This window comes from Kineosporia mesophila (genome assembly GCF_021129235.1).
GTDB classification, from domain to species: Bacteria; Actinomycetota; Actinomycetes; order Actinomycetales; family Kineosporiaceae; genus Kineosporia; species Kineosporia mesophila.
The window spans coordinates 342,345-398,782 of the sequence record NZ_JAJOMA010000002.1; the positions used below are offsets into that span (position 1 = coordinate 342,345).

A 56,438-nucleotide genomic window follows, 5' to 3' on the forward strand; every position below is an offset into this window, starting at 1 on the left:
CCCGGCCCGCACCCCGGACGAACTGTTCCACCGCGGTGTTCGCCAGCCCCTCGAGCAGGTCCGGCGGGGCCAGATGGCCGTTGGTCATCGCGGCGATGCCGTGCATGGTCGCGAACAGCACGATGCCGATCTGGTCGATCGGGCCCTCGCGCAGCACGCCCTGCACCTGCCCCTCCTGGAGCAGATCTTCCAGCAGGGTGAACGACGGCTGGGCCGCCGCCAGGAACACATCGGCGTTCTCGCCGTGCTTGCGCGAGAACATCAGTTCCAGCAGCGCCGCGTCGCGGGTCGCGAACCGCGTGTAGGTCTGGGTCAGCGCCTTCAGGCGGGCCACGAAATCATCCCCGGCCCGCGCCACCGCCGCCCGCAGCTCGGTGTCGATCCGCTGGAAACCGTTGACGGCCAGCGCGTCGAGAAGGGACTGCCGGTCGGGGAAATGGCGGCGCGGGGCGGCATGACTGACGCCCACCTGACGCGCCAGGTCACGCAGCGACAGCGCGTCGACGCCACTCTCGCGGGCGGTCTGCTCGGCGGCCGCGAGCAGTGCCGCGCGCAGATTTCCGTGGTGGTAACGCTCGTCGGTCTCGGCTGGCACGGCCTTAGCCTACCCGGATGTTGGCGTTGACTACATAAGTAGTCGATGCCTACATTGTTGTCTGTGACTACATTCAGCGTTCCCTCCCAGGACGGCCGCACGGTCGTCGTCACCGGCGCCAGCAGCGGGATCGGCCTGGCGGCGACCCGGGCGCTCGCCGCCGCCGGTGCGCATGTCGTTCTCGCCGTGCGCAATCCCGAGAAAGGACGCCGGGCCGCCGCGTCCCTGGCCGGGTCGACCGAGGTACGTGTGCTGGACCTGGCCGAACTGGCGTCGGTGCGGGCGTTCGCCGCCGGATTCGACCGGCCCATCGATCTTCTCGTCAACAACGCCGGCATCATGATGCCCCCGCTCCAGCGCACCGCCGACGGCTTCGAGTCGCAGTTCGGCACCAACCACCTCGGGCACTTCGCGCTGACCAACCTGCTGCTGTCCCAGATCAGAGGACGCGTCGTCACCGTCTCGTCCAACGGTCACCGGGCCGGTGCGGTCGACTTCGCCGATCTCAACTGGGAACGCCGCCCCTACCGGCCCTTTCCCGCCTACGCCCAGTCGAAGCTGGCGAACCTGCTGTTCACGGCCGAGCTCCAGCGCCGCCTGACGGACGCCGGTTCCCCGGTGATCGCGACCGCCGCCCATCCGGGGCTGGCGGCGACCAACCTCGGCCACTCGTTCAGCGACCGGCCCGGACTGTCGCTCATGGTCCGGGTGAGCAACCGGCTGGCCCAGAGCGAGGACGGCGGCGCCCTGCCGACCCTCTTCGCCGCCACCGCCGACGTTCCGCGCAATGCCTACGCCGGCCCGACCGGCTTCCTGCGTTCGCGGGGTGAGCCCGGGCTGATCACCCCGTCGAAGGCGGCCCGCGACGCCGACGTGGCCCGGCGGCTCTGGACGGTGTCGGAAGACCTGACCGGAGTGACCTTCCCGGCCCTGTGACCCCCAATCCTTGTCCGTGATCATGCAAAACCTCCCCGGCGTTCTAGAACTCTTCGCCCGGGAGTTCTAGAACTCTGGGGAGATCTTGCATGATCACGGAGGGTTGGAGGATCACGAACTAAGGGCGTTAGTTTGGCCGGATGGACGAACGAGATGCGGCGATTCTGACTGAGCTGCAGCAGAACGCCCGCCTGACCAACCGGCAGCTGGCGGCGCGGGTGGGGCTGGCGCCCTCGAGCACCCTCGTGCGCACCCGGGCGCTGGAGCGGTCGGGGGTGCTCGCCGGGTATCACGCCCGCGTCGACCTGACCCGGATCGGGCGCGGGGTGCAGGCCATGATCGCGTTCCAGGTGCGGCCGCTGAGCCGTGACGTGATCCAGGGTTTCAAGGCCTTCGCGCTCGCGCAGCCCGAGGTGCTGGCCGTCTACGTGGTGGCCGGCAGCGAGGACTTCCTGGTGCACGTGGCGGTGCCGAGCGTCGACGCGATGCACGGCATGCTCGTCGACCGGTTCAGTGCCCGTAAGGAGGTCATCGGGTTCCGGACCTCGCTGCTCTACGAGCACACCGAGAACCGGACCGTGGCGCCGACCGCACTGGACGGCTGATCGGGGCATGTGCCGAACTTTGTTCGGTTGAACGAACGGTGGTTCGGAGCAGGGCGCACGTTGTTCGCCGATCCCGTTCGAGGGTCGTTCGGCGTGTTGTCCTGCCTCCATGGAAACCCTTACAGCTGAACAGGTCCGGATCGAGCGCGGGCCCCGGTCGGGGCAGCTGATCATGATCGGCATCGACTCGGCACGGCTGGGTCCGGCGCTGGGTGGCTGCCGGATCAAGCCCTATGACCGCTGGCAGGACGGTCTCGACGACGTGCTGAGGCTGTCCGCCGCGATGACCCGGAAGGCAGCCCTGGCCGGGCTGGACCACGGGGGCGGCAAGACCGTCGTGGCCCTGGACGGCAGCGCCTTCGACCGGGACGACCTGCTCGCCGACATCGCCGGGCTGATCGAGGATCTGGACGGCCGGTACATCACCGGCCCGGACATCGGCACCGGCCCGGCCGACATGGGGGTTCTGCACCGCCACACCCCGCACGTGCTCTGCCGTCCCGAGGAGGAGGGTGGCAGCGGTGACTCGTCCGGGCCCACGGCGTTGGGTGTGCGCAGCTCGATCGAGGCCGTCTGCGAGCACCTCTGGCCCGGGCGAGACCTTGCGGACCTGCGGTTCACCCTGATCGGGCTCGGCCACGTCGGGGCCCGCATCGGTCACTGGCTGGCCGGGCGGGGCGCCCGGCTGACGGTGACCGACCTCGATCCCGGGCGCAAAACCCTGGCGCGGCAATGGAATGCCACCTGGACCACCCCGGAACGGGCGCTGTCGGCGGAGGCCGACGTCCTCGTCCCCTGCGCGACCGGAGGCCTCCTGACCGCGGCGACCACCTCGTCCGTTGCTGCCGGAGCCGTGGTCGGTGCGGCCAACAATCAGCTCGACCACGACGACACCGCACAGCTGCTGCACGCCCGCGGCGTGCTGTGGGCGCCGGACACCGTGGTCAGCGGGGGCGGGATCATCGCCTCGGTGGCGCGGGAGCTGCGGGGCGCGAGTGCGCCGGAGGCCGAGCGGGAGGTGCTGGGCATCGGCCCGCGCCTGGCCACGATTCTCGACGACGCCCGGGCGCGCGGCATCACCCCGCTGCGGGCCTCGCAGGGTCTGGTCGACCTGCGCCTGCGGACAGGGCGATGATGCGTGAAGGCCCCGGGAATGCCAAGGATAATGCGGTGGGCGGTCCGGATATCTGGCATAACAGTAAGCCCCCGGAAAAGCCATGAATAAGTCTGGCACTGGACGTTGCATTTCGACCGCTTGACGCCTGGTGTGCGAGCAGTAAAACTCCTGGCACGAACCGGCCGGCCGGATTCTCGAGGGTACTCGGTGGCCGGACGCAGGAGTTCGCAAACAATTCGACGACATCGTTCCCGCACTGCCGTAACCAAAATTGTGAACGTTAACAACGGGGTTGGCGTGGTGCGTCAGGAGGCTGGGATGTTCAGGAAACGGGCCGGTGTACTGCTCACGGCAGCGTTGCTCGTCAGTGTGCTGGGCGCCTGTGGTGACGACGACTCGGGCGACGGTGGGGGTGGCGGTGGTGACAAGCTGACCATTGGCTTCGCCCAGGTGGGCGCCGAAAGTGGCTGGCGTACAGCAAATACCAAGTCGATTCAGGAATCGGCCAAGGCGGCCGGGGTCGAGCTGAAGTTCTCCGACGCGCAGGGCAAGCAGGAGAACCAGATCAAGGCGATCCGGTCGTTCATCACTCAGCGGGTCGACGTGATCGCCTTCTCGCCGGTGGTGGAGTCGGGCTGGGACACCGTGCTGAAGGAAGCCAAGGACGCCGAGATCCCGGTGATTCTCACGGACCGGGCCATCGATTCGACCGACGAAAGTCTTTACGAAAGTTTTATCGGCTCGGATTTCGTCCTGGAGGGCAAGAAGGCCGGTGAATGGCTGGTCGAGGACGAGAAGGACGAGCCCGGCCCGGTGAACATCGTCGAGCTCCAGGGAACCCCGGGCGCGGCCCCGGCGAACGACCGTAAGGCCGGTTTCGCCGACGCCATCAAGGCCGACCCGAAATTCAAGATCATCGCTTCGCAGACGGGTCAGTTCACCCGCACCGACGGCAAGCAGGTGATGGAGACCTTCCTCAAGTCGCACCCCGACATCGACGTGCTCTATGCCCACAACGACGACATGGGCCTGGGTGCGATCGAGGCGATCGAGGCGGCCGGCAAGACCCCGGGCAAGGACATCAAGATCATCACGGTGGACGCTGTCAAGGACGGCATGACCGCGCTGTCCGAGGGGAAGATCAACTTCATCGTCGAGTGCAGCCCGCTGCTCGGGCCGCAACTCATGGACCTGGCCAAGACCGTCGCCGACGGCGGCACCGTGGACAAGCGGGTGCTGACGGAGGAGACGACCTTCACGCCGGAGCAGGCGAAGGAAGTCCTCCCCGAGCGCAAGTACTGAGCAGCTGACCTACCCACCCACCCACTTCTGGTCGTGATCATGCAGAACCTCCCCGGAGTTCTGGAACTGTCGTCGCGGGAGTTCTAGAACACTGGGGAGGTTCTGCATGATCACGGGGGAGACGTATGAGCGCTGACGATGACGTGGTTCTCGAGATGACGGGGATCCGCAAGGTTTTCCCCGGGGTGGTGGCGCTGGACGGCGTCGACCTGTGGTTGCGGGCCGGTGAGGTGCACGCGCTGATGGGTGAGAACGGGGCCGGGAAGTCCACCCTGATCAAGGTTCTCACCGGGGTGTACGACATCGACGGGGGTGACGTGCGGCTGGCCGGGCAGCCGGTGCGGTTCGGCGGGCCCCTGGCCGCGCAGCAGGCCGGGATCAGCACGGTCTACCAGGAGGTGAATCTCTGCGCGAATCTCTCCGTCGCGGAGAACATCCTGCTGGGCCGCGAACCCCGGCGCCTGGGTAAGATCCGGTGGGGCGCGATGCGGCGCCGGGCCCGGGAGCTGCTGGCCGGGCTCGACCTGGACCTGGACGTCACCGCGCCGCTGAGTACCTACTCGCTGGCGATCCAGCAGATGGTCGCGATCGCCCGGGCCGTCGACATCGATGCCAAGGTGCTCATCCTCGACGAGCCCACCTCCAGCCTCGATGCCTCCGAGGTGCAGCGGCTCTTCGAGGTGATGCGGCGGCTGAAGAACCAGGGCGTGGCGATCGTCTTCGTGTCGCACTTCCTCGACCAGGTCTACCAGGTCGCCGACCGGATGACCGTGCTGCGCAACGGCACGCTGGTGGGGGAGTTCCGCACCGCCGAGTTGCCGCCGATGCGGCTGGTGGCCGCGATGATCGGTAAGGAACTGGCCACGCTGGAAGATCTGGAGAAGCAGCCGACCGGGCGGGTGCAGAAGGCCGAGCCGTTGCTGGAGGCCGAGGACCTGGGCCGTCAGGGCGGGATCGAGCCGTTCACGCTGAGCATCCACGCCGGGGAGATCGTCGGTCTGGCCGGGCTTCTCGGATCGGGGCGCACCGAGCTGGCGCGGTTGCTGTTCGGGGCCGACCGGGCGGACGCGGGCCGGCTGAAGGTCGACGGCAAGAACGCGGTGTTCCGGACGCCTCGCGCGGCCATGAGCCGCGGTATCGCCTTCTCCTCGGAGAACCGGCGCACCGAGGGGGTGGTCGGGGACCTGAGTGTGCGGGACAACGTCATCCTGGCGTTGCAGGCCTCACGCGGCTGGATGCGGCCGGTCTCGCGGCGGCGGGCCGACGAGCTGGCGGACCAGTACATCAAGGCCCTGCAGATCCGCCCGGCCGATCCCGACCGCCTGGTCAAGGACCTGAGCGGCGGCAACCAGCAGAAGGTGCTGCTGGCGCGGTGGCTGATCACGCAGCCCCGGTTGTTCATCGTGGACGAGCCCACGCGCGGCATCGATGTCGGGGCCAAGGCCGAGATTCAGCGGCTGATAGCAGAACTCGCCGACGGCGGGATGGCGGTGCTGTTCGTCAGCGCCGAGCTGGAAGAGGTGCTGCGCCTCAGCCACAAGATCGAGATCCTGCGGGAGCGCCGTCTGGTGGAGGAACTGGAGAACACCGACGCCGTGGACGCGACGAGGATCATGCAGACGATTGCCGGGGAGCAGGCGTCATGACCTTCCACAAGCACCACCTGTTCTGGCCCTTCGCGGTCTTCGTGCTGCTGCTGGTGCTGAACATCTTCTTCTCGAACAACTTCTTCAGTATCACCGTGCACGACGGCCACCTCTACGGCTCGCTGATCGACATCGCCCGGCGCGCGGCCCCCCTGATCCTGGTCGGGGTGGGGATGACGCTGGTCATCGCGACCGGCGGCATCGACCTGTCGGTGGGCTCGGTGATGGCCGTCAGCGGTGCACTGTCGTGCCTGCTGATCGGTGACCTGGGCGACCCGGACGGCGTCGCCGGGGTGCTCGGGGCCATCGCGGTCGCCCTGCTGCTGTGCCTGGGACTCGGCGTCTGGAACGGGTTCCTGGTCTCGGTGATCGGGATCCAGCCGATCGTGGCCACCCTCATCCTGATGGTCGCGGGCCGGGGCCTGGCCCAGCTGATCACCGGCGGGCAGATCCTCAACGTGACGTCCGCGCCGTACCGGGTGATCGGGGCCGGGTACTTCCTGGCCCTGCCGGTGTCGGTGCTCATCGCTGTGGCCGTCGCGATCGTCGCCGGCCTGCTGACCCGCCGCACGGCGCTCGGTCTGCTGCTGCAGTCGGTCGGCGGCAGCCCGGCCGCGAGCCGCCTGGCGGGTATTCAGGCGCGCGGCCTGACCTGGCTGGTCTACGTGATCGCGGCGGTCTGCGCCGGGATCGCCGGGCTGATCTACAGCTCCAACGTGGCCAGCGCCGACAGCAACGCGGCCGGCAACCTGATTGAGCTGGACGCCATCCTCGCGGTCGTCATCGGCGGCACCGCCCTGACCGGGGGCCGGTTCTCGCTGTCCGGCACGGTGCTCGGCGCGGTGCTGATCGAGACGCTGAACGTGACCATCCTCAGCGTCGGCATCCCGGTCGAGGCCACGCTCCTGTTCAAGGCGGTCGTCGTGGTCGTGCTCTGCCTCGGCCAGTCCCCGGCCTTCCGCGAGCGCGTGCTCCGGCGGCGCACACCGGTTGTCGCCACGAAGGAGGTTGCCGCGTGACCACGGACACCACCGCACCCGACCAGACCCCCTCGTCCATCATTGGACGCCCGAAAAGGCAACGCTGGCAACCGGACCGCCAGCACGTCCCGGTCATCGCCACCCTGACGCTGCTGGCGTTCATGTACGGCATCGGGGTGGTGAACTACGAGGGGTTCGACGACATCCAGGTCGTGCTGAACATCTTCGTGGACGGCGCCTTCCTGCTGGTGGTCGCGGTCGGGATGACCTTCGTGATCCTCACCGGCGGAATCGACCTGTCGGTGGGGGCCGTGATCGCCCTGACCACGACGCTGGGCGCGACCCTGCTGCACGCCGGCTGGCCCGCGGGAGTCGTTCTGCCGCTGCTGCTCCTGCTCGGCACCACGCTGGGGCTGGCGATGGGCGCGGTGATCCACTACTTCGAGGTCGAGCCGTTCATCGCCACGCTGGCCGGGATGTTCCTCGCCCGGGGCCTGGCCCTGCTGATCAACCGCAACTCGATCCCGATCGACAACGGGTTCTGGGTCTCGGTGGCCCAGGAGCGCATCCGTTTCGACAAGGGCGTGTTCATCTCGAGCAGCGTCGTCATCGCCCTGCTGGTGGTGCTGGTCGCCGCGATCGTGCTGGCCTGGACCCGGTTCGGCCGTTGCGTCTACGCGATCGGCGGGAACGCCGATTCCGCGCTGTTGATGGGCCTTCCCGTGGCCCGCACGCGGGTCGCGGTGTACGGCATCAGCGGGTTCTGCGCGGCGCTGGGCGGGGTGCTGTACAGCTTTTACACGCTGTCCGGCTACAGCCTGCACGCCCAGGGCCTGGAGCTGGACGCGATCGCCGCGGTGGTGATCGGCGGGGTGCTGCTCGCGGGCGGGTCGGGCTACCTGTTCGGCACCGTGCTGGGGGTTCTCGTGCTCGGGCTGATCCAGACCATCATCACGTTCCAGGGCACCCTGAGTTCGTGGTGGACGCGGATCGTGGTCGGGGTGCTGCTCTTCGCGTTCATCGTTCTGCAGCGGGTGGTCGCCGGAAAGCGGTCCGTGCAGCGCTGAACCGGGTGCGTACAGTACGGGCGCATGAAGCCGTTCGAGTTCCGTCCCGCGCAGGGCCCCTAGTCGACCGGGCAGTCGTGGCTGTTCGTCTGTGCCGTGCCCGATCTGGCCGGGGACGCCGATCTGGCGGCGTTGTTCGGGAGCTGCCGCCGGGCGCTGGAGGGGTTCCCGATCGCCCCGGTCGCGGACGAGGCGCTGCGGGTGACGCTGGCGCAGGTCGGTGACGCGCCGGCGGCGCAGATCGGTGCGGGGGAGCGGGAGGCGCTGCTCGAGGTGTTGCGGGCGCGGCTGCGGGAGGTCCGGCCGCTGGAGATCCTGGCGGGCAGTCCGCTCGCCTACGCCACCGGTGCCCTCTGCGATCTGGAGGACGAGCCACTGCAGGACCTGATCGGCATCGTGCGGTCGGTGATCCGGGACCTGCGGGGGACGGAGGCCGACACCTTCCACCCCGGGGTCACCCATCTGACGCTCGGCTACGCCTTCGCCGAGGCCTCCACGGACGATCTGGCGCGCCGTCTACGCCGCGTCCGTCCCAGTCACGCCCGGATGCGCATCGATGCGCTGCACCTGCTCGAGGTGAGCACGGACCCGGCCGCCCGGGCCTTCCGCCTGGTCCCCGTCGGTGTGGTGCCCCTGGGTCAGAGGTAGACGTCCAGGCTTGAGGACGAGGTGGTCGTCTGCGGGGTGGTGGCAGCAGAGGACGACGTGGTCGGGGTGGTCGGGCTGCTCGCGGCGGCGATGGCCGCCTGGTCGAGCGTGATGCGGGCCTGGTCGGCGTTCAGCACCTGCTGACCGGCCTTGGCCTTCTGATCGGCCTGGAGCGTCTTCTGGTCGGTCTGCAGCTGCTTCTGCAGGGCGGCGAGCGAGGACGAGGAGCCACCGACGGAGCTGACGGCCATGATCTTCCAACCTCCGGGAACGAGCGAGCGGGACACCTGAACCGTCGACGCGGCCGGTGGCGGCGTGAGGCGGCCCGCCTGTGGGAAGTCTGTGAACGTCCGGAGGCGTTATGCGGCGTAGGGGTCGGTCAGCGTCATCGGCGTCTGCGCGGGTCCAGGCCGAGTTCGGTGGTGGCGGCCTCCAGCTGTCGCATTGAGAGGCAGTCAACCGATCCCATCGCGAAAAAGGTTTGCGGCATAACACCCAAAGCGTACGTTTTTGGCCATGACGAGATCCTGGTTGCGACATCCGGCCGCCACGGCGGCCACCGTCAGTCTCGGGCTCCTGGCCGCGGTCGGCGTTCCCGGCACCGCCCTGGCCTCTGCCGGTGGGGGCGTGTTCGACCCGCGGCCGGGCAGCGCCGGTATCGGTGACCGGCTCTACCCGACGCTCGGCAACGGCGGATACGACGCCCAGCACTACGACCTGGACGTGAAGTACCTGACCGGCGAGCCGTCGTCGGGCATCGACGGCTCTGTCACCATGAAGGCCAGGGCCACTCAAGATCTTTCGCGGTTCGACCTGGACTTCAGCGGCGACTCGGTCGGTGCGGTCACGGTCAACGGCAGGAAGGCCGGCTTCCGTCGCGACGGCGAGGATCTCGTGATCACCCCGGCGAAGGCCCTGCACCGGGGTGCCACCTTCACCGTGACGGTCAGCCATTTCACCGCCACCCCGACGGAGCCGATCCCGGGGGAGCTGCTGTCGGCGGTCTTCTTCATCACCCCGGACGGGTCGGCGACCTCCGGTCAGCCCAACGCCATGCACGCGGTGTACCCCTCGAACGACCACCCGCGCGACAAGGCCTCGTTCACCATCTCGATGAACGTGCCGAAGAACGAGACCGCCGTGGCCAACGGCGTCCTCCAGCACAAGAAGACCAGGGGCGACCGCACCACCTGGACCTACGAACAGCGTCAGCCGATGGCCACCGAGCTGACCCAGCTCGCGGCGGGCCAGTTCACCGTCATCGACCAGGGCAAGGTCAACGGCGTACCGGTACGCGACGTGGTGCCCACCCGTCTGGTGGACGAGTACAAGTCCAGGCTGGCCGTCTCCAGGAAGCAGATCGCCTGGATGGAGAAGCGGGTCACGAAGTACCCGTTCGACCTGTACGGCTCCCTGGTGGTGGACACGCAGCTCGGATTCGCCCTGGAGACCCAGACCCTGTCGCTGTACGACACGCCCTGGTGGGACTACCCGGAGTACGTCTGGGACCCGGTGATGAACCACGAGCTCGCCCACCAGTGGTTCGGGGACGACGTGGCCCCCTGGGAGTGGAGCGACGTCTGGCTGAACGAGGGCCACGCCACCTGGTACGAGCAGCTGTACGCCTTCGACCAGCCCGGGTACACGGTCGGCACGTTCGACGACTCGATGAAGGCCGAGTACGCCGACGCGAACATCCAGCGCGCCGAGAACGGGCCGGTGGCGCAGCCCAGGAGCGGCGACGTCTACGACGTGTTCAACAGCAACGTCTACGGTGGCGGCGCCCTGGTGCTCTACGCGCTGCGGCAGAAGATCGGCACCCAGAAGTTCGTCGCGCTGGAACGGGCCTGGGTGACGAAGTACTCCGGGAAGAGCGCATCCACAGCCGATTTCATCGCCCTGGCCTCCAAGGTCTCCGGCCACGACCAGAGCGCGTTCCTGAAGGACTGGCTCTACGGCACGACCGTGCCGCCGATGCCCGGCCACCCGGACTGGACCGCGACCGACCCGGGCAGCGCATCGGCCCAGCGTTCGGCGCCGTCCCTGGCGCCGCTGGTGAAGCGGGACGCCCGGATCTGATCACTCGTCAGTGAGGGCGCGCCGGGCCGGGGGCAATACCGGCCCGGCGCGCCCCGGCCGATCAGGCCGTGGGTAACACTGGTCTGCTCTGACCCGCACCACGTTCCTGGTGGTGGGCTCCACCAGGCCGGCCGGCTTGCGCAGCGCCGGCATCGAGCCCGAGATCGATGCGCACGGCCGCACCCCGATCGCGGTCTGGCAGGTGGAGGCGGAACGCGGCTGAGTCCCGGCGCCCTGCCGGTGTCCTGATCGAGACCGTGACCGGCCACCGTGAGCACAACCTCCGGGGGCGCTCGGGTGTCATAGGGGCGTGACCTTCCTGTCCGTGCCGTCCGATCCCCCGCCACCGGCGGCCCGGTTCACCACGGTGCCCACTGTCGCGGCCACGAGCCGTCCGACCACCGCCGACACCCGGGCCGCGGTCGGCGCCCTGTTCCATCAGCATCAGATCCAGATGGTGCGGGTCGCCACGGTGCTCGTGCGGGACCCCGCGGTGGCGGAGGACGTGGTGCAGGACGCCTTCCTGGCCGTCTACGCGAACTGGTCACGGATCCGGGAGAAGGACGAGGCGGTGCGCTACCTGCACCGCAGCGTGGTCAACGTGGCCCGCAACCGCCTGCGGCGCCGGTCGGTGGTGGAGCGCCTGAAGTCGCTGCGCCACCACGACGAGGTCAGCGCGGAGGACCGGGCGCTCGGCGCCGGCCTGCCCAGCGCCCTGCTGGTGGCCGTCGCCGAACTGCCCCGCCGGGAACGGGAGACCGTGCTCCTGCGGTACTACCTGGACCTGTCGGAGAAGGAGACGGCCGAGGCACTGGGTCTGCGGCCCGGGTCGGTCAAGGGGTACGCGTCGCGAGGGCTCGCGAAACTGCGCTCGGTGCTGGAGCCGGCGATCTGTGGGGAGGAACGATGACGGGCGACGACATCCTCGAGGCGAGGCTCAGGAAGGCTCTGGCGCGAGATCTTTCGGAGGTCACGCCGCGACCCGGAGGGGAAGGGCGCCTGTACCGGGAGATGGACGGCGCCCGGCTGTACCGGCTGCCTCGGCTGAACCGGACGGTCCAGGCCGTGATCGTTCCCGCCGCCGTTGCCCTGGCGATTGCGGCTCTCGTGCTGGCCGTTCCGATGGTACTCGGGGTGGGCCGGGGGAGTGCGCAGCCGGCGGGCCGGCCGACCCCCACGGCGGTCTGCCCCACCGTGCAGGCCGGGGAGGAGGGAACCCTGACCCCGGCGGGCAGCGAGAGCGCCGAGCTCCTGGACGAGGGCACGGAACCCCGTTCGAAGGGTGACCTGGCGTCCGGTGCGACGGAAGAGCTGACCACACCGGGAGAATCGGTTCCGGCGGGGGAGTCTTCCTGTCCGGGCGAGGTGGGTCTCACCCTCGATCCCGATCCCGATCCCGATCCCGATCCCGATGCCGGGACGGTGTGGTCGTGGCTCCTGCGCGGAACTCCCTGACCGTGTGCACAACCCGTCCGGGCTCCCGATTGTCATACAGGTGACGATCCGGAGCCGTGAGGCCGGTGCACCTGGCCCGCCGGGTCGTCACTTCAGGAGGCCGAATGTCTCGCAAGAACGTCATGGGTGCGGCGCTGGTGTTCGCGTCGGGTCTGGTGCTGTCGGCAGCCGGGATGGCAGTGGCGAGTTCCTCCCACCCGGAAACGGTTTCGGTGGCTGCTGGGCACGACACACAGACGTCGAAGGTGGTGAGCGTTCACGGTTCACTGGCGGCGGCCGGTGACGAGACGGTGGAGCCGATCTGCGTCGTGGGCGATGCCGCGGTCCCGGCCGGCACTGCGGTCCCGGCCGGCACTGCGGTCCCGGCCGGCACTGCGGCGGAAGATCTGGTGGCCGGGGAAGACGTGACGCCGGTGGCCTCCACCGACGAGCCGCAGCTCCTGCCCGGCGAGGAAGCCCTCGACCCGTCCGAGTGTTCGGACGGGCCCAGGGAACTGGGTGAGGCCTCGACCACTGTCCCGGACCGGGCGAACGACTGAGTTTCCCGGTGGGCCGGCCCTCCCGTGCGCGGGAGGACCGGTCGGGTTCGTCCTCAGGGCCCGGAAGACTGCGTCGAGCGTTTTCTGAATGGTGGACGCGCTCATCGACGTGTCGAAGGCGTGAACGTTGGCATCGAGGTCGGGTCCGGAGCTCGCCGGGGAGTCTGTGCGACTTGCCACTGAACCGGAGGGCCGGTGCGCGAGTCAGCGGTACCGGAGGACGACCCGGTCGGCACCTGCGGTCGATGTCGCGGTCCGCGGGTCCCGGCAGGGTGGGATGCATGATCAGCACTGTCCTTGCGATGCATCCCTGGCTCGGCTCCTACGGACTCGTGGTCGTTCTCGCCGTCGGCCCGTTCGCCGGCTGGTGGCTGGCGTCCCGCCCACGGGTGGCGGGGGCCCTGCTCCTGGCCTCGCTGGCGGCGGTGGCCGTGCTCACCCTGTCGCCGGGTCCCTCGCACGCGCTGACGCGGTGCTGGGTGGATCTGTCCGGCTGGTCCCCGGGCGCCCTGCTGAACAGCCCGACCGTCCAGGCCAACGTGATCCTCTTCGTCGCGCCGGTGCTGCTGGCCGGTGTGCTCACCCGGCGGCCGCTCGCGGCGCTCGTGGCGGGCAGCGCGCTGTCGGCCGGGATCGAGCTCGTGCAGATGATGGTCCCGGCGCTCGGGCGGTCCTGCGACACCAGCGACTGGCAGGCGAACACCCTCGGGGCGGTCGTCGGAGCCGCCGCCGCGGCCCTGGCGCTGCTGCTCGACGGCAGCCGACCGCAGCGCGGCGCCGGCCGAACGGAGCACCGCGGGGTGAACCACCTGGCGCTCTGATCTGCTGAACATGCGAGGAGTGGCCATTTCGTTATAAAAAGGAACTCGCAGGTGCCCGACGACGTGACCTGGGGAGACCCGTATGCCCGATTCCGTGCTCTGGTGCGTTTCGTTCGACGGGACGCCGATGTCGGGTGTCGTGGTCGAGGCGCTGAAACTCGGCGAGGCCTTCCGGCAGCGGGGGCACCGGGTGCTGCTCGACATCGGGTACGACATCAAAGAGGACAAGGGCCGGTTCTTCGCCCCGTACACCGACGAGGCCGACGCCCTGCCCGGCTGGGTGGAACTGGTCCGCGTCGACGAGATCGCGCAGATTCCCTGGTACACCCCCGGCTTCGTGCGCCAGACGCTCGGCGCGGTGCGTCGTGGCTACCAGCCCTCGCAGACGGTGGCCTGCTTCGAGGTCGTCGTCGAGGCCCTGGCCCGGCGGATCGAGCAGACCTGGCACCGGCACGGGGTGACCGCGGTGCTGGTGGAGAACGGCACCCTGCCCGAGAACATCGCCTACACCCAGGCGCTGTACCGGGCCATCGAGCGCTACGGCCCGCACCTGGCCGACCGGAACGGCGATCGGCCCTTCGTGCTGTGGCGTGACCACGACCTGATGTGGAACAGCGAACCGTCGTCGGGGAAGTACGGCATTGCTCCCTACCCGCTGACGCCCCAGCCCCGTAACTCGCCCTGGATCCGCTACCTCGCCCTGCACGAGGAGGCCCGCCGCCGCACCCTCGAATGGGTCCCGGGGCTGCGCGACCTGAGGGTCCTGCACAACACCTTCGACTTCGACCGGGTCACCACCGCGTCCGGTCTGCGGGAGCACTACGGCATCCCGGCCGAGGCCGCGCTCGTCGCCCGCTGCACCCGCCTGATCCCGCAGAAGCGCGCCGACCGCGAGATCGACCTGCTCGTCCGGCTGGGGGAGCGGCTGGGCGACCGTCCGGCGTACCTGTTCCTGGCGGGGGACCCCTCCGAGCACCCGCCGACCGTCGCGGCCCTGAAGCAGCAGGCGCAGCGGCTGGGTGTCGAGGACCGGGTGATCTTCGGTGGCCGGCTCGCGGCCCGGGACCTGGGCGCGGCCGGACCGGGCTTCTCGGTGTCCGACCTGCTCGCCGAGGCCGACGTGATGTCGTTCCTGACCTCCTACGACTACGAGAGTTACGGCAACCCGATCGGTGAGGCCGTGGCCTCGGGTGTGCCCTACCTGAGCACCCGGTACGCGCTCTACGACATCGTCTACGGGCGTAAGGGACTGCACGCGCCTGTTCTCGAGGTCTCCGGACCGGACGAGGCGCCCCTGACCGACGAGTTCGTCGCCGATGTCGCCGAACTCCTGACCAACCCGCTGCTGCGCAGCCGGGTCGCGGCGCACAACCGGGCCCGCGGCGAAACGTATTTCGCCCGCAGTCGGGCTGCCGAGATGGTGGACGATCTGCTCGGCGAACGCCCGCAGGCATCCGGAGCGCGGGTGGTCGCGTCCGGAATTGTGGACGGGGCGGTCGGCCGGGGGGATGCGCCGGACGTCTACAGTCCGGCCGGGCGGGCAGCCGTTCCGCCGCTGGCCGCCGGAACCCGCATGACGGTGGTGATCCCGGTGCGGGACGAGGCTGCCAACCTGCCGGCGGTGATCGAGTCCCTGGCCGGGCAGCGCGGGCCCGACGGGCCGCTGGATCGTTCACTGTTCGACGTTCTCCTGGTGGACAACAACTCCCACGACGACACCGTCGTCCTCGCCCGGCAGCTGGCGGCCCAGCACGACGGTCTGCGCCTTCACGTGATCGGTGAGAGCGAGCAAGGGGTCTCGTGCGCCCGCCGGACCGGGATGGGGCTGGCTGCCGAACGGGCCCAGGTGCGGGACGGCGACGACACCGGCGAGCGGTTCTACCTGGTCTCGGCCGATGCCGACTGCCGGGTGGCGCCGGACTGGCTGTACGAGCTGCTGAGTGCCCTGGACGGTGACAAGGCCGCGATCGGCGTGTGTGACTACTACTACGACGAGGCGCACTTCGCGGGCCGGCCGCTGCTGTGGGAGGCGATCGACCGCACGATCCGCAGCCGCCGGGTGGCCTGGGAACGGTTCGGTGGCTTCCCCGACGGCAAGGGGTTCGCGGTCGACCGGCGCTCCTACCAGCGCGTGGGCGGGATCGAGCTGTCGTACCAGCTGGAGGGCGGGCGGTTCGTCAGTCATCTGTCCGACGACTGGGACTTCGGCATCCTGGTGCGCGCCACTGGCGACGACATCGTGTACGTGCCCACGTCGCGCGTCGAGATCAACCCCCGCCGGGTCGACCACGCGATCGACGAGGTGGTGGCCGGGCGGGCGTACGGTTCGGGCGGCATCATCACGATGCGCGACATCCGGCCCACGGGTCCGGGAGGTCGTGACCTGACCGAGGCGGAAGCGGTTCAGGCGTGGGAGTTCTCGATCAAGGACTTCATGCCCAAGAACATGATCCTGGCCGCGGTGCTCACCCCGTCGCTGCTGGACGACGAGGGTGTGATCGACCTGCTCTCGCCCGAGCTGGCCCGGCGGATGGCCTCGCGCATCCCGCAGATCACCGCGCAGACCCATCTTCTCAGCTACGTGCCGATCCACTCGTACAAGACCCCGTGCTTCCGGCTGTACTTCGAGTTCGCCGAGGAGCTCTTCGCCCGTCTGCGTGCGAAGGTCGGCCCCGACATCGGCTATCCGCCGCCCCTGCCCGACTGTCTCCAGGAGGTTCGCGACACCGGTGACGAGGAGCGGTTCCGCGAGTTCGTGCGTCACTACTGCGAAGACCGTGAGTCCGGCGAGGCGCACGACTACTTCGGCAACGGAGGAGTTTTCTGATGTCCGACGTTTCGGTGAAACCCGCTTTCCGGAGAGACCAGGCTCTGAAGTCCCTGACCGCGATCGACCCCGGCCACCCGCGTCCCCTTGTTCTGGACGTTCTCGAGAGGCCGGAGAACACGGGTCTGCTGGAGTACGTCGCCAACGACCCGTTCGGTGCCCACGTGTTCCCGGGTGACATCCCCGATGTCTCCCCGTCGTCCTTTCTTGATGATCTGGACGCGCAACTGGCGAGCACGCGGCCCATTCATCTCTGGTCGTACATCCCGACCTGTAGTTACCGGTGCCGCTTCTGCCAGTACCCGGTCGTCATCGTCAAGGGCCCCGAGGGTGTGGTGCGGGACAAGGTCGACCGCTGGGTCGACCTGAACATCCGCGAGGCGCAGCTGTGGCTGGACCGGGTGCCCCGGCTGCGGGAGGCGCCGGTGGGCGAGTTCAACGTCTTCGGGGGCACCCCCTCGCTGATGGGCCTGGACGCGGTCTCGCAGCTACTGGACTTCTACCGGGAGAACTTCGGTTTCGGCCCGGACACGACGATCCGCTTCGAGGGCGACCCGACCACGCTGACCGAGCCTCTGCTGGCCCGGTTGCAGGATCTGGGCTGTGACAAGGTGTCGTCGGGGGTGCAGTCGTTCGACGACCACGTGCTGAAACTCAGCGGTCGGGAGCACACCGAGGCCGAGTGCCACGACTTCCTCGACAGCACGCAGCGTCTCGGGTTCGACTGGACCACGATCGACCTGATGTACGGTCTGCTCGACCAGACCGTCGACAGCGTCGTGCGGGATCTGGACCAGGTGCTGAAACATGATGTGCCGGGCGTGGTCTGCACCAAGCTGCACCTGCGCTCGTACACCGACACCCGTACCGGGGTGGCCGGTGACCGGCCGGCGGCCTGGCAGTTCCCCGAGTACCGCGCCCGCCTGACCGAGTCCGGGCACCACTGGCCCAGCCTGGGCGAGCAGTACCAGATGCGAGAAGTGCTGGCCGGCGGGCTGACCCGGGAGGGCTACGGCGAGCACCCGACCATGTACTTCCACCGCGCGGACAAGCCGCCGGAGACCTGGAAGGCGATCATGGTCGACCAGGACCGGCAGGATGCCGAGGTCGCCATCGGCCTGGGCGGCAGTTCGAGCTGCCGCCGGTCCGAGGCGATGACCGAGGTGAACGCCGTGCAGTACATGAAGATGGTGGACGCCGGTCAGTTGCCTCTCACGTCGGCCACCCGGTTCGGGGATCTGGCCACGCAGGCCCGGGCGATCAAGATGGCGCTGTCCACCCTGCAGCCGCTGCGCGACGACGTGCACCGCGAGAGGTTCGCCGGGCGTTCGCTGTTCGACGAGCCCTGGGGTGAGCGGTTCGAGGGTCTGGAACGGCGCGGTCTGCTGGTGACCGACCGGGCGGGCGGCACCGTGCGCCTCACCCCGCCGGGAGAAGTGCTGGTGGAGGCCGTGATGAACACCGAGTTCTGATCGGTACCCGACATCGAGATGCCGATGATCAAGACATCCCTAATCTGTAGGTATGACCTCGAAGACGGCTGACGTCCGGAACGGCCGGGCCCCGGCCCTGGGCCTGGCCGCCCTGGGCTGCGCCGCTCTGGCGCCCGCAATGATCGTGTTCACCATGAAGGTCCTGCCCGGCGTGGTGGTGCTGGGCGGTCTGATCCTTCCGCTGTGGACGATCAGCGTGGTGTTCGTGCTGCTCGCGGCCGTGATGCTGGGCGCTGCCGTGGTGACGGGGGCCCGGGCGTCGCGGGCCCGTGGTGATGCGGGCAGCGTCGGTTCCGCGGTCAGCGTGCTGCTGGTGATGGCCACGGCGATCCTGATGGTGGTGACCCTGCTCTTCCTGGTGGTCGCGCTGCTCATGGGGCACCTCCTGAGCAACAACATCGGCAGTAAGCAGTTCGCCCGGCTGCGCCCGGAGGGACCGTGCCGGGTCGTCGCCCAGTACTCCACCTACTTCACCTCCGGCACCGGCACGTTCTTCGCCGTCAACGGCCTCGGCCTGGGCCTGAAGGCGGGCCACTACGACAGCGACGACGGCACACTTCCCTTCGACGACGGAAACTACACACTGACCTGGAACGACGACATCGCCACGATCACCTACGGCGGCGAGGAGAACGCGGCGCCGCACCGGGAGACGGTGCACTGCTAGCTCGGTGGCGGCGAACGTTCACCCGCTGCCCTCACTTCCTCGTTCGTGATCAGGCAATCCCCCGGCCTTCGGCCGGGAGGTGCCCCACCTCTCCGGGGAAGTGGGGGAACCTCCCGGCCGGAGTCTGGAGAATCGCCTGATGATGAGCAAGAAGACGGCTGGCCTTCGGATCGCCGCGCCAGACGCCCGCCGTCGTTGTGTACACCTGGTTCACCCTGCGTGTACCAGGTGGACCAGGTGTACACAACGTGCGTGCCCCGCTTCCGGGAGTACGCCGATGCGGTACCCCAGGACCTGGCGCGACAGCCACGAACATCGACCGGGTTTCCTCGCGCTCCCGGCACAATGCCTTCCCGGCGAACGTTCATGGCCTCGTCCGGGCAGTTGCACACCTGCCGGCTTGGTGGTCGGTCTCGGTAAAGAGATCCTCGAAGTACGTTCTGGCGCAACGGAGGACGTGGGGATATCCGTACGGCGTTCGCAAGGGTGATCTTGGAGCGTGTCTCAGGTGGAGATTTTCCGGTGGCCGGTGGGGAACCTCTTTCCCTCGGCGCGCGTCCAAGGGGGCGTGAAGACGAGACCCTGGACAGTGCCGCTGGTGGCGGCGGTTCTGGTGGCCGGTTGCGGATCTGATGACGAGGTGACCCCGCGGGACGCGGGAGTCGAGCGGAACATTCTCGGGACCTGGTACCCGTGGGACATCCCGGCCTACGTGCCGCCCGGGTTCGGTGCCGACAGCTTTCCCGAGGCCACGGTCACTTTCAAGGAAAACGGCACCTGGACCGGCAGTGACGGCTGCAACGGGCAGGGTGGTGACTACGAGATCGCCGCCGACGGCACCTTCAGCGCGGGGGAGCCGGGGCCCTCCACCTTGATGGGCTGTGCGAACGTTCCGAACGCGACCGTGCTGCACTCCTCCACGAAGGCGTCCGTCGAGGGCGGGATGCTCGTGCTGAGCCTGAACGGCACGACGACGGGGCGGTACCTGCGCGAGCCCCAGGTGGCCCCGTCGCCCAGCGCCTCGGTGGCCGACCGCTAGATCGACTCAGTTTCGTTGCCGTGGTGTGAATTTTGCTCAGCACGCGGCGGTCGATGGCCGAGAATTCCTCGTGCCCGTCGGTTCGGCCCAGAGGGCGACGGCCTGGGAGAAGGTGAGGGTGGCGAGCTGCGCGGCGATCGTCGCCGACTGCTCGCCGACCCCGCGTGAGTGAAGTGCGCCGGCCACCGCGGTGGTGATGTCGAGGCGCTTGAGCAGCTCGCGCTCACGGAGCCCGGGGCTCGAGGCGACGACGGCCAGACGCTGGGGGCAGGTCGCGGCGGTCGGAGCTGAACCAGTCGCCGCCGATGTGGTCGAAAGCCGCCGCGATCTGCTCGACCGTGGTGGAGTCGTAGCCCTGCTCGGCGAAGAGCTCGATCGTCGCGCGCTCCAGCTGGTCGTGTGCGTTCGGTTCCCGTACTGGTCGATTCCGGTCGTCGCACCGAGATCCCTTCGGGAGGAACGGTTATCCGGGCCAGATCGGACCCGGCAGGGTGAGCGGTCTTCGTGACATGCTGTGCTGTTCGGGAGACTCGGGGGAGGGAGTGCGGTGATCACGGGGGCTGTCCAGCAATACCGGGACCTACTGAAGGTGCTGGGGGCGCGCCGATCGGTCCTGCCCGCCCTGATCGCGAAGTTGCAGCCCGGCATGTACGGACTGAGCCTGCTGATGGTGCTGTCGCACCACCTGGAGTTCGGGGCGGCGGCCCTGGTCGCGTCCGGATCGGGCTGGGGCACCATGACCACACCGGTGCGGGGTCGGCTGCTCGACCGGTTTCCCTACGGCCGGGTGCTCTGGCCGCTGCTCGGGCTGAACCTGGGGTTCCTGGCACTGCTGATGATCGGCCTGGAGAGAGACTTTCCGTTGCCGGTGCTGTTCACGACCGTGCTGTGCGCGTCGATCGTGATGCCGCCCCTGGGCGTGGTCAACCGGGTCATCTGGCGGAGCCGGGCGACGGGCGCGCTGCTCCCGACGGCGCTGGCCCTCGACGCGGTGCTGGCCGACGTCGGGTTCATGATCGGGCCGGTCGTCGTGGTCGGTCTCGGACAGCTGATCGCACCGGTCGCGGGCATTGTGACCTGCGCCGTGCTCCTGGTTGTCGCCGTGCCGCTCGTTCTGCGTAACGCCCGCGGGATCACGTTCGAACGCATTCCCCGTGGTCACTGGGCCGGGCCGCTGCACCGGTCCCGGTCGCGCCGGGTGCTGCTGGTCGCGAGCCTGTTCTTCTTCGGGGTCAGTCTCCTGCAGACCGCTCTGGCCGCCCACGGTTCGGGCCACGAGGTCACACTCACCGGTGGGGCCGTGCTCAGCCTGATGGCGGTGGCCAGCGTGGCCGGGGGACTGGTCGTGGGTGGGCTGCCTGCCTCGGCGTCCCGGCGTCTGGCCCGGCCCGCCGTCGCGGTCTCGATGATCGGCGGAGCCGTACTGCTGATGGCGGCCCTGCTGCTGCTCGCGGACTGGACGGTCTACCTGTCGTGCATCCCGGTGGGTCTGTGCCTGGGGCCGAGTTTCGTGGCGGTCTACGCAGCGGCCGGGGAAGCGGCGGTGCCGGGGGAGCAGGCCGAGACCCAGGCCTGGGTGGCCAGCGCGCTGATGGCCGGCGGAGCGCTCGGCACGGCGACCGGGGGCTGGACGACACAGCATCACGGGCCGGCCGCGGCGCTGGCCCTGGGTGGTCTGGGGATGCTCCTGGGTGGGCTCGCCGGCACCCGGGCCGCAATCCCGGTGGATCCCGTCGCCAAGGAGGTCCCGGCTCCAGATCACTCCTGAGAGCGACGCGAGCGCGCGGCACCGGGCGAGAGGGTGGAGATGCGCGGGAGGGCCGCGTGAATCATCTCTACTGACGGAGCTGTTGTGATCATGGACGAGCGCACGAGGACGGCATCGGTGAGGCGGGTCGTCGGCTGGGTCGCCGGGAGCTGGATCTCCCGCGTCTACCTGGCGGCCGTCGTGGGGACGACGGTGTGGGCGGAGTGGTCGGTGCGCACGTGGGAGGGTTCCGACGCCAACCTGGCCGGGGTGGTGCCGATGCTGCTGACCATGCCGGCGTCCCTCCTGATGCTTCCTCTCGTCGAGGTGTCCTGGGCGTTCTGGTACTGCGGGATCGTGATCGGTGCCCTGGTCAACGCGGCGATCTTCCACGGCATCTGGAGGCTCGTGGGCCGTCTGGCGCGCACCACCGCGCCCACCGCATCCACCGAATCCACGACGTCCACCGCTGCGCGGAAATAGGCGGGTTGTGTGACTCCGCGATGGAAGACGTGGCTGACACTCGGGCCGCTCGCCGTGCTGTCGGCGATGTTCCTGATCTTCTTCGGCAGCATCTTCGGCGGGGCCGACCGGTACCTCGTGCTGGTGGGACTGGCCGCGGTGCTGATGTGGAAGTTCTTCCGGACCCGGGAGGAACTGCTGGAGGAGCGGAGAGTGGGTGCGGTCGAGCGCGCCCGGCTGCTCGTGCTGGAGGAACGCGCCGAACTGGCCCGCGACCTGCACGACATCGTCGCGCACCACATGTCGCTGATCGTGGTGCAGAGCGAGTCGGCCGACCTGCGGCTGCCGCATCTGGACGAGCAGGCCCGCGCGGAGATGCGCACCATCTCGGAGGCCGCGCGGGCGGCCCTGACCGAGACCCGGGCCCTGCTGTCGGTCCTGCGCCAGGAGAACTCCCATGCGCAGGACGGTCCTCCGCCCGGCCTGCATCTGCTGGACGAGCTGATCGGCACGAACCGGCGGGCGGGCATGCGTCTCGACGTCGCGATCACCGGGAGCCTCGACGTTCTGAGCCCGGGCCGGTCGCTGGCCGGCTACCGGATCGTCCAGGAGGCGCTGTCCAACGCGGCCCGGCACGCGCCGGGGACCGCCGTGCGGTTCGAGGCGCACGGTGACGTCGACGGTGTGCACCTGCTGGTGCTCAACGGAAATGGCCCGTCTCCGCAGGCTCCCGAGGCGCCGGAACGCACCGACGACCTGCGTCTGCGGTGGCTCACGGTGGGGCCGGTGCGGCAGACCGGGCACGGGCTCACCGGCATGGGGGAACGGGCGATCGCGGCCGGTGGGCGCTTCCAGGCCGGGCCGACTCCCGATGGTTTCGTGGCCCAGGCCATCCTGCCGGCGCAGAGATGAAAGAGCCCGATCATGGTGGACGTCCGTCACGTCGCCCCGGGTGGGCGGGAACCACCCGGGACGAGAGTTGCTCCAGGACGGCAGATGACAGGAAGGTGTGGCGGTGAGGACGAAGGTCATGATCGTCGACGATCAGGCGATGGTGCGCTCGGCGTTCTCGGCGGTGATCTCGGCCGAACCCGATCTGGAAGTGGTGGGCACGGCCGAGGACGGCCTCCAGGCGGTGGAGCGGGCCGGAACACTTAACCCTGACGTGATTCTGATGGATGTGCGGATGCCCCACCTGAACGGTATCGAGGCGACCCGCCGGATCCTGGCCCGGCCCGGACCTCATCCGGCGAAGGTGCTGATCCTGACCACCTTCGACCTGGACGACTACGTGTACGAGGCCCTGCGCGCCGGGGCCGGCGGGTTTCTGCTCAAGGACGCCCGCCGGGCCGACCTGGTGCAGGCCGTGCGTGTGGTCGCCGCCGGGGAAGGACTCCTGGCCCCGACCGTGACCCGCCGCCTGATCGCGCATTTCGCCGGCCGGACGGCCCCGGACCAGCGTCTGAGCGGGTTGACGCCCCGCGAGACCGAGGTGCTGAAGCTGATCGCGTCCGGGCTCTCGAACGCCGAGATCGCCGCTCACCTCGTGGTGGCCGAGCACACCGTGAAGACCCACGTCAGCCGCATTCTCGACAAGCTCGGCCTGCGCGACCGCACCCAGGCCGTCGTGCTCGCCTACGAGAGCGGCCTGGTCGAGGTGGGCCGGCCCTATCTGGAACGCTGAGAACAGCAGTCTGAATCAGGCAGTGGGCTGCGTGGTCGGCGCGACCAGCAACCCCACCATCGCGTCGACCAGGTGGTCCGACATGGACTGCCAGGTCGGACGTCCACCATCACGCTCGTGGGCCAGGGCCCGCTCGTGCTCGGCGGTGACGTGCACGAGCAGCGAGCGGGCCATCTCACTGCGGGTGAGGCGCACCGCCGGCGGCAGGACCGGCAGGGCCCCGGACAGGCCGTTCAGCGCGCGGACCATCGTGGGGGACCGGACCCCGTCACGGACCACGACCGCGCGCAGCTGCGGATCGGTGAACAACTGCTCGGAGAAGCGGGCGTACCAGGTCGGCGGCCCCAGATCGTCCAGGTGCCGGGTCAACGGGGTGACCAGGCAGGCCACCCGGTCCCGCAGCGGCGCGCCGTCGCGGCACCGGTCGAGCATGTCCTGCCGGATCACGTCGATCGGCCCGGCGTGCCGACGGGTGATCGCCGTCAGCAGGTCGGTCTTCGAACCGAAGTGGTAGCTGACCGCGGCCGTGTTGGCCTGCCCGGCCGCCTCACTGATCTGCCGGTTGGAGACGGCCGCCAGACCGTGCTCCGCGTAGAGCCGCTCGGCGGCGTCGAGCAGGCGCAGCTGGGTGACGCCGAACTCCTGCGCGACATGATCCACCCTTCATTCTGACGTGAACACCCGGCGATGCACCCGTGATCAGGCCACGGAATCGGGCTCCAGCCAGATGGCCCGGGCCGGGCAGACCGTGATCGCCTGCTGCACGTCGCCGAGCTGATCGTCGGCCGGCTGCGGCGTGAGCAGCACCGCGACTCCGTCTTCGTCGCGCTGGTCGAACACCTCCTCGGCCGCCATCACGCACTGCCCCGAGGCCACGCACCGGTCCTGATCGACGACAATCCTCATGTGCCGCTCCTGTCTCGAAAAGCTTTACCAGGCCACCGGAAGCTCGTAGACGCCGTAAACCACACCGTCGTTCTTGAACGGGACAGCGTCGACCGTCGTGGCCAGGCGCAGCGTCGGAATGCGCCGGTAGAGCGTGCTGTAGACCACCTGGAGCTCGAGGCGGGCCAGCGGCTGGCCGAGGCACTGGTGCACACCGAACCCGAAGGCCACGTGATGACGGGCGTCACGGGTCAGATCGAGGTCGTCGGGCGCCGCGAACGCCCGGGGATCGCGGTTGCCGAGCTCGTTCGGGCAGATGATTCCCTCACCGGCGCGGATGGTCTCACCCGCGATATCGATGTCTTCGAGGGCCACACGCCGCCGGCCGTTGTGCGTGATGCTGAGGTAACGCAGCAGTTCCTCGACGGCGCTCGCCACCAGTTTCGGATCGTCGCTCCCGCGCAGCAGGGCCAGCTGCTCCGGGTTCTGCAGCAGGGCGAGGGTGCCCAGGGCGATCATGTTGGCGGTGGTCTCGTGCCCCGCGATGAGCAGCAGCAAGCCGACCCCGGCGGCGTCGTCGGGGGTGAGTTCGCCGGCCTCGACCCGGCCGACCAGCATGGACAGCAGGTCGTCACCGGGACGACGGGCCTTCTGGGCCAGCAGATCGGTGAGATAGCCGCGCACGTTCTGCGCCGCCGCCGCGCGTTCTTCGGGCGGGACCGACAGCCGGATCAGGGTTTTGCTGTTCTGCTGGAAGAACTCGTGATCGGTGTACGGCACCCCGAGCAGGTCGCAGATCACCAGCGACGGCACCGGCAGGGCGAAGGCCTCGACCAGATCGGCCGGGTTCGGGCCGGCCAGCAGGTCGTCGATCAGGTCGTCGGTGATCTTCTGGATCGCCGGGCGCATGGCCTGGATGCGCTTGACCGCGAACGGCGCTGTGACCATGCGCCGCAGCCGGGCGTGCTCCGGATCGTCCTGCACGATGAAGCCGGGCCGACGGTTGCCGACAATCGGTGCGGCCAGCGGGAATCCGTCGCGGAAGACGTCGGCGCTGACCCGCGGATCGGCCAGCAGCGCCCGCTGTTCCTCGTAGCGGGTCACCAGCCAGTGGGTGGTGCCGTTCCAGATACAGACCTTCGTCAGCGGTGCCTGCTCCTGCTGGTCGTGCAGCGCGGGCGCGGGATCGAAGGGACAGCGGGCGTCCCGGGCCATCGGATATTGGGGGGTCGTGGTGGTGTTCGTCATGGGCCACCTCTCGCAACTCTCAGCGTCGATGCGAATTCTTTGCGTCACCATTTAAACCACGTGATTTAAATCGGGCAAGCCGGTCATGAGCCCCGGAGGTAGCCGCTCAGCATCGCGACCATCTCGGTCTCCAGGTGGGAGGCGTCCACCGGATCGGGAGCCGCGACCAGAAGGTGCACCGAGAGTTCCACGGTGGTCAGCACCAGCTGCGCCGCGGTGGCGACGTCGGCCACGCGCACCTCGGGGTGCTCGCGCAGCACGGTCTCCAGGCGCTGCGCGGTCTCGCGCTGCACCGTCTCCATCCGGGCGATCAGTTCGCCGGACCGGGGGGCCTGCTCGATCATCACCTGCAGCAGATGCGGGTCGTGGCGGTGGTTGTCGATGGACGCGCGCACCGTGGCCCGCAGCATGTCCTCCAGATCCCTCTGAGCGGAGCCGTTCTCGGTCAGCGCGAGCATCGGGGAGGCGTCCAGGTGCTGGGAGAGCAGTTCGAGCAGGAGCGCGTCCTTGTTCGGGTAGTACTGGTAGAGCGACCCGATGGAGATCCCGGCCTGCTCCGCGATCCGGTTGGTGGTGCCGGCGGCGTACCCGTACTCGGCGAAAACGTGAGCAGCCGCGTCGAGAATGCGCCGGCGGGTCAGCTCGGCGCGCGCCTGGCGGGGCTGTTTCCGCGGTTGGATCGGGGTTTGCCGGGGCATCGGGTCTCCTGGTCGGGGCGGCGGCGAAAGCGAGTACCGGTGAGGCGAGCAATTGCTCATAATTGTGTCATGACCTGCAACTTTACCGAGGCAGGGCCTCGATGATCCCGAAGGTGCGCCTGCCCGCCGAGCGCCGCATGATCACCCTCGAGGTGCGGTCGGTGCAGCCGCTGTCCGACAGCTTCGTCACCCTCACCCTGGGCGGCCCGGAGCTGAAGCACCTGCACGTGGCCGGGGACGACCAGGGCGTGCGGCTGTTCTTCCCGCGCCCGGGGCAGCCCGATCTGCGCATGCCCACCCGCAACAGCGAGGCCTGGATCGCCGAGCTGCTGCTGTGGCCGAAGGCCAGCCGGCCGTGGGTGCGCAACATGACGGTGCGGCGGGTGCGTCCCGAGCAGGACGAGATCGACATCGAGATCGCGGTGCACGGTGACACGCCGACCTCGACCTGGCTGCGCGCGGCCCAGAAGGGTTCGCCCGCAGGAATTTTTGACATCGGCCTGACCTACCAGCCACCCCCTGACGGGTGTCGCCAACTGCTCGTCGGCGACGAGAGTGCGCTACCGGCGATCGCCGCCATCCTGGAGCGGGCTCCGCAGGCCCTCACCGGCGACGCCATTCTCGAAGTGCCCACAACGGGGGACGTCCGTGAGCACCTGGTCGCGCCGGCGGGGGTGAACGTGCAGTGGGTGGTGCGGGACGATCCCTCCCTGCCCCCGGGAAACGTGACCCCGGGAACCCTCGCCCTGGAGGCGGTTCGGTCCGCGAACCTCCCGGCCGGGCCGTGTACCGCCTGGGTGGCGGGAGAGGCGAAACTCGCGACGGGTGTCCGCAGGCATCTCGTCAACGACCGGGGTGTGCCCAGGCGGGACATCCACTTCATGGGCTATTGGCGGGTGGGCCGGTCCGCCCCGGGTTGAGGCCCCGGAGACCTGGCTGCCTCCGGGGCCCCCGTGGGCGGTGGCCTGTCAGTCGGACAGGCTGTCCAGCACGCCGCTCTTGGCGGCTCCGATGAGGTTCGCATAGGCAGCACTACCGAGCGTGAGAAGGGGACCTTCAGGATTCTTGCTGTCTCTGATCTGGCGGTCCGAGCCATTCTTCCGCTGCTCGACGCATTGACCGTCGGAGTTGGATCGGGCCGACTTAACCCAAGGTGTGATCACGTTGCACGCTCCATTGATGACCGACTCATGAAGCGCCGTAATTGCTTCGGCTTCCTGCTCGGTCTCCAGGTAAAGACCGAAGCGTGAGCCGTACGGCTCGTGAAAGCTCTTCTCCCGCCACCGGGCGGCCATTTCCAGAAGCTTGTCCACATCTTCCTGCCCAGCCCCGTATTTCTGGCAGAGCGCCCGGATGGTGGTCTCCTTGTAGGGGCCCTGGCCACCCTGGAGGCGCCAGATCGTTTGCCGCGACATGAAACCGGAACGGTCGAGGTCCATCACGTCGGTTCCGGAGGCTTCGCGGAGCCGGTTGAGTTGTTCGCCGATCCGCCGGCCGACGAATGTGGTGTTGTCCTTCGATCGCACAGCCCGCGTCCGTGACATGCCGTCCATCCTGTCTTGCACGCGGTAACCGGGTAACCGTTTCCGCATCGGGCCGGTGCCAGCGATGCGGCTGGCACGGGCGATGCGGCTGGCACGGGCGATGCGGCTGGCACGGGCGATGCGGCTGGCACGGGCGATGCAGACGACATCGGCGCTATGGGGCCTGCCAACTGCGCGCCCACTACCTGCCGACTGCGCGCCGACTACCTGCCGACTACACGCCGTCCTGGCGGCTCCCATCGCCCCTCAGTGCCCTCCTCCCTCCGCTGGCGCTGAGGGGCTCACTCCGTGTCGCCATGGATGTGGGCCTGCTGTCGGGCATCTCCCTGTGCAGGTGTCCAACGGGACGATCAGGGACGCGGCCCGGCCCGGCGAGGCCGGCCCAGAGCGTGCTCCGGATGGCAGGAATCCAGGAATGGCAACGGATGCGTTGTGTACACCTGGTACATCCGGTACCGGATGTACCAGGTGTACACAACGCGAACCTGTTGATCCTCGATCGGGGCGTGGTCGGCCTTGCCGGAGGCTGGCGAACCCTTGCCGGAGGCTGGCGAACCCTTGCCGGAGGCTGGCGAACCCTTGCCGGAGGCTGGCGAACCCTTGCCGGAGGCTGGCGAACCCTTGCCAAAGGCCGGCGAACCCTTGCCGAAGGCCGGCGAACCCTTGCCGAAGGCCGGCACACCTTCGTGGTCATCGCCGACGGCAACTTCTCCGTGGACGGTGCGGGGGAAGCAGCTCCGGGTCAGAGCCCGAGGTCGGCGAGTGCCAGTTCCCCGAGGGGCTTCTCGTCCAGCACGTCGCCGACGAGCCGGTGCACGGTCATCGCGTGCAGGGCGGCCAGGGCGGCGCGCGTCGCGGCCGGGGTCAGGTCCGGGTTGGCCCGCACGAACTCCATCGTCACGTCGAGCACGGCCCGCATCTGGAACCGCAGGCGCCCCTCGCGCAGGCAGGCCCAGGCGGCCTCGTGCATGGCCCGTGACCAGATCCCGACGGGCCAGGTCACGGCCGACAACTGTGCCGGGGCGAGGTCGCCGGTGCGCACCCGGTCGATCAGCTCCAGCACCGGCGCGCTGCGCGGGCCGTAGACCGTCGGGCCGGACTCGAAAATCCCGCTCCCGCCCAGGGCGACGAGGCTGAACGGGGCCCGCAGGGCGCGCACGTGCTCCAGGCCGAGCTCGGGGCCCGCCCAGTAGGCGGCGACCGCGGCGGCCGCTGCCGCGGCGGAGGCGGGTGCGGCCCCCAGACCCGGCACGGTGGCGACCGGGGCGTCGGGCCAGACCGTGGCCTCGGTCGCGACCAGCGCTGCGACCTGCGAGGCGTTGCCGAACCGGCCCGAGGCGATGGCGTCCGCACCGACGGCGGCCCCGCCCTTCAGGGCCGAGCCGGCGATGCGCAGCGTCTCGGGCATCGTGGGGGAGTTCAGGTCGAGCAGCTGGACCAGGCCCCCGGCGATGCCGGTGGCCTCCTGGTCACGGGCGAGCCAGGCCCGGCCCAGGGCCGTGGCGCCGTCCTGGGTGATCCGGAACGCGCTGCTGAGCGCCCGCAGGACCGGGGCGGCGGCCGGGTGCGTGGCTGCGTCGGAAGCGAGCACGGTGGGTGAGGACAAGGTGTACATCACTCAAGACCCTGCGGGCCGGACGTGACCGCGGTCAAGGGCGGAGGTGCGTTTGCCGCACCCGTCGCCACTCTGGGTATCTGAACCCCGGGCTAGCCGTGATCATGCGAAGGCTCCCCGGGGAACCTTCGCATGATCACGAACAGGTTCTAGCGCTTCGCGAGCCCTGCCGCGATCGCCTCGATGATCCGAGGCCGCATCTCCTGGGCGCTGATGATCGCGTCCACCGACCCGACCTCGACCGCCCGGCGGATGCTGTGCACCTGGTCGAACTCGGCGGCCACCTCGCCCAGCTTCTCGGCGCGCACGGCGCCCTGGACCTCGGCGAGCTTGGTGTTCAGCGCGGCGCGCTCGGCGCCGCCGACCGACAGCACCTGGGACTGGAGGTCGCTCACCCGGGGGTCGTTCGTCGTCCTCTTGTTGACCTCGCCGGCGAACACGACCGCCGCGGCGGGAGCGCCACCCAGCACCGACGCGAACGAGCCCTCCAGGGCCAGCACCGTCATGTTCGGGTTGAGGGCCTTCGAGAACACCACGAAAGCACCACCGTGGTAACGGGAGATCACGGTGAACACGATCGGGCCGTCGAAGTTGACGATGGCCCGGCCGATCTCGGCGCCGTACTCGAGCTGGAGGTGCCGCATCGACTCGGGGGAACCGTCGAACCCGGACAGGTTCGCCAGCACCACCAGGGGCCGGTTGCCGGAGGCCGCGTTGATGGCTCGGGCCGTCTTCTTGGACGACTTCGGGAACAGCGTGCCCGCGGTGTAGGTGTCCGGGCCGTCGGTGGGCGGGAAGCCGCGCCGCGGAACAGCTCTCGACTCGATACCGATCAGGGTGACCGGGTGGCCGCCGATGTGCGCGTCCTGCACCACCGAGGTGTCGGAGTCGGCCATGCCGGCCCAGCGCTCCAGCACCTGGTGGTCCTGGTCGGACAGCGCGCGCATCACGGTGCGGATGTCGAACGGCTTCTTGCGGTCCGGGTTGTGCTCGGCCGAGAAGACCTCACCGACCGTGGTGAACTCCTCGCCCGAGGGGTGCGGGTAGTCGCGGATGTCGCGGTCGACCGGGTCGGTCGTCGGCGCGCTGCGCGGAACGCTCTCTCCCGGAACGATGTACGCGTGGTCGTAGTGCGCCATCAGGATGTCGCGGGCCCCGGTCAGGTCAGGCGCCCAGTACTGCGCCTGGCCGTTGGGGCCCATCACCCGGTCGTAGCCGCCGATCCCGAAGTTGTCCTCGGCGGAGACACCGCCGGAGAAGTCCAGGGACTGCTTGCCGGTCAGCACCATGGCCGAGTCCGGCGTCATCACCAGGATGCCCTTGGTGTGCATGAGCATCGTGGCCTCGGCGTTCCAGTACGGCTGGGCGCCGACGTTGATCCCCGCCACCACGATGTTGATCTCGCCACCGGCCTGGGTGAAGAGCACGATGCGCTTGAGCGCGGCGGCCACCCAGTCCATGTTCTCGGTACCCGAGCTCATCGAGATCTTGGCGCCGGCCGAGAGGGCGTACCACTCCAGCGGCACCCGCATCCGCTCGGCCAGGTCGATCGCCGCGATGACCCGGGCGCACTCGGGTTCCGCCAGTGAGCCCAGCGCCTTGGTCGGGTCGCCCAGCAGCACCACGCGGGTCAGGCCCTCCGGGTGCCGGGCCGTGGGCGTGGTGACCACCCCGGCCACGATCGCGGCCGTGTTACCGCCGGGGGCGCGGGTGACCTCGGCGAAAGAGCCGTCGACGATGTCGTACTCGGTGAACCTGCCGCCGGTGCCGGACAGCAGCCCGGTCAGCTCGTACGGGTACACGTTGCCGCGCCCGGCTGCCCGCAGCACCTTCTGCCGGTAGTCGTCCAGCGGCTGCACCGGCTCGGAGGTCGGCTCGCCGACCTCCAGGCGCGCGCCCCGGCCCGGTGCGGGCTGGATACGCACGGAGAAGTCGACGATCTCGCCGGCCTCGTTGCGGCGGCGGGCGACGAACTGCACCTCTTCCAGGCCGGCGCCCACCACGGCGGGCAGGATCCGGTGCACCAGTGTGCCGAACTCGGCGTTCGTCAGGTCGGTGATCGGCCAGACATACATCATGATCCGGTTGGTGGCCAGGCGCCGGTTCTGCGGCGAGGCGGCCTGCACGGCGCGGATCGCGTCGACCCCGTTGATGATCGCGTTCTCCACGCTGGGCAGTGCGATCAGCGTGCCGTCGGGCTCGCGCTGCGGCGTCAGGTCGCGCACCTGGCCCATGACGAAGAGCCGCTCGTCGGCCGGGTTGCTGCGCGCCACCGCCTTGAAGAGGTAAACCTCTTCGTCGGTCGACGGCAGCCGGGTCAGGTCGAATTCGCGCAGGCGCTGCAACTGCAGGCGCTGGGCGATCTGCGGGTGCAGACCGCGGATCAGCCGGTCCTCGGTCAGGCTGCCCTGACCGGGGCGGAAGGTGAAGTGGTTGTGCATGACCGCGCCCCGGGTCCCGGCCACGGTCACCGTGATCCGGCGCACGGCGGCGGGAAGGTTCTGCCCGGAGAGCAGTTCCGCCAGGCGGGCGGCGATCGCGTCGGTGTCGGGCTGGTCGTCCCAGGCCACGTACAGGTCGGCGACCAGGCCGCGCTCGGCGACGTCGGCGGCGAGCTGCGCCACCCCGCTCAGGGCGTCGGGCAACTGCTCGAAGTCGATCGCCGTGGTGACGACCCGGGTGTGACGCTCCGGGCTGGTGTGCTCGGCGGTGACGAAGCGGAAGCCTGCGGCCTCGCGCGTGCCAATCGCGCCGACCAGGCCCCGGCTGCCGTAGTAGCGGCGGGTCAGGACCTCGAGCAGGGCGGTGTGGTCGACGTCGGGCCGGCCGATGCGCTGGCCCACCAGACGCACCAGCGGCTCCGGCCCGGCCACCATCGCCTGGATGCGCTCGGGGCGGTCGGGGGCGTCGGGCATCCGGTCGAGGTAGCGCAGGTCCTCGCTCACCGCGGCGTACACGGTGGCCCGGTTCCGGCGCAGTGTGGGCTGGGTGAACCAGCGGAACACCACGGCCCGGGCCAGGTCCGACACCACCGGGAAGCGCACCTGGGTGGCCTCCACCAGGTGCCGCAGGGCGGTACCGGCGCGCTCGCCCAGACCGTTCTGCGGGGCCTGACCGACCAGCCACTGACGCAGCAGCTGCGACACGATCGAGCTGGCCTGGGTCATGCGCTGCTGGGCCAGGAAGATCCGGAAGACCGCGGCCTCGAGCTGCGGCGTGCGGTCCAGCTCGGTCACGCCGTAGTAACCCAGCACCTGGGTCAGGCGGGTCTGGAACACCGGGCTCACCCCGGAACGCTCCACGTCCAGGCTCTGCAGGTAGGTGTGGAAGTACTCGCGCGGGCTGTGCACCGGGTTGCCCGGCTCGATCTCCAGCCCGGCCCGGGGCCGGTTGCGGTTCAGCTCGGACAGGTCGGCGAACACCGTCAGCAGGTCGACCTCACCCGGCAGTGGCGGCCCGGCCACCTCCGAGCGCGCGGCCAGGTAGTCGGCCAGCACGTCGTTCGGGGAGACGTCGAAGCCCAGCAGCAGGGCGCGCAGGTCTTGCAGGCCGCGGGTCACGCGCAGTTCCGCGGACGTGTCGGACGGCTCGGCGGGCAGGTCGATCTCAGCCGCGGCGACGGGTGCCGCCTCGACCTGCGACTGGTCGGCCAGCGGCTCCAGGCGCATCAGCGGGGCGCCGGTCTCGACCTGGCTGCCCACCGACACCGGGCACTCGCGCACCCGGGCCCGGAACGGTGCGCGCAGCACCGTCTCCATCTTCATGCTCTCCAGCACGAGAATCGGCGCGCCGGCGTCGATCTCGTCGCCGACCGCGACCGGTGTGGCGACCACCAGGGCGGGGGCGGGGGAGCGCACGACGCCACCCTCGTCCAGGCTGACCCGGTGGGCCACCCCGTCCACCTCGACCAGGTGGATCGGCCCGTGTGTGGCGGTGACCAGCCGGAACCGCTCACCGTTCACGGTGATCCGGCCGCTGTGCTCGTCGAACCGCTCCACCTCGACGTCGGCGGGGTGCACCACATCATGGCTGCTGCCGCTGGAGATGCCCACGCGGAAGCGGGAGGCGCCGGTGCGGGCCACGCTGACCCGGTAGGCCACGCCGCGCAGCTTCAGGTCCAGCGGACGGCTGCTGTCGTGCTGCACCTGCGGCCGGCCACCGTGGGCGGAGGTCAGCAGACGCTGCTGACTGACCTCCTCCTCGTCCTGGTAGGCCTCGATCGCGGCGGCGGCCAGGGCCACCGCGGAGTGCCGGTGGGTGATCAGACGGCCCTGCTCGCGCACCCGGTCGATCCAGCCGGTGTCGGCGGAGGCGTCGATCACCTCGGGCGCCTCGAGCAGGTCGATCACGAAACTCTTGTTGGTGGAGCCGCCCTCGATCACCACGACGGTCTCGGCCATCGCCCGGCGCAGGCGCGCCAGGGCCTGGTCGCGGTTACGGCCGTGGGCGATGATCTTCGCGATCATCGAGTCGAAGTCGGCGGGGATGGTGTCGCCCTCGCTGACCCCCGTGTCCACCCGGATACCGGGGCCGGCGGGCAGCAGCAGACGGCTGATGCGGCCGGGGGACGGCGCGAAGTCGCGGTCGGGGTCCTCGGCGTTGAGCCGTGCCTCGACCGCGTGACCGATCTCGGCCGGGGCGGTGCCCTCGAGCTTCCCGCCCTCGGCCACGTGCAGCTGCAGGCGCACCAGGTCGGTGCCGGTGGTGATCTCGGTGATCGGGTGCTCGACCTGGAGGCGGGTGTTCACCTCGAGGAAGGCGAACAGCTTGTCCTCGGGGCGGTAGAGGAACTCGACCGTGCAGGCGCCGCGGTAGCCGACGGCCACGGCCAGGCGCTCGGCGGACGCCTTCAGGTCGGCCGTCTGCTCGTCCGAGAGCACGGCCGAGGCCGACTCCTCGATGACCTTCTGATTGCGCCGCTGCACCGAGCAGTCGCGCACACCCAGGGCCCACGCGGTGCCCTGGCCGTCGGCGATGACCTGCACCTCGACGTGCCGGGCCCCACTGACCAGGCTCTCCAGGAACAGCACGCCGGAACCGAACGCCCGCAGGGCCTCGTCACTGGTGCGCTGGTAGGCCTCGGTCAGGTCGGCGTCGGTGGCCACCTTGCGGATACCGCGACCGCCACCCCCGGCGGTCGCCTTCAGCATCAGCGGGTAGCCGATCTCGTTCGCCCGGGTCAGCGCGTGGTCCAGCGACTCCAGCGGGCCGCGGCTCCAGGGAGCCACCGGCACGCCGACCTCCTCGGCGATCAGCTTGGAGCCGATCTTGTCGCCGAGCCGGCGCATGGCCTCGGCGCTCGGGCCGACGAAGGTGACCCCGATGCGGTCGCACAGCTCGGCGAAGGCCGGGTCCTCGGCCACGAAGCCCCAGCCGACCCAGGCGGCGTCCGCCTTCGTCTCGGTCAGGGCCTTCTCCAGCACCGCGAGGTTCAGGTACGGACGCGCGGCGGCCGGGCCGAGCGGGTAGGCGATGTCGGCCTCCCGCACGAACGTGGAGTTCCGGTCGGCGTCGGTGTACAGCGCGACCGTCTCGAGGCGCTCGCCGGTCTCCGCAGCGAGATCACGAACGGCGTGGATGAGCCGCATAGCGGCCTCTCCGCGGTTGACGATGGCGACACGAGTGAACACCGGCTGAGCCTCCCAGAAGCAAAACGAAGGGGCTCGGCCGTGGTCCGGATCGTGCCCCAGCCTCCACCTTGCTGCGTCGGGGGGTACTTGCGCCATGTGGGGCATCGCGTGGAGCTGGGGCCGGGCTTTGTAGGAACCAAACAAAGACGTCGGCAAAGGACGACGAACGCACCGGTTCCGGGGCAGCGGGGGAGCCGGATCGACGCTCACCGTAACCTCGCGGTCACCCCGGGACGTGCGGGGGTGGGAGCTGATTGACGCAGGAGGAATGATTCGTCCATACTGCGGCCCGTCCAGCGCGTTCTACATCCTCGGGGGTGAGCCCGTTGAAGGTTGAACGGCGTCAGTTTCTTCGTCTCGCGGCCGCTCTCGGCCTGGTGCCCCTGGTCGGGGTCGAGTCGGGCACAGCGGCTCCGGCCGCTCCGGCGCTCCGGGCCGCCGCGGCCACCCGCATCTCGGGCGCGTCCTACGCGTCCAAGTTCCGCCGCGCCCTGCCCCGCCCGCCGCGCGTCAAGCTGACGAAGGCCGGGTCGAAGCTCACGGTGGACATCGTGCAGTTCCGCCAGCAGGTGCTCACCGGGTTCCCCACCACCAAGCTCTACGGCTACCGGGTCTCCGGGGGCCAGGCGTCCTGGCCCGGGGCGACGATCGAGACCCAGGCCGGGCGGTCGATCAAGGTCACCTGGCGCAACAAGCTGCCGGTCGGCACCCGCAAGATCAGCCAGACCGGCGGCCACCTGCTGCCGGTCGACGCCAGCCTGCTCGACGCGACCACGCTGGCCCTGCCGGCCGGGCAGAAGCCGACGGTGACGCACCTGCACGGCGGGCACACCGAGTGGCAGAGCGACGGCCACCCCGAGGCCTGGACCACGCAGAGCGGGCGCCGCGGCAAGACCTGGAAGAAGGCCGTCTACACCTACGACAACTCCGGCCGGGCCGGCGGCACCCTCTGGTATCACGACCACACGCACGGCATCACCCGGCTGAACGTCTACGCCGGGATGGCCGGCCTCTACCTGCTGCGCGACACGACCGAGAACTCCCTGATCACCCGGCACGTGCTGCCCGCGACCGCGTACGAGCGCGAGATCGTCATCCAGGACCGGGCGTTCACGGACGACGGCCAGCTGTTCATGGAGACCGACCCGCCCTCCAGCGGGGGCATCAAGGCGTCCGTCTTCTTCGACTTCATCACCGTCAACGGCGTGCCCTGGCCGGTGCTCGACGTGCAGCAGCGCAAGTACCGCTTCCGCCTCGTCAACGGCTCCGACTCGCGGATGTACGTGCTGCGCCTCACCGGCGGCGCCTCCTTCCTGGTCGTCGGCAACGACCAGGGCCTGCTGCGCTCAGCCGTCGCCACCACCAGCCTGCTGCTGGCCCCGGGGGAGCGGTACGACGTGGTGATCGACTTCTCGAAACTCAAGCTGGGCACCACGATGACCCTGCGCAACGCCGGGATCGACGGTTCCCTCATGGGTTTCACCAACGCCGCCGGTACCGTCACCAACCGCCCGACGGGTACGTCGTTCGGCGACGGGAACCCCGCCGACACCGCGTCCACGGCCTCGATCATGCGCTTCCGGGTGTCGGCCAAACGCTCGAAAGTCGCTGAGGCGACGGTGAAGGCGGGCACCACGCTGGGCCGCACCCTGACCTTCCCGAAGTCCACCTTCACCCGCCGGCTCATCATCAACCGGGGCTCCGACGGGCAGGGCCGGGACATGGAGATGCTCGGCACCCTCGAGGCCGGCACCCTGGAATGGATGGACAAGGCCACCGAGATCGTGCCGAAGGGCCGCACCGAGGTGTGGGAGATCTACAACACCAGCCTGGTCGCGCACCCGATCCATCTGCACCTGGTGCATTTCCAGATCCTCGACCGGGCCCCGTTCACGTTCACCACGATGTCCATGCCGATGTCCGACGGCGGCACCGGGGCCATGGTCGACGTCACCGGCCGCGGCACCCGCCGCAAGCCCGAGACGTACGAGCGCGGCCCCAAGGACACCGCGGTCTGCTACCCCGGCGAGGTCACGCGCATCATCGCCACGTTCGACCGGGTGGGCAACTACGTCTGGCACTGCCACGAACTGCACCACGAGGACCACGACATGATGCGGCCCCTGCTGGTGCGCTGACCCGCTCAGCGCAGGACGGCCGTCCAGCTCGACAGGAGCCTCAGGGCGTCCTCGGAAGGGGTGCCGGGCTCGGCGGTGTACATCAGCAGGGTCAGGCCCGGATCGGCGGTCAGGGCCGTGCTCTCGAAGGGCAGGTCCAGCTCACCCACCACGGGGTGATGCAGACGCTGCCGCCCGCTGGTGCGGAACGACACGTCGTGGCGGGCCCAGCGGGTGCGGAACTCCTGGCTGCCGGCGGAGATCTCGTCGACCAGGCCGGTCAGCACCCGGTCGCAGGGCTGCTGCCCGGACCCGGCCAGGAGCCGGCCCGTGACGTCGTCGGCCACAGCGTCCCAGTCCGGCCAGAAGGTGCGGGCCGCCGGGTCGAGGAAGACGGACCGGGCCAGGTTGAGCCGGTCGCCCCCGGGGGCCGGCGGCTGCAGCAGGGCCCGGCCCAGGGCATTGGTGCCGATCACGTCGAGATACCCGTTGTGCACCAGCGCCGCGGTGGTGGTCATCGAGTCGAGGATGCGCTGCACCGGCGGCCGGAGCCGGAGCGGGACGGTGACCGGGGCACACGCGATGGTCCCGGCCCGCAGCAGATCCAGCAGATGAGCGTACTCGGCACCGCTGAGCCGCAGGGCCCGGCTGATGCCCTCCAGCACGCTCTGCGACACGTGGGTGGCATCGCCGCGCTCGAGCCGGATGTAGTACTCGACGCTGATCCCGGCCAGGGCCGCGACCTCCTCACGGCGCAGGCCCTTCACCCGCCGGTGGCCGCTCACGGCGGGCAGGCCCGCCTGCTCCGGGGTGAGCCGATCACGCCGGGTCGAGAGGAACTCCCGCACCTGGCGGCGCATCTGCGCCTGAGCCCGTGGACCGCTTCCCATGACGGGACGATACGTCGGCCGGCTCCCGTCCAGACAGTCACCCGCAGTACCCCTGTCGCAGAATCTGTCGCGCCCGACCCGGCCCCGCTTGGCTGGTGAGGGCCCCTCCGGGACCCGGGACCGACGTCCACCATCGGATGTTCGGCCCGTCGACGGGACATTTCACGAGGAGATGCCGTGAGCGCATCACAGACCAAGCTCCACTCCGGGTTCGGCGCGAGCAGCACCACGGACCAGGTGCTCGACGGGGTCGACCTGTCCGGCTCCGTGGCGATCGTCACCGGGGGCTACTCCGGGATCGGGCTGGCGACGACCCGGGCGCTCGCCGCCGCCGGCGCGCACGTCGTGGTGCCGGCCCGCAGGCCCGACAGTGCGCGCACCGCGCTCGCCGGGATCGACGGGGTCGAGGTGGACGAGCTGGATCTGGCCGACCTGACGAGTGTGGCCGATTTCGCCGACCGGTTCCTGGCCTCCGGGCGTGGCCTGGACCTCCTGATCGGATCGGCCGGGATCATGGCGCCGCCCCTGGAGCGCGTCGGCCCGGGCTGGGAGTCACAGTTCGCCACCAACCACCTCGGGCACTTCGCCCTGGTCAACCGGCTCCGGCCGGTGCTGGAGGACGCGGGTGGGGCCCGGGTGGTCTCTGTCTCCTCCCGGGCCCACCGGTTCGGTGGCCTGCGCTGGGACGACCCGCAGTTCCGGGCGGGTGAGTACGACAAGTGGGCCGCGTACGCCCAGGCCAAGACCGCCAACGTGCTGTTCGCGGTGCAGCTGGACGCCCTCGGTGCGGACGCGGGTGTGCGGGCCTTCTCGGTGCACCCGGGCACGATCGACACCCGGTTGCAGCGGCATCTGCCGCTGGCCGAGATGGTGGCCATGGGCTGGGCGAACGAGGACGGCTCGTTCCCGCACCCCGACAGCATGAAGACGCCGGAGCAGGGGGCGGCGACCTCGGTGTGGGCGGCTACGTCGCCGCAGCTGAAGAATCTCGGCGGGGTCTACCTCGAAGACGTCGACGTCGCCGGGATCACCGACGCGGCAGACCTTCTCGACATGTCGGTGGGTGGGGTCGCGGCGCTCGCGATCGATCCCGGGCAGGCCGCCCGGCTGTGGACGCTGTCGGCCGAACTCACCGGGGAGGACGCTTTCGGCGCGCGCTGAGGCGGCGAAAGCCCCCGGGGACGGGCGTTCCCGGGGGCTTTCGGGCGTTCAGCTCCGTCAGCTGCCCAGAGCGATGTGATAGATCCTCTCGTCACTGTTGTTCGCGATGCTGTCCTTGTCGCCGTTGTTGGTGGTGGTGAGCCAGATGCCACCGTCCGGCGCCGGTTCGACCGTGCGCAGCCGCCCGTAGGTGCCGTTGAAATAGATCTGTACGCCGGTCAGTTCGCTGCCGCTGATGACCTCGCGGTACAGGCGGGTGCCACGGGCGCAGGCCACGTACAGCACGTCGCGCACCACCGTGATCCCGGAGCACGACCCGTCGGCGGTGGAGTACGTGCGCTTCGGGGCGATGTACCCGGCCGTGCCGCAGGTGCCACTGGTGCCCTCGCAGGCCGGCCAGCCGTAGTTGCCGCCCTTGGTGATCAGGTTGGTCTCGTCCATGATCGAGTTACCGAACTCCTGCTCCCAGAGCCGCCCCTGGGAGTCGAAGGCCAGCCCCTGCGGGTTGCGGTGCCCGTAGCTCCAGACGTAGTTGCCGAACGGGTTGTCGCTGGGCACACTGCCGTCTTCGTTGAGGCGTAGGACCTTTCCGTTCAGGCTGGCCGTGTTCTGCGCGTTGTCGCCGTTCTGGGCGTCACCGGTGCTGGCGTAGAGCTTGCCGTCCGGGCCGAACCGCAGCCGCCCGCCGTCGTGGAACTTGTTACGCAGGATGCCGCTGAGCAGGACCTGCTCGGAACCGGTGTCGAGCTTGCCGTCGGTCAGTTTGATCCGGACGATCCGGTTGTCGGTCGGGGAGGTGTGCATGATGTAGAGCCAGTGGTCGGTGGCGTAGCTCGGTGAGACGGCCAGGCCCATCAGGCCGCCCTCGCCGTCGGTGCTCTCCACGTTCGGCACGGTACCCACCGTGGTCTTCGTGCCGGTGTTGGGGTCGAGCCGGACGATGTCGTGGGCGTCGCGGCGGTTGTAGAGGATCGTGCCGTCGGGCAGGGTGACCAGGCCCCACGGGATGTCGGTGTCGGTGGTCACCTGGGTGACCGCGCAGACCGGGTTGCTACAGGTCGCGCCGGTGGTGACCGAGACCGCGCCGCTGGGGTCCGAGACGTTCTGCTGCCCGTCGCGGGCCGTCACGGTGTAGCTGTACGTGGTGTTCGGGGCCAGCCCGCTGTCGATGAACGAGGTGGCCGGCGGAACCGTCCCGGTGCCGGTCACGGTGCCCGCCAGGGTGCCGCTGCGGTGGATGTCGTAGGCCCGCACCCCCTGGTTGTCCTTGGCCGCAGTCCATTTCAGCGTCACCGAGGTGCCGGAGGACGCACTGGTCAGCCCGGTCGGGACGGTCGGCTTTTCGGTGTCGACCTGGCAGGGCGGTGGGCTGATCGACACGGTGCTGCTGGCCTGGGACACGTTGCCGGCGGCGTCGCGGGCGTTGACGTACAGCCCCCAGGTGGTGCCGCCGACCACGGTCAGACTGGTGGACAGCGTCGTCCCGCCGACCGACGTCATCAGCTGACCGTCGTGGTAGATGTCGTAGAAGGCCACCGCGACGTTGTCGTTCGCCGCGGTCCAGGCGAACGTGACCGAGTCGCAGAGCAGATCGCTGACCCGGGCGTTGCCGGGCACGCTCGGTGGTTCGGTGTCAGCGGCACCCAGCGACGTCGTCCACTGCTGGTTCGCGCCGCCGTTACAGGTCCACAGATCGACCAGGGTGCTGTTGGCGACCGCGGCCCCGGCGACATCCAGGCAGAGTCCCGACTGCACGCCGGTGATCGAGCCGTCGGAGCGGATCTTCCACCGCTGGTTCGCGCCGCCGTTGCAGGTGTAGATCTGCACCTTCGCACCGGCCGTCGTGCTCTGCGCGGCGACGTCCAGGCACATCGGGGAGTCGTAGACCCGCAGCTCACCGGCATCGGTGAAGGTCCAGGCCTGGTTCGCTTTTCCCTGGCAGTCGTAGATGTTGACGCCGGTGCCGGAGGCCGTGGCCTCGCCGATGACGTCGAGGCACCGCCCGGAGGCCACGCCGGTGATGCTCGAACCGGTCACGGCGCGGGCCGGCAGGGCCACCACCGCCGACACCCCGGCCAGGGCCGCGAGCAGTGCGGCCAGCCCGATCAGGAAACTTTTTCGCCCACGCTGAAGGATTGTCAACGGGAACCTCTCTCGGGAGTGACGTTCGCGGTAGGCGTGTGACCGCCAGAACTGTTGCTCCGAAACGTCTCTCGACGTGAAGTCCCGTTTGTACCGGTTCGGACCTTAGGTGGGCGTCAGATCGGTGATATGGGCTCGTGCACGGTGAGGGCACTCGCCAGGTCCAGGTCGGTCGTCGTGCCGCTCACGCCCGCCCGGGACAGCAGAGTGGCCCCCAGGGCGGTACTCCAGAAGGTCCGGACCTCCAGTGCCAGAGCGCGTTCCGCACTCCAGCCCCGGGCCGTGGTGATCGCCTGGAGATACCGCTCGGACTGGCGGAACAGCAGCTGGAGGTGCGTGTCGACGACCTGCGACAGCTCCGGGCGGGCGATCGCCGCGGCCAGGGCCCGGGAGACCGCCGGCAGCGACGGCATGGCCAGCACCGCCCGGGCCGTGTTGCGGCGGAAGGCTTCCGCGTCGCCCGCCCGCCGGCCGACCTTCTCGACGCGCTTGGCGTCGTGCAGCAGGCCGAGGAAGGCCGCGTGCACCATCAGGGAGTCCTTCGACCCGAAGTGGTGCGTGATCTGGTTCGGGTAGACCCCCGCGGCCCTGGCGATCTCGGCCACGCTCAGGTCGGCCCCCCGCCGCTGGAGGCACAGCTCCGCGGTGACGGTCATGATCCGGTGACGCGTGGTCGTGCCTCTTCTCGCCGCCATGAGCTGAATTGTATGTGATACAACTCGGGCTTCAATTTGTATGACATACAAGGAGTGGGAATCGTGGCATCGCAGGTCGTGGTGACGGGTATCGGAGCGATCACCCCCTTGGGAGGAGACGCGGCCTCGACCTGGGAGGCGTTGCTGGCGGGGCGGTCGGGCATCGTGACCGGCCGTCTTGAGCACGTCGGGGACTTCACCGCGGGGCTGATGGCCGTCGACCCGGCCGATCTGCTGCCGGCGGTGAGGGCCAGAACGCTCGACCGGTCGCAGCAGGCCGCCCTGGTCGCGGCCCGGGAGGCCTGGCACGACGCCGGGGCCCCGGACGTCGACCCGCACCGGTTCGCCACCTGCGTCGGTACCGGGATCGGGGGGATGGCGAGCCTGCTGCGGGAAGACGACAAGCTCGAGAACGCTGGGGTGCGACGGGTTTCGCCCCGCACGGTGCCCCTGCTCATGCCCAACGCCGCATCGGCCGCGGTCAGTATCGAGTTCGGCGCGCGGGCGGGTGTCTACACGCCGGTCTCGGCCTGTGCCTCGGGGGCGGAGGCGCTGGCGCTGGGGGCCCGGCTGATCCGGGCCGGGGAGGTGGACATCGTCGTCGCCGGGGGCACCGACGCCGCCGTCGCGCCGATCACGGTGGCGGGATTCCGCCAGACCCGCGGTCTTTCGCAGTACGCCGGGGATCCGGCGGACGCGTCCCGGCCGTTCGCCGCCGATCGCGACGGTTTCGTGCTGGCCGAGGGGGCCGGCTGCGTGGTGCTGGAGAGCGCTGACCACGCGAGAGGACGAGGCGCCCGGATCCGGGGCGTGCTCGCCGGGGCGGGGGTCGCCTCGGACGCCCACCACATGACCGCCCCGGCCCCCGACGGCTCGGGTCAGGTCGCGGCGATGCGGAAGGCCCTGTCCCAGGCCGGGCTCGACCCCTCGGAGATCGGGCATGTCAACGCGCACGCCACCGGAACCCCGGTCGGGGACATCGCCGAGGCCCTGGCCATCCGCGAGGTCTTCGGGCGGGCCACCGTCACCGCGCCCAAGGCCGCGCTCGGGCACCTGTTCGGCGGGGCCGGGGCGGTCGAGGCGATCATCGCCCTGCTCAGCATCGAGCACGGCGTCCTCCCGCCCACCCGCAACCTGTCCGCAGCCGGCGTCGACCCCGAGATCGGCCTGGACGTGGTCACCCGGCGCCGCGAGATCGCCCAGCGGGCAGTGCTCAGCAACTCCTTCGGCTTCGGTGGGCAGAACGTGTCGCTGGTGCTGTCGGGGAATTGAGGACGAGGTACCCGGCGGTTCCTTTATGGTTACCGGTCGCGAACGGGAGAAAGGCCTGTGAAGGTGAGCAACCGCGTCCACCATCTGGGGTTCTGGCCGCTCTGATCGGTTGACTACCCAACGGTCTCGTTCCCTGGCGGTGGTCTCTCGGCCATGATCCGCCTCATGCGTCTTCGCCTGATCACGTCCCTCGCGCCCGCGGTTCTCGTGCTGTCGGCGATCGCGGCGTCGCCGGCGCAGGCCGATGCCGGTGACGTGACCGGGGGCCGGATCTCGGTGCCCAGCGTCGTGACGACGACCGCCAGGTGCACCAAAGTGCCTGTCTCCTGGGACCTGAGCGCCCTGCCGGCCGAATCGTCCTGGAAGCTCGCCCTGAAGTCCGACGTCGGCGGCAGCATTGCCGCGAGCGGTACCGGCCCGGGGAAGGGCAGCGACACGGTGCAGTGGTGCCAGGCCGACAAGCCCGGCACGTTCCACGTGACCGGCACGCTGCAGGTGAACGACGTGAACCAGGAACCGGTTGCCGCTGATGAGATCAACCTGACCTTCAAGACCCGGCGGATGACCACGAAGGCCACGATCACGATCGGGGACAGCACCCCGAAGGTCGAGCAGGGCACCAATGTGCGGGGCTGCGTCACCGTGGGCGCCAAGCGCCGGGCCGGGCGGGCCGTCGCGGTCGAGTACCGCTGGATCAAGAACAAGAAGTGGTCACGGATCGCCAACACCGCGACCGGCACCACCGGCTGCTACACCCAGGCGGTGGCCGCGACCGGCACCGGAACCTACTTGATCCGGGTGCGGGTGCCGGGCGACAGCATCTCGAAAACCGGCCTGTCGAAGGTTATCCGGATCAAGGTGCACTCCTGACCGGTGGTTTACCGGGCCATGTCCACGACGAACCGGAACGCGACGTCGCCCCGGTCAAGCCGCTCCAGTGCGGAGTTGATCTGTGACGGGGCCACCATCTCCACGTCGGCGGTGATCTGGTGGTCGACGCAGAACTGCAGCATCTCGCGGGTCTCGACGGTGCCACCGGCGCCCGACCCGGCGATCGAGCGGCGCATCGCCAGGGCGAACGGGGCCACGTCGAAGCTGCTGGGCAGGCCCAGCGAGCACAGGGTGCCGTTCATCTTCAGGGCCTGTACGAACGGCGTCATCGGGTAGGTCGCCGAGACGGTGTCCAGCAGGAAGTCGAAACGGTTGGCCTGGGCGGCCATCTGGGTCTCGGAGCGGGACATCACCACCTCGTGGGCGCCGAGGGCCAGCGCGGCGTCGGCCTTGGACTGCGAGGTGGTGAAGGCCACCACCTCGGCGCCCATCGCGCGGGCGAACTTGATGCCCAGATGCCCCAGCCCGCCGATCCCGATCACCCCGACGGTGGAGCCCGGCCCGATGTTCCAGTGGCGCAGTGGTGAGTACGTGGTGATGCCCGCGCACAGCAGGGGAGCGGCCGCGGCCGGGTCCAGCCCGTCCGGCACCCGGTGCACGAAACGTTCGTCGCAGACCACGGAATCGGCGAAACCGCCCCGCGTGGGAGAGCCGTCGACCCGGTCGGGCACACCGTAGGCGCCGGTGGCGCCCTCGAGGCAGTAGGTCTCCAGCCCGGCGAGGCAGGGTTCGCAGGTCCGGCAGGAGTCGACGACGGGGCCGACGGCCACGAGGTCACCGACTGCCAATGAGTGGACGCCGGAGCCCACCTGCGTCACCCGGCCCACCATCTCGTGTCCGGGGACCATCGGGAAGGACTGGCCCCAGGGGCCGATCATGTGGATGTCCGTGTGGCAGATCCCGCAGAACTGCACGTCGAACACCACGTCGTGCTCGCGGGGCGTGCGCTGTTCGTAGGTCCAGGGTTCGAGGGGAGCGCCGGAGGTGAGGGCGGCGTAGGCGTTGACGGTGCGGCTCATGGTTCTTCTTCCGTCTCTCGGCGAGCTATGTAACCAACTAGTTGTAAACCATAGGACGAGGCGACCCCGTTGGCAACCAACTAGTTACCTACTACTCTGGACGGCATGGTGAGGGATGCTGCGGGCACGAGGCGACGCATCCTCGACGCCGCCATTGCCGAGTTCTCCGCCTACGGCATCGCCGGCGCGCGGATCGACCGGGTGGCCGAGGCCTCCGGCAGCAACAAGGCGATGATCTACAAGTACTTCGGCAGCAAGAGCCAGCTGTTCGACGCCGTCTTCGACGCGATCGTGGTGCAGACCGTCGACGCCGTCCCCATCGACGGCGACGACCTGCCCGAGTACGTCGTGCGGCTGTGGGACCGGCACCGCGCCCACCCGGAGCCGCAGCGGGTGGGGCTGTGGGACGAACTCGAGCGCTCGTCCGAGGGGATGCGGGCCGAGGCGGTCGTCGAGGCCGCCCGGATCAAGGTCGCAGCTGTCGGCGATGCCCAGCGCCGGGGCGTGGTGAGCGCCGCCATCGCGCCCCAGGAACTCCTGGACCTGCTCCTGGCCCTGAGCCGCAGCGGCCTGGCCCCACCGGTCAGCGACGAGGAGGCCGACCGGTACCGGGACGCGCTGAGAGTGGCGGCCCGGAAGCTGATTCAGCCGGGCTGACATCTCCCGGCTCCCGCCCCGGGGTGCCGAACGGTGCAGGAATCGAGCACCGAGAACGAGCGTTGCGGGCCGGTGCCGAGGCACAACGAGAACGGCAGGCCCGGGGTGGGGCCTGCCGTCGTGTGTTCGTGCGTGCGGTTCGCCGTCAGGCGGTCGCGACGGACGCCTCGGGGGCGGCCGGGGCGATGACCCGGCGCGAGTGCAGGAACCCGAGGACCGACAGGACCACCAGGACGAGTGCACCGGCCAGCGAGACCCAGGCCGCGATGAAGGCGATGGTGGCCATGGTGTCGAAGGCGTAGGCGTTCAGCAGCAGGCCGCGGAGGGTCTCGCCCTTGAAGAGGGTGTTGACCTGGGCGGCCAGCGTCTCGTCGTCGGGGCTCGCCTGGGCCTTGGTGCTGACCTCGGAATAGGTCTGGCCGTCGGCGATCTTGCCCAGGTGGACCTTGATGTAGTGATCGGCGAAGACCTCGGCCTGGGCGCCGGTGGTCAGGTCCTGGCCGGCATACTGGCTGACCTCGGACTGGTCGGCCTTGGGCAGCGAGGTGATCGATTCGCTACCGGCTTCCGGGAAGGTGATCTTCTGCTCCACGAGCTGGTCGCGCACCTGTCCGTGCACGTAGCTGTGGGCGTAGAAGAGCAGCCCGGTCGCCACTAGCAGAACCGCGGCCAGAACAAGACCGATACCGGCAACCACCCGGTCAACGACGCTGCGGTTCATAGCTCCTCCAGAGCTGAGGCGACCCGGGTTCCCAGGAGGGGAAGCATGTCTGGCCGGGCCTTTCCATCACCGTGATGGTCTTACACCCGGGACCACACCCCCCAGGGGCGAAGGTCCTTTCTCAGGGCTGGTTCCCAGGAGGGCTGGTGAGGGCCGGCCGGTGTGCTTGCCGCGACGCGGCTGTCCTGGATCAGGTCCTGGTGTCAACCGAAAAGTGCCCTGCCCGCGGGAGAGCCGGGCAGGGCACTGATGCTCGGTGGGTCAGTGGACCGCGTTGATCGCGGCCCGCTCGACCTCGAGGCCGGTGTTCCAGCGCTCCAGGAACGTGGCGTAGTCCGCGATGCTCTCGGGGGTGGGGACGACGACCTGGGCCTCCGAGGCAGCGAAGACCACGTCGTTCAGCCAGGTTCCGAGGTTCTGGGCGGAGCCGTCGCGCACCGCGGCGGAGTACGCGGCCAGGAGGGCGATGCCCCAGGAGCCGCCCTCGCCCGCGCCCTCGCCGACGGCTACGGGGGAGCCGACGGCTGCGGCCAGGGCGTTCTGGGCGACGCCGCCGGTGCGGAACAGACCGCCGTGGGCGAACATCGTGTCGACGGTCGCGCCCTCGGCGGTGAGCACCCGCATGCCCAGGCTCAGGGTCGCGAAGACGCCGTAGAGCTGGGCGCGCCCGAAGCCGGCGAGGGTCAGCCGGGAGCCGGGGGTGCGCACGAACAGCGGGCGGCCCTCGTCCGTGCCGGCGATCGGTTCCCCGGAGAGCAGGTTGTAGGCGAGCAGGCCGTCGGCGTCGGTGTCCGCGTCGAGGGCCTGGCCCAGCACGGCCTGGAACACCGCGTCCGGGTCGGGTGTGTGGCCCAGGGCGGCGGCGAACTCGGTGAACAGCGACACCCAGGCGCCCAGCTCGCTGGACCCGTTGTTGCAGTGCACCATCGCGACCGGGCGGGCATCGGGGGTGGTGACCAGGTCGATCTCGTGGTGCGCGTTCTGCAGCGGCTTCTCGAGCACGATCATCGCGAAGATGCTGGTGCCGGCGCTGACGTTGCCGGTGCGCGGGCGCACCGAGTTGGTCGCGACCATGCCGGTGCCGGCGTCGCCCTCCGGCGGGCCCAGCAGGATCCCCGGCTGCAGCGTGCCGCTGGGGTCGAGCAGCGCCGCGCCCTCCGGGGTCAGGGTTCCGGCGTCCGCCCCGGCCGACAGCACGGTCGGCAGCAGCTCGGCCAGGTGGCCGGTGTGGCCGTGGGCGGCGGCCAGCTCGTCGAAACGCTCCAGCAGGGCGGCGTCGTAACCGCCGGCCGCGGAGTCGATCGGGAACATGCCGGACGCGTCGCCCACGCCGAGCACGTGCTGACCGGTCAGGAGCCGGTGGACGTAGCCGGCGAGCGTCGTGAGCGACCGGGTCTGCGACACGTGGGCCTCGTGGTCGAGCACGGCCTGGTAGAAGTGCGCCACCGACCAGCGCAGCGGGATGTTCAGCCCGAACGCCCCGGAGAGCACCTCGGCGGCCGGGCCGGTGTTGGTGTTGCGCCAGGTGCGGAACGGCACCAGCAGCTCGTCGTTCTCCCCGAACGCGAGGTAGCCGTGCATCATCGCCGAGACGCCGATGGCGCCGTAGGTCGTCGGCCGCACCTCGTACCGCGTCACGACCGCGGAGAGCAGATCCGCGTAGGCGGCCTGCAGGCCCTCGTGAACGGCCTCCAGCGCATACGTCCACAGCCCGTCGACGAGCTGGTTCTCCCAGGTGGACGAGCCGGTGGCCAGGGTGACGCCCGCGTCGTCGATCAGGCTGGCCTTGATCCGGGTCGAACCGAACTCGATGCCCAGCGCTGTGCGTCCCGCGACGATGGACTCTTGCGCCGCCGCTGTCTTACGGGTGGTCATGGGGGTCGTACTCCGTCCTTGGAGGGTGCAGGTCACACGGGTGCTCGTGGGACTCCAGCAGAGACGGTACCCACCTGTCGACCGGTCCTGGCCCCCGCGAGCGGGTGAACCGTCAGGAGCCAGACTCAATCCGGACATCGGGAGCCAAAGCCGGTGGGTGGGCGCAGGACGAACCGCAGCCGGAGCCGGGACCTTGGTACCTGCCCGACGTGTCCGGACAGGACGAGGGTGGGAGCCGGAACAGTGCCCGCGACCCTGGGGAGCCACGTTGAACGTCCTGATCGTCATCGAGACCTGCTTCGGCAACACCCAGCGGTTCGGTGAGGCCATCGGCACCGGCCTGACCGGGCGTGGGGCCACCGTCACGGTGACCCCGGCGGCCGAGGCCGGTCCTGGCGCCCTCGACGGTGTCGACCTGCTGATCGTCGGCGCGCCCACCCACAGCCGGGGCCTGCCCGGGCCGGCGACGCGGCGGATGGCGGTGACCCAGGGCGCGGACCCGGCCCCGACCGGCGTGGCCGAATGGCTCGACGCGATGCCCGAGTACCACGGCCGGGCCGCGGCCTTCGACAGCGTGACCGGGACCGGCTTCCTCAACGGCTCGGCCGCGAAGAAGATCGTCAAGCGCCTGCAGCGCAACCTGGTCCAGGTGTCCGCCAGCGACAGCTTCCTGGTCGGGGCCGCCGAGGGCCCACCGGCCGCCGGGGAACTGGAGCGGGCCGAGAAGTTCGGCGCCTCACTCGCCTGAGACCCGTCCCGACTCCGGATCGCGCGCTGTTCCCCTGGCCCTCTGCGCCCAACGAGTCCCGACCGTTGTGTACACCTGGTACATCCGGTTCCGGATGTACCAGGTGTACACAACACGCGCCAGCCGTTCCGGGGCTCCGGGATGCGCCGGCCCCGGCGGTCGTCACGGGATCAGCCCGGATCAGCCGACGTCGATCTGCCCCAGCGCCGTGACCAGCTCGATCACCCGGTAGGCCTCGGCCGTGTCCCGGGCCGTGAAGGCGATGGTGCGGGCTCCGTCCCGCCTCACCACACCCGGGATCAGCGAGGCCAGGTCGACCACGTGCGGGCGGTACAGGTCCATCTCCAGTTCGACCGGGCCCTCGGCGACGACCGGGTGCACCTGGTCGATCCGGCGCACGGCCGTGGCCGCTGCCTCCCGGATCTGCTCACGGGCCAGTTCCGGGTGCCGGGTGCGGGCCGAGGCCTGCCCGAACGCCTCCTTCACCGCGACGGTCACGGCCCCCGGCACCAGCTCGGTCAGCTCTTCGCAGGCCAGGGCGTCGCCGCTGAGGAACACCACCGGCGCCCCGTGATGCCCGGCCAGGAAGGCGTTCGCGCCGATCTCGCCCACCGGCTGCCCGTTCAGCCGGACGTCCAGCAGCATCGGGCTCATCGTGTGGGCCAGCACCGCCGGTCCGCTACCGGCCCGGCCGTGGTACCCGACGAACATCACCGCGTCCGTCGTCCCGTCCAGGCCCGCCATCATGCCTCCAGGACGAGGTCGTCCCCGGACCAGCGACACTCTCCGGTCGAGGGTGTCGGGGAGGATGTTGCGGAAGGTGCCGTGCGCATCGGCGACCGTGACCGCCGCGGCGGGCACGACGTCCATAATTCCCGCGATCACCGCATTGACCTCGGCCGTCATGAGAACCCGGCCCCGCTCGTAGTCGAGGGCTCCTGGCTGGGTCTCGGCCGGGTGCACGATCCCCGAAATGCCCTCCATGTCGGCTGAGACAAGTATGCGCAGCGATGTGGTCATGGCTCGACCGTAACGATTCGCGGCCGGCCGAACCATTGCCGTGGGAAGGTCGGCGTCATGGGGAATCACGACCAGCAGGCCCTGGGCGAGACCTTCGCGCAGCTTCACGACGGCCCGGGTGCCCTCGTCATGCCCAATCCCTGGGACGCCGGCCGTGCTCGCCTGCTCGAGCAGCTGGGGTTCCGGGCCCTCGCCACGACCAGCGGGGGCCTGGCTCTCTCCCAAGGTGTTCCGGACGGGCAAGGTCATCTGAAACGCGTTCAGGTGCTGGAGAACCTGGCCTCGATCGTCACCGCCACCTCGCTGCCGGTCACGGCCGACCTGGAGAGCGGTTACGATGACAGCCCGGAGAGCGTGGCCGAAATGGTGCGGCTCGCAGCCGCGGTCGGGGCCGTCAGGTGCTCGATCGAAGACACGACGGGCCGGCCGGACGACCCGATCCGCCTTCTGCCCGAAGCCCTCGAACGGGCCGAGGCGGCCGTGGCCGCAGCCCGTGACCTGCCGTTCCTCTTCACCCTGACCCTGCGGGCCGACAACTTCTTCGCCGGGCGCCCCGATCTCGACGATACGATCACCCGTCTGAAGGCTTTGGGAAGATCGGGGCAGATATGGTGTACGCGCCGGGGCTCGCGGATTTCCGGGCGGTCATTGTCACCCTGCACGTCCCGCTCGACGAATCGACCCGGAACCTGATCGACGAGCAGGTCCTGGCCGCGATGAAACCTGGCTCGGTGCTGGTGAACACGGCCCGGGGAGGGCTGGTGGACGAGAAGGCCCTGGACCGGGCGCTGCGTGATTCCCGCGCTCCGGTCTCCGTTGCCGCGGTGGACGTGTTCCGCACCGAAGGCGCGGAGCGCGAGTCGCCGCTGATCGGCAACCCCTACTGTATCCTCTCCCCGCACGTCGCCGGGATGACCTGGTCGGCGATGCGGCAGGCCGTGTTTGACCTCTGCGCCCGGATCACCGAGGCTCCCGGGTAATTCTGCCGATGGCAGATGCTGTCTTCCGAGAGCCGAAAAGGCCGGTGGGGACGCTGGGGAGCGGCACGATGACTGCCATGTACCGGTCTGTCCTGACCCACCCGACCCTGCGGAAAATCTTGCCCGGTCTGACATTTTCCTACCTGGGCGACGGGATCTCGGCGGTCGCGGTGGTGTTGCTGGCGCAGGAGCTCACCGGCAGGGTCGCGCTGGTGGGATTGGCCGTGACGGTCTCGTCGCTGCCCGGTGCGGTGGGGGCCCTGCTGCTCGGGCGGCAGATGTCGCGGTTCAGCGGTGCGGATCTGGCCCGCTGGGACGCGACCTGGCGGTTCGTCACCCTCGGCTCCGTCCCGATTGCCTACGCCGCCGGGATTCTCGGGATCTGGCTGTACATCGCGTTGCTGGCGGCCTCGTCCGTTCTGCACACCTGGGGATCGGCCGGGCGCTACACGATGATCGCCGAGATGCTGCCGCAGAAGCATCATCTGGCCGGGAACTCGGTGCTGTCGGTGCTGGGGGAGATCGGCACGATCGGTGGGCCACCGGTGGCGGCGCTGATCGTGGTGTTCTGGAACCCGGCCGGGGCCCTGGCCGTCGACGCCCTGTCGTTCGGGGTGCTGGCGCTGGCCCTGCGGACGGTCCGCTCCGGCCGCAGACCCGTCCGGCCGGAGAGCCGGACGGCCGGCCTCGCTCTGATGCGGGACAACCCGGTTCTGCTCGGCCTGATCACGCTGAGCGCGCTGTTCTTCTTCCTGTTCGGGCCGGTGTATGTGGCCCTGCCGGTCCGGCTGGACGAGGCCACCGCGCTGGCGGCCTTCTACTCGGCCTTCGGCGTCGGTGCGGTGCTGGGCGGCCTCGTCACGCCGTACCTGAGGAGCCTCTGGCCGACCGTGCTCGGCAGCGTGGCGGTCGTCGGCCTGTGCCTGCTCCCGCTCGGCCTCGATGCTCCGACCCCGTTGCCCATCATCGGTTTTGCGCTGATCGGAGTCAGCTGGGCTCCCTACCAGGCCACCTCCGTCGCGCTCTACCAGCGCATCGCCCCACCGGAAGGACTGGCCCAGGTGCTGGGGGTGCACAGTGCCGTGGCCCTATTGGCCGTCCCGGCCGGGGTGGCCGCCGGTGGGCTGCTCGTGGACCCGTGGGGTGCGCAGACCGTGCTCCTGGTTTGCGCGGTGGGCCTGATCACTCTGCCGGCGGTGGCGGCGTTCGGTCGAGTCCGGACGAAGAGAGCCAGCGCTGAATAGTTTTCGCGACGGTGTCGGGGGCGTCCAGGTGCACCGCGTGCCCGGCGCCCGACACCATGGCCAGCTCCACGTCAGCCCCCAGGGAGGTGAGGCGCTGGCGGTCCGGTGGTCGCGTCACCGCGTCGTCCGCACCGTAGATCACGAGTGTGGGGACGCTGATGCTCACCGACGGTGAGACGGGCAGGTCCGCGGCGGCCCGGCGGGCGGGCAGGGCCAGGCGCGCCAGGTCGGCCGCCACGAGGGACCGCGCGGTCGGGCTGGTGGCGTACAGCTCCACGAGGCTCGCGTCGGCGTCGGCCCGGCCGGTGAGGATCCCGGCGGCCAGCGACTGGTACTCCCGGGAGAACTCCTCCTGACCAGGCACGCCGCCCAGCAGTACGCACCCGGCAAGGCCCCGGGTGCCGGAGGCCGCCAGGCGGTGGGCGAGGGCGGCCACGCCCATCGAGAACGCGATCACCAGGACCGGCTCCGCGGCGTCACCGATCGCGCGTTCCAGGCCGTCCACCCACATCCGCGGGTCGGCCGGGTCTTCACTCTCCGGGATCGCCCGGCTTCCGTGACCGGGCAGTTCCACGGCCGCGGCGGTGGGGGCGGGCTCGCCCCAGATGGCGAGGAGCGGTCCCCATGAGGCCGCGGTCAGGCCGTATCCGCTGACGAGGATCATTTCCATCCGCCGACCGTATCCGGCCTCCGGCGCCGTTCATTCGATCGGGGCCAGGCTTAACGGTCTGCTGCGCAACGGTTATCGTGCGCCTGGACACAAGGTCTGCCCGATGGGGCAGTGGGAGGGCTACCGGGGCGGGCGTGGAAGACCGTCCAGAGCCGTCTGCGTGATCTCTCGCAGGGTGCTCTCGTCGGTGCCGGCCTTGCCCAGGGCCTCGATGCCGCGGTGCACGGTCAGGAGCAGGGCGGCGAGTTGCTGCGCGCCGGCGGCCGGGTCGACGTCGCCGTTGCGCTGACAGGCCTCGAGGTCGGCGGCCAGGATCTGCTGGACGCTCTCGAACGTCTTCAGTGAGCGCGCCGCGACCACCTCGTCGTGCTGGGTCAGCTCGGCCGTGGTCTTGGCCAGCAGGCAACCGCGACGGCTGGGCTCGGCGCAGGCGCTCGCGTGGTTCATCAGATAACCGGTGAGCCGCTCGAAGGCCCGCGCGTCGTCCTCGCCGCTCAGCTGGCGGGTCGCCGACCCGATCGTGGCGGTGCAGTGGTCGTCGAACACCCGGTGGAAGAGTTCCCGCTTGCCGCCGAACGCGCCGTACAGGCTGCCCTTGCCCAGACCGGTGGCCGCCGCGATCGCATCCATGCTGGTCCCGGCGAAACCGGTCGCCCAGAACTGGTCGCGCGCGGCGTCGAGCACGCGCTCCTCGTCGAACTCTCTCGGTCTCACCACTCCCGCATCCTAAGCGTTCTTGACTACATCGTCCATAAGCTCATATGTTGTGGACGCTTCATTCCAGAACGATTCCGGCGACGATGAGTGGGTAGCGCGATGAGTGGACTTCTTGACGGCAAGGTGGCTGTGGTCACCGGCGGGACCAGCGGGATCGGTCTGGCCATCGCCCGGCGGTTCGTGACCGAGGGCGCGCAGGTCTTCGTCACCGGCCGCCGTCAGGCCCGGATCGACGCGGCCGTCGCGGAGCTCGGGCCGCAGGCGGTCGGGGTGCGGTGCGATGTCGGGAACCTGGCTGAGCTCGATGCCCTCTACGAGCTCGTCACGCGGCGGGCGGGCCGGATCGACGTGCTGGTGGCCAACGCGGGCGGCGCGGAGCCGGCCGTGCTCGGGGACATCACGCAGGAGCAGTTCGACAGCATGTTCGCCACGAACGTGAAGGGCGTCGTGTTCGGGGTGCAGAAGGCGATGCCGCTGCTGTCGCCGGGGGCCTCGGTGATCATCATCGGGTCGACCACCTCCGCGCGGCCCGATCGGGGCATGGAGGTCTACGGCGCGACCAAGGCAGCGGTGCGGAACTTCGCCCGCAGCTGGACGCTCAACGCGCGGGAGAACGGCTTCCGGGTCAATGTGCTGAGCCCGGGCCCGACCCGCACGCCCGGCCTGCTCGGCGTCGCGGCCGAGGGGGAGCAGGAGGCCTTCGTCAAGATGTTCGAGAACGTGGTGCCGGCCGGACGGCTCGGTGAACCGGACGAGATCGCGTCGGCGGCGCTGCTCCTGGCCTCGGACACCGCCGCGTTCGTCAACGGTGCCGAGTGGTTCATCGACGGCGGGTACACGAGCGTCTGACGAGCACGAACGGGCGGCGACGTCTGCCGAGTTGCGGGCCTGCGGGGTTGCTGAACACTTGATCGCGAGCGTTACGCCGGATTCCTCCGGTGATGAGCAGATCCGACACGGAGTCCCAGGTCGTCGCGGGACCGCACTGAGGGAGACTCTTCATGTACATAGGTGGCGGAATCGCACTCCTGGTCATCGGCGGCATCCTGTCGTTCGGTGTCAGCGACCGTGTGGACGGCCTCGACCTGACGGCGATCGGCTACATCCTCATCGCCGGGGGAGTGCTCGCGATCATCCTGTCGCTGGTGCTCAACAACCAGCGCCGCAACACCACGCACACCGAGGTGGTGGAACGCCGCAACACCGGTAACACCCCTCCGCCCCCGCTCTGAGACCAACTGAACCGGCCAATGGTGGACGTCTGACACGTCCACCATTGGCCGGTTCAGTTTTGGTGGCTCAGAGGGAGAAGCCGAACTCGTCGCAGGCCTACATGCCCCAGACGGTGGGGGAGGCTCCGGGCCTGGAGACAGCCGCCCTCGCCGACTTCCTGCGCTCACGCGCGACGGGCTGTGGGCTCCCGCGGCGCAGCAGCCCGGATCCTGACCGTACACCGGGAAAATGTTCGGTCGGCCCGGCGGGCGGGGACCTTCGGACCTGTGCTGTGTCGCGCAACGGGCGGACGGTAGAGGTATCCGAATTCCGGCTCCCTTATCCGGAGGAGAACGTCATGTTCGAACGCGTCCTGGTGGCGGTCGACGGGTCCCCCTGTGCTGATTACGCTTTCGGGATCGCCCGGGCCATGGTCAACCGGGAGCTCGGGCACGAGCTGACGGTGGTGCACGTGGCGCGGTCGGTGAACGGCCGGCCCCTGGTGACCGCCGACGACCTGGACCTGCGCGAACGGCTGGGTCAGACCGTGGCGAAGCTGCTGGCCGAGGGGGTGAAGACCCGGATGGAGACCCCGACGGCGTTCCACGGTGGACCGGCCTTCGCGATCGCCGAGGTCGCCGACCAGGTCGACGCCGACGTCATCGTGGTCGGTGCCAGCGGTGTGCGGAAGCTGGGTGGCGCGGTGCTGGGTGACGCTGTGCTCGGTGACGTGCCGGTGCGCCTGCTGCGGAACGCGGGCCGGCCTGTGCTCGTGATCCCGATGCCGAAGGCCTGTTTCGACGACTGAGGCGATGTCCTGGACCTTTCGGCGTGGTCCGGTGAGGACCTTCAGCTCTGACGGCACAGGACGTGCTGCGTCAGTCTCGTGAGACGAACAGTCCCGAGGGGGTGCACGATGACCGGGAACGTCGGGCGCACGGGCCCGGACGATCTCAGCGGCGTGATACTGGGTTTCGACGCCGGGTGGGACGATCCACGTCCGCTGAGGATCGCCGCCGACGAGGCGCACCTGCGTCAGGAGCCGTTGTCCATCGTCACGGTGTCGCGAGCGGACCTG

The 56,438-nt window shown here is 69.8% G+C and carries 54 protein-coding genes (2 of these 54 cut by a window edge); 35 read left to right on the top strand and 19 right to left on the bottom strand.

Going from position 1 to position 56,438, the window contains the following annotated elements:
* Window positions 1-595: the 5' portion of a TetR/AcrR family transcriptional regulator gene (locus tag LR393_RS04615; RefSeq protein ID WP_231481888.1), read on the bottom strand. It extends 5 nt beyond the left edge of the window; the window shows 595 of its 600 coding nt (coding positions 1-595); the start codon lies at window positions 593-595; its stop codon lies off the left edge, out of view.
* A gap of 63 nt (window positions 596-658) precedes the next feature.
* Between LR393_RS04615 and LR393_RS04620 the strand changes: the two genes are divergently transcribed.
* The 8 genes from LR393_RS04620 to LR393_RS04655 all read left to right on the top strand — a co-directional run bounded on the left by LR393_RS04620 (window position 659) and on the right by LR393_RS04655 (window position 8,896).
* Entirely contained in the window at window positions 659-1,531 is an 873-nt protein-coding gene (locus LR393_RS04620) for an oxidoreductase (protein ID WP_231481889.1), read from the top strand.
* A 140-nt stretch (window positions 1,532-1,671) separates the two neighbouring features.
* The gene (locus LR393_RS04625) at window positions 1,672-2,136 is read left to right on the top strand and encodes an Lrp/AsnC family transcriptional regulator (protein ID WP_231481890.1); all 465 of its coding nucleotides are present in this window, start codon (window positions 1,672-1,674) and stop codon (window positions 2,134-2,136) included.
* Window positions 2,137-2,245: 109 nt separating this feature from the next.
* A complete protein-coding gene (locus tag LR393_RS04630) occupies window positions 2,246-3,271 on the top strand; it encodes a Glu/Leu/Phe/Val dehydrogenase dimerization domain-containing protein (RefSeq protein ID WP_231481891.1) in 1,026 nt (341 codons plus the stop codon).
* Between the two features lie 300 nt (window positions 3,272-3,571).
* Window positions 3,572-4,555, top strand: coding sequence for an ABC transporter substrate-binding protein (locus LR393_RS04635; RefSeq protein WP_231481892.1), 984 nt, complete (start codon window positions 3,572-3,574; stop codon window positions 4,553-4,555).
* A 125-nt stretch (window positions 4,556-4,680) separates the two neighbouring features.
* Window positions 4,681-6,201 carry a sugar ABC transporter ATP-binding protein gene (locus tag LR393_RS04640; protein WP_231481893.1) on the top strand — a complete coding sequence of 507 codons (1,521 nt, stop codon included), beginning with the start codon at window positions 4,681-4,683 and terminating at the stop codon, window positions 6,199-6,201.
* Entirely contained in the window at window positions 6,198-7,220 is a 1,023-nt protein-coding gene (locus tag LR393_RS04645) for an ABC transporter permease (protein WP_231481894.1), read from the top strand. The genes LR393_RS04640 and LR393_RS04645 overlap by 4 nt, the downstream gene beginning before the upstream one ends.
* Before the next feature lie 41 nt (window positions 7,221-7,261).
* Window positions 7,262-8,248 carry a galactofuranose ABC transporter, permease protein YjfF gene (gene yjfF, locus LR393_RS04650; protein WP_345718917.1) on the top strand — a complete coding sequence of 329 codons (987 nt, stop codon included), beginning with the start codon at window positions 7,262-7,264 and terminating at the stop codon, window positions 8,246-8,248.
* Window positions 8,249-8,344: 96 nt separating this feature from the next.
* The gene (locus tag LR393_RS04655; protein WP_231481896.1) at window positions 8,345-8,896 is read left to right on the top strand and encodes a hypothetical protein; all 552 of its coding nucleotides are present in this window, start codon (window positions 8,345-8,347) and stop codon (window positions 8,894-8,896) included.
* Here LR393_RS04655 and LR393_RS04660 read toward each other — a convergent pair.
* Window positions 8,887-9,147, bottom strand: coding sequence for a hypothetical protein (locus LR393_RS04660; protein ID WP_231481897.1), 261 nt, complete (start codon window positions 9,145-9,147; stop codon window positions 8,887-8,889). The two genes, LR393_RS04655 and LR393_RS04660, sit on opposite strands and share 10 nt — an antisense overlap.
* 265 nt (window positions 9,148-9,412) lie before the next feature.
* On the opposite strand from LR393_RS04660, the gene LR393_RS04665 reads away from it, so the two are divergent.
* The 9 genes from LR393_RS04665 to LR393_RS04705 all read left to right on the top strand — a co-directional run bounded on the left by LR393_RS04665 (window position 9,413) and on the right by LR393_RS04705 (window position 19,816).
* Window positions 9,413-10,975: a M1 family metallopeptidase gene (locus LR393_RS04665; protein WP_231481898.1), complete on the top strand. Its 1,563-nt coding sequence runs from the start codon at window positions 9,413-9,415 to the stop codon at window positions 10,973-10,975.
* 310 nt (window positions 10,976-11,285) lie between these two features.
* The gene (locus LR393_RS04670) at window positions 11,286-11,885 is read left to right on the top strand and encodes an RNA polymerase sigma factor (RefSeq protein WP_231481899.1); all 600 of its coding nucleotides are present in this window, start codon (window positions 11,286-11,288) and stop codon (window positions 11,883-11,885) included.
* On the top strand, window positions 11,882-12,430 hold the full coding sequence (locus LR393_RS04675; RefSeq protein ID WP_231481900.1) for a hypothetical protein: 549 nt from the start codon (window positions 11,882-11,884) through the stop codon (window positions 12,428-12,430). Before LR393_RS04670 ends, LR393_RS04675 begins: the two co-directional genes overlap by 4 nt.
* Window positions 12,431-12,534: 104 nt before the next feature.
* Window positions 12,535-12,969, top strand: a complete 435-nt coding sequence (locus LR393_RS04680) for a hypothetical protein (protein WP_231481901.1) — start codon at window positions 12,535-12,537, stop codon at window positions 12,967-12,969.
* A gap of 281 nt (window positions 12,970-13,250) precedes the next feature.
* Entirely contained in the window at window positions 13,251-13,790 is a 540-nt protein-coding gene (locus LR393_RS04685; RefSeq protein WP_231481902.1) for a VanZ family protein, read from the top strand.
* A gap of 82 nt (window positions 13,791-13,872) precedes the next feature.
* Complete coding sequence (locus LR393_RS04690; protein WP_231481903.1) at window positions 13,873-16,617, top strand: glycosyltransferase; 2,745 nt, start codon at window positions 13,873-13,875, stop codon at window positions 16,615-16,617.
* A complete protein-coding gene (locus tag LR393_RS04695) occupies window positions 16,617-18,089 on the top strand; it encodes a radical SAM protein (protein ID WP_231481904.1) in 1,473 nt (490 codons plus the stop codon). The genes LR393_RS04690 and LR393_RS04695 overlap by 1 nt, the downstream gene beginning before the upstream one ends.
* A 52-nt stretch (window positions 18,090-18,141) precedes the next feature.
* Entirely contained in the window at window positions 18,142-18,777 is a 636-nt protein-coding gene (locus tag LR393_RS04700) for a hypothetical protein (protein WP_231481905.1), read from the top strand.
* A gap of 568 nt (window positions 18,778-19,345) precedes the next feature.
* Window positions 19,346-19,816: an META domain-containing protein gene (locus LR393_RS04705; protein ID WP_231481906.1), complete on the top strand. Its 471-nt coding sequence runs from the start codon at window positions 19,346-19,348 to the stop codon at window positions 19,814-19,816.
* 223 nt (window positions 19,817-20,039) lie between these two features.
* On the opposite strand, the gene LR393_RS36925 is transcribed toward LR393_RS04705, so the two are convergent.
* Window positions 20,040-20,207, bottom strand: a complete 168-nt coding sequence (locus LR393_RS36925) for a TetR family transcriptional regulator (protein ID WP_407937289.1) — start codon at window positions 20,205-20,207, stop codon at window positions 20,040-20,042.
* Window positions 20,208-20,363: 156 nt separating this feature from the next.
* On the opposite strand from LR393_RS36925, the gene LR393_RS04710 reads away from it, so the two are divergent.
* The 4 genes from LR393_RS04710 to LR393_RS04725 all read left to right on the top strand — a co-directional run bounded on the left by LR393_RS04710 (window position 20,364) and on the right by LR393_RS04725 (window position 23,709).
* Complete coding sequence (locus LR393_RS04710) at window positions 20,364-21,584, top strand: MFS transporter (RefSeq protein WP_231481907.1); 1,221 nt, start codon at window positions 20,364-20,366, stop codon at window positions 21,582-21,584.
* Window positions 21,585-21,701: 117 nt separating this feature from the next.
* On the top strand, window positions 21,702-22,046 hold the full coding sequence (locus tag LR393_RS04715) for an SCO4225 family membrane protein (RefSeq protein WP_231481908.1): 345 nt from the start codon (window positions 21,702-21,704) through the stop codon (window positions 22,044-22,046).
* A gap of 9 nt (window positions 22,047-22,055) precedes the next feature.
* On the top strand, window positions 22,056-22,937 hold the full coding sequence (locus tag LR393_RS04720) for a sensor histidine kinase (RefSeq protein ID WP_231481909.1): 882 nt from the start codon (window positions 22,056-22,058) through the stop codon (window positions 22,935-22,937).
* A gap of 103 nt (window positions 22,938-23,040) precedes the next feature.
* The gene (locus LR393_RS04725; protein WP_345718876.1) at window positions 23,041-23,709 is read left to right on the top strand and encodes a response regulator transcription factor; all 669 of its coding nucleotides are present in this window, start codon (window positions 23,041-23,043) and stop codon (window positions 23,707-23,709) included.
* Between the two features lie 15 nt (window positions 23,710-23,724).
* Here the strand turns inward: LR393_RS04725 and LR393_RS04730 are convergent, their stop codons facing one another.
* From LR393_RS04730 to LR393_RS04745, 4 genes are all read right to left on the bottom strand, one after another.
* A complete protein-coding gene (locus LR393_RS04730; protein ID WP_231481911.1) occupies window positions 23,725-24,369 on the bottom strand; it encodes a TetR/AcrR family transcriptional regulator in 645 nt (214 codons plus the stop codon).
* A 39-nt stretch (window positions 24,370-24,408) separates the two neighbouring features.
* On the bottom strand, window positions 24,409-24,615 hold the full coding sequence (locus LR393_RS04735) for a ferredoxin (protein ID WP_231481912.1): 207 nt from the start codon (window positions 24,613-24,615) through the stop codon (window positions 24,409-24,411).
* A 24-nt stretch (window positions 24,616-24,639) separates the two neighbouring features.
* On the bottom strand, window positions 24,640-25,842 hold the full coding sequence (locus tag LR393_RS04740; protein WP_231481913.1) for a cytochrome P450: 1,203 nt from the start codon (window positions 25,840-25,842) through the stop codon (window positions 24,640-24,642).
* An 83-nt stretch (window positions 25,843-25,925) separates the two neighbouring features.
* Entirely contained in the window at window positions 25,926-26,540 is a 615-nt protein-coding gene (locus LR393_RS04745) for a TetR/AcrR family transcriptional regulator (RefSeq protein ID WP_231481914.1), read from the bottom strand.
* Window positions 26,541-26,641: 101 nt separating this feature from the next.
* Here LR393_RS04745 and LR393_RS04750 point away from each other — a divergent pair, with 101 nt between their 5' ends.
* Window positions 26,642-27,460, top strand: coding sequence for a siderophore-interacting protein (locus tag LR393_RS04750; protein ID WP_231481915.1), 819 nt, complete (start codon window positions 26,642-26,644; stop codon window positions 27,458-27,460).
* A 48-nt stretch (window positions 27,461-27,508) separates the two neighbouring features.
* On the opposite strand, the gene LR393_RS04755 is transcribed toward LR393_RS04750, so the two are convergent.
* The 3 genes from LR393_RS04755 to LR393_RS04765 form a co-directional block, all read right to left on the bottom strand.
* On the bottom strand, window positions 27,509-28,324 hold the full coding sequence (locus tag LR393_RS04755) for a DUF397 domain-containing protein (protein ID WP_231481916.1): 816 nt from the start codon (window positions 28,322-28,324) through the stop codon (window positions 27,509-27,511).
* A 502-nt stretch (window positions 28,325-28,826) separates the two neighbouring features.
* Entirely contained in the window at window positions 28,827-29,699 is an 873-nt protein-coding gene (locus tag LR393_RS04760) for a hypothetical protein (protein ID WP_231481917.1), read from the bottom strand.
* 149 nt (window positions 29,700-29,848) lie between these two features.
* On the bottom strand, window positions 29,849-35,329 hold the full coding sequence (locus LR393_RS04765) for an ATP-binding protein (protein WP_231481918.1): 5,481 nt from the start codon (window positions 35,327-35,329) through the stop codon (window positions 29,849-29,851).
* Window positions 35,330-35,655: 326 nt separating this feature from the next.
* On the opposite strand from LR393_RS04765, the gene LR393_RS04770 reads away from it, so the two are divergent.
* Window positions 35,656-37,467: a multicopper oxidase family protein gene (locus LR393_RS04770; protein WP_231481919.1), complete on the top strand. Its 1,812-nt coding sequence runs from the start codon at window positions 35,656-35,658 to the stop codon at window positions 37,465-37,467.
* Window positions 37,468-37,472: 5 nt separating this feature from the next.
* Here the strand turns inward: LR393_RS04770 and LR393_RS04775 are convergent, their stop codons facing one another.
* Window positions 37,473-38,336: a helix-turn-helix domain-containing protein gene (locus tag LR393_RS04775; RefSeq protein ID WP_231481920.1), complete on the bottom strand. Its 864-nt coding sequence runs from the start codon at window positions 38,334-38,336 to the stop codon at window positions 37,473-37,475.
* A gap of 177 nt (window positions 38,337-38,513) precedes the next feature.
* On the opposite strand from LR393_RS04775, the gene LR393_RS04780 reads away from it, so the two are divergent.
* Window positions 38,514-39,497 carry an oxidoreductase gene (locus LR393_RS04780; protein WP_231481921.1) on the top strand — a complete coding sequence of 328 codons (984 nt, stop codon included), beginning with the start codon at window positions 38,514-38,516 and terminating at the stop codon, window positions 39,495-39,497.
* A 57-nt stretch (window positions 39,498-39,554) separates the two neighbouring features.
* Here the strand turns inward: LR393_RS04780 and LR393_RS04785 are convergent, their stop codons facing one another.
* The gene (locus LR393_RS04785) at window positions 39,555-41,639 is read right to left on the bottom strand and encodes a lectin (RefSeq protein WP_231481922.1); all 2,085 of its coding nucleotides are present in this window, start codon (window positions 41,637-41,639) and stop codon (window positions 39,555-39,557) included.
* Between the two features lie 116 nt (window positions 41,640-41,755).
* Entirely contained in the window at window positions 41,756-42,334 is a 579-nt protein-coding gene (locus LR393_RS04790; protein WP_231481923.1) for a TetR/AcrR family transcriptional regulator C-terminal domain-containing protein, read from the bottom strand.
* 60 nt (window positions 42,335-42,394) lie between these two features.
* Between LR393_RS04790 and LR393_RS04795 the strand changes: the two genes are divergently transcribed.
* Both LR393_RS04795 and LR393_RS04800 read left to right on the top strand, forming a co-directional pair.
* Complete coding sequence (locus LR393_RS04795; RefSeq protein ID WP_345718916.1) at window positions 42,395-43,606, top strand: beta-ketoacyl-[acyl-carrier-protein] synthase family protein; 1,212 nt, start codon at window positions 42,395-42,397, stop codon at window positions 43,604-43,606.
* 165 nt (window positions 43,607-43,771) lie between these two features.
* The gene (locus LR393_RS04800) at window positions 43,772-44,476 is read left to right on the top strand and encodes a hypothetical protein (RefSeq protein ID WP_231481925.1); all 705 of its coding nucleotides are present in this window, start codon (window positions 43,772-43,774) and stop codon (window positions 44,474-44,476) included.
* Between the two features lie 8 nt (window positions 44,477-44,484).
* Here the strand turns inward: LR393_RS04800 and LR393_RS04805 are convergent, their stop codons facing one another.
* Window positions 44,485-45,516, bottom strand: coding sequence for an NAD(P)-dependent alcohol dehydrogenase (locus tag LR393_RS04805; RefSeq protein ID WP_231481926.1), 1,032 nt, complete (start codon window positions 45,514-45,516; stop codon window positions 44,485-44,487).
* A 105-nt stretch (window positions 45,517-45,621) separates the two neighbouring features.
* Between LR393_RS04805 and LR393_RS04810 the strand changes: the two genes are divergently transcribed.
* Window positions 45,622-46,173 carry a TetR family transcriptional regulator gene (locus LR393_RS04810; protein WP_231481927.1) on the top strand — a complete coding sequence of 184 codons (552 nt, stop codon included), beginning with the start codon at window positions 45,622-45,624 and terminating at the stop codon, window positions 46,171-46,173.
* A 145-nt stretch (window positions 46,174-46,318) separates the two neighbouring features.
* Here LR393_RS04810 and LR393_RS04815 read toward each other — a convergent pair whose 3' ends face one another.
* Both LR393_RS04815 and LR393_RS04820 read right to left on the bottom strand, forming a co-directional pair.
* Window positions 46,319-46,894 carry a hypothetical protein gene (locus tag LR393_RS04815; protein ID WP_231481928.1) on the bottom strand — a complete coding sequence of 192 codons (576 nt, stop codon included), beginning with the start codon at window positions 46,892-46,894 and terminating at the stop codon, window positions 46,319-46,321.
* 261 nt (window positions 46,895-47,155) lie between these two features.
* Entirely contained in the window at window positions 47,156-48,769 is a 1,614-nt protein-coding gene (locus tag LR393_RS04820; RefSeq protein ID WP_231481929.1) for an FGGY-family carbohydrate kinase, read from the bottom strand.
* 268 nt (window positions 48,770-49,037) lie between these two features.
* On the opposite strand from LR393_RS04820, the gene LR393_RS04825 reads away from it, so the two are divergent.
* Window positions 49,038-49,517 carry a flavodoxin family protein gene (locus LR393_RS04825; protein WP_231481930.1) on the top strand — a complete coding sequence of 160 codons (480 nt, stop codon included), beginning with the start codon at window positions 49,038-49,040 and terminating at the stop codon, window positions 49,515-49,517.
* A 180-nt stretch (window positions 49,518-49,697) separates the two neighbouring features.
* Here LR393_RS04825 and LR393_RS04830 read toward each other — a convergent pair whose 3' ends face one another.
* Window positions 49,698-50,537, bottom strand: coding sequence for a M55 family metallopeptidase (locus LR393_RS04830; protein WP_231481931.1), 840 nt, complete (start codon window positions 50,535-50,537; stop codon window positions 49,698-49,700).
* A 57-nt stretch (window positions 50,538-50,594) separates the two neighbouring features.
* Between LR393_RS04830 and LR393_RS04835 the strand changes: the two genes are divergently transcribed.
* The 3 genes from LR393_RS04835 (at window position 50,595) to LR393_RS04845 (ending at window position 52,761) form a co-directional block, all read left to right on the top strand.
* Window positions 50,595-51,230: an isocitrate lyase/PEP mutase family protein gene (locus tag LR393_RS04835; protein ID WP_231481932.1), complete on the top strand. Its 636-nt coding sequence runs from the start codon at window positions 50,595-50,597 to the stop codon at window positions 51,228-51,230.
* Entirely contained in the window at window positions 51,146-51,517 is a 372-nt protein-coding gene (locus LR393_RS04840; RefSeq protein WP_231481933.1) for an NAD(P)-dependent oxidoreductase, read from the top strand. Before LR393_RS04835 ends, LR393_RS04840 begins: the two co-directional genes overlap by 85 nt.
* 77 nt (window positions 51,518-51,594) lie before the next feature.
* Window positions 51,595-52,761 carry an MFS transporter gene (locus LR393_RS04845; RefSeq protein ID WP_231481934.1) on the top strand — a complete coding sequence of 389 codons (1,167 nt, stop codon included), beginning with the start codon at window positions 51,595-51,597 and terminating at the stop codon, window positions 52,759-52,761.
* On the opposite strand, the gene LR393_RS04850 is transcribed toward LR393_RS04845, so the two are convergent.
* Both LR393_RS04850 and LR393_RS36180 read right to left on the bottom strand, forming a co-directional pair.
* Entirely contained in the window at window positions 52,700-53,431 is a 732-nt protein-coding gene (locus tag LR393_RS04850; RefSeq protein WP_231481935.1) for an alpha/beta fold hydrolase, read from the bottom strand. The two genes, LR393_RS04845 and LR393_RS04850, sit on opposite strands and share 62 nt — an antisense overlap.
* A gap of 120 nt (window positions 53,432-53,551) precedes the next feature.
* Window positions 53,552-54,148, bottom strand: coding sequence for a TetR/AcrR family transcriptional regulator (locus LR393_RS36180; RefSeq protein WP_231481936.1), 597 nt, complete (start codon window positions 54,146-54,148; stop codon window positions 53,552-53,554).
* Window positions 54,149-54,247: 99 nt separating this feature from the next.
* Here LR393_RS36180 and LR393_RS04860 point away from each other — a divergent pair, with 99 nt between their 5' ends.
* From LR393_RS04860 to LR393_RS04875, 4 genes are all read left to right on the top strand, one after another.
* A complete protein-coding gene (locus LR393_RS04860; protein ID WP_231481937.1) occupies window positions 54,248-54,997 on the top strand; it encodes an SDR family NAD(P)-dependent oxidoreductase in 750 nt (249 codons plus the stop codon).
* 152 nt (window positions 54,998-55,149) lie between these two features.
* On the top strand, window positions 55,150-55,380 hold the full coding sequence (locus LR393_RS04865) for a DUF6458 family protein (protein WP_231481938.1): 231 nt from the start codon (window positions 55,150-55,152) through the stop codon (window positions 55,378-55,380).
* A 338-nt stretch (window positions 55,381-55,718) separates the two neighbouring features.
* The gene (locus tag LR393_RS04870; RefSeq protein WP_231481939.1) at window positions 55,719-56,168 is read left to right on the top strand and encodes a universal stress protein; all 450 of its coding nucleotides are present in this window, start codon (window positions 55,719-55,721) and stop codon (window positions 56,166-56,168) included.
* A 108-nt stretch (window positions 56,169-56,276) separates the two neighbouring features.
* Window positions 56,277-56,438, top strand: the 5' end (the start) of a protein-coding gene (locus LR393_RS04875; protein ID WP_231481940.1) for a universal stress protein. It continues 771 nt past the right edge of the window; 162 of the gene's 933 nt are visible here — the first part of the coding sequence; its start codon is at window positions 56,277-56,279; the stop codon falls past the right edge of the window.

What these genes read in the sequence shown, in the direction of transcription:
- LR393_RS04625 (WP_231481890.1), top strand. Translation starts at nt 1,672, where the DNA reads ATGGACGAACGAGATGCGGCGATTCTGACTGAGCTGCAGCAGAACGCC.
- LR393_RS04630 (WP_231481891.1), top strand. Translation starts at nt 2,246, where the DNA reads ATGGAAACCCTTACAGCTGAACAGGTCCGGATCGAGCGCGGGCCCCGG.
- LR393_RS04635 (WP_231481892.1), top strand. Translation starts at nt 3,572, where the DNA reads ATGTTCAGGAAACGGGCCGGTGTACTGCTCACGGCAGCGTTGCTCGTC.
- LR393_RS04640 (WP_231481893.1), top strand. Translation starts at nt 4,681, where the DNA reads ATGAGCGCTGACGATGACGTGGTTCTCGAGATGACGGGGATCCGCAAG.
- LR393_RS04645 (WP_231481894.1), top strand. Translation starts at nt 6,198, where the DNA reads ATGACCTTCCACAAGCACCACCTGTTCTGGCCCTTCGCGGTCTTCGTG.
- LR393_RS04660 (WP_231481897.1), bottom strand. Translation starts at nt 9,147, where the DNA reads ATGGCCGTCAGCTCCGTCGGTGGCTCCTCGTCCTCGCTCGCCGCCCTG.
- LR393_RS04665 (WP_231481898.1), top strand. Translation starts at nt 9,413, where the DNA reads ATGACGAGATCCTGGTTGCGACATCCGGCCGCCACGGCGGCCACCGTC.
- LR393_RS04675 (WP_231481900.1), top strand. Translation starts at nt 11,882, where the DNA reads ATGACGGGCGACGACATCCTCGAGGCGAGGCTCAGGAAGGCTCTGGCG.
- LR393_RS04680 (WP_231481901.1), top strand. Translation starts at nt 12,535, where the DNA reads ATGTCTCGCAAGAACGTCATGGGTGCGGCGCTGGTGTTCGCGTCGGGT.
- LR393_RS04685 (WP_231481902.1), top strand. Translation starts at nt 13,251, where the DNA reads ATGATCAGCACTGTCCTTGCGATGCATCCCTGGCTCGGCTCCTACGGA.
- LR393_RS04690 (WP_231481903.1), top strand. Translation starts at nt 13,873, where the DNA reads ATGCCCGATTCCGTGCTCTGGTGCGTTTCGTTCGACGGGACGCCGATG.
- LR393_RS04695 (WP_231481904.1), top strand. Translation starts at nt 16,617, where the DNA reads ATGTCCGACGTTTCGGTGAAACCCGCTTTCCGGAGAGACCAGGCTCTG.
- LR393_RS04700 (WP_231481905.1), top strand. Translation starts at nt 18,142, where the DNA reads ATGACCTCGAAGACGGCTGACGTCCGGAACGGCCGGGCCCCGGCCCTG.
- LR393_RS04735 (WP_231481912.1), bottom strand. Translation starts at nt 24,615, where the DNA reads ATGAGGATTGTCGTCGATCAGGACCGGTGCGTGGCCTCGGGGCAGTGC.
- LR393_RS04740 (WP_231481913.1), bottom strand. Translation starts at nt 25,842, where the DNA reads ATGACGAACACCACCACGACCCCCCAATATCCGATGGCCCGGGACGCC.
- LR393_RS04745 (WP_231481914.1), bottom strand. Translation starts at nt 26,540, where the DNA reads ATGCCCCGGCAAACCCCGATCCAACCGCGGAAACAGCCCCGCCAGGCG.
- LR393_RS04750 (WP_231481915.1), top strand. Translation starts at nt 26,642, where the DNA reads ATGATCCCGAAGGTGCGCCTGCCCGCCGAGCGCCGCATGATCACCCTC.
- LR393_RS04755 (WP_231481916.1), bottom strand. Translation starts at nt 28,324, where the DNA reads ATGGGAGCCGCCAGGACGGCGTGTAGTCGGCAGGTAGTCGGCGCGCAG.
- LR393_RS04760 (WP_231481917.1), bottom strand. Translation starts at nt 29,699, where the DNA reads ATGTACACCTTGTCCTCACCCACCGTGCTCGCTTCCGACGCAGCCACG.
- LR393_RS04775 (WP_231481920.1), bottom strand. Translation starts at nt 38,336, where the DNA reads ATGGGAAGCGGTCCACGGGCTCAGGCGCAGATGCGCCGCCAGGTGCGG.
- LR393_RS04790 (WP_231481923.1), bottom strand. Translation starts at nt 42,334, where the DNA reads ATGGCGGCGAGAAGAGGCACGACCACGCGTCACCGGATCATGACCGTC.
- LR393_RS04800 (WP_231481925.1), top strand. Translation starts at nt 43,772, where the DNA reads ATGCGTCTTCGCCTGATCACGTCCCTCGCGCCCGCGGTTCTCGTGCTG.
- LR393_RS04805 (WP_231481926.1), bottom strand. Translation starts at nt 45,516, where the DNA reads ATGAGCCGCACCGTCAACGCCTACGCCGCCCTCACCTCCGGCGCTCCC.
- LR393_RS04810 (WP_231481927.1), top strand. Translation starts at nt 45,622, where the DNA reads ATGGTGAGGGATGCTGCGGGCACGAGGCGACGCATCCTCGACGCCGCC.
- LR393_RS04815 (WP_231481928.1), bottom strand. Translation starts at nt 46,894, where the DNA reads ATGAACCGCAGCGTCGTTGACCGGGTGGTTGCCGGTATCGGTCTTGTT.
- LR393_RS04820 (WP_231481929.1), bottom strand. Translation starts at nt 48,769, where the DNA reads ATGACCACCCGTAAGACAGCGGCGGCGCAAGAGTCCATCGTCGCGGGA.
- LR393_RS04830 (WP_231481931.1), bottom strand. Translation starts at nt 50,537, where the DNA reads ATGACCACATCGCTGCGCATACTTGTCTCAGCCGACATGGAGGGCATT.
- LR393_RS04835 (WP_231481932.1), top strand. Translation starts at nt 50,595, where the DNA reads ATGGGGAATCACGACCAGCAGGCCCTGGGCGAGACCTTCGCGCAGCTT.
- LR393_RS04840 (WP_231481933.1), top strand. Translation starts at nt 51,146, where the DNA reads ATGGTGTACGCGCCGGGGCTCGCGGATTTCCGGGCGGTCATTGTCACC.
- LR393_RS04845 (WP_231481934.1), top strand. Translation starts at nt 51,595, where the DNA reads ATGTACCGGTCTGTCCTGACCCACCCGACCCTGCGGAAAATCTTGCCC.
- LR393_RS04850 (WP_231481935.1), bottom strand. Translation starts at nt 53,431, where the DNA reads ATGGAAATGATCCTCGTCAGCGGATACGGCCTGACCGCGGCCTCATGG.
- LR393_RS04860 (WP_231481937.1), top strand. Translation starts at nt 54,248, where the DNA reads ATGAGTGGACTTCTTGACGGCAAGGTGGCTGTGGTCACCGGCGGGACC.
- LR393_RS04865 (WP_231481938.1), top strand. Translation starts at nt 55,150, where the DNA reads ATGTACATAGGTGGCGGAATCGCACTCCTGGTCATCGGCGGCATCCTG.
- LR393_RS04870 (WP_231481939.1), top strand. Translation starts at nt 55,719, where the DNA reads ATGTTCGAACGCGTCCTGGTGGCGGTCGACGGGTCCCCCTGTGCTGAT.